We start from the raw sequence: 53,904 nt of genomic DNA, 5'->3' as shown, positions 1-53,904 counted from the left end.
GAACGATCAGCTGAAAAAGCTGGTCGTTTTTTTATGTCTAAAACCGGAAGGTTTTAAAGGAGTTAAAGATTCAGTACGATGGAGTAAAAATAAGGAAGACAATACCTGGATGGGGAGGAGCGAGGAGGAAAAGGAACGAAGGCTAAGAACGCCGCGTTCTGTGGCACCGCCTTCATGACCTATATCCTGTAGGCCTCATGGAAGTTAAGCTCGCGCGCCGATGGTAGTTGGGGCAAGTAAGGACCTTCTGCTAAGGGCCGCCACGTCCTGTGGCGAACGCAGAAGTCAGCACATCCTGTGCAAGTCCTGTAAGAGTAGGACGTTGCCAGGCAAACGAACGATCAGCTGAAAAGCTGGTCGTTTTTTTGCGTTCTTATTCCAGTTCTGATATATCTAATATTCAGCGCAGAAGAGGGTCAGTTGAGCGTGTGATTTCCCTTCCAATTGATTTACTAATTATTATTGGAGTTACAAAAGCCGAAATTACTGTGAATTTAGGAGATCGCAGTGAAAAACGAGTAAATAAGGACATGCCTGGAGCATTCAGGGTCTGTCTTTAAGCGTATTGCATACTTTTCATGGATCAGGAATAATTACATCAGTTCGCCGATGGTTATTAACGGCAAATTAAATATCAGTCATAGTATAATAAATAAAAACGTAAAAAGCGGTGGGACGAAGTGGCTTTTTTATCGGAGTTAAAGGTCTTAAAAGAAATTGCTGAGACATTAAATGAGGGGTCAGAGTTAAGTGCGGTGTTAAATGAGGTGCTGGCCAGGCTTTTGACTGTAACAAAGTTTGATGCCGGATGGATTTTTCTGATTGATGAACAGGGTGGTTATGAATTGGCAGCTTCCAAGCAATTGCCGCCGGCGCTTTTAAATGAAGAAATACAGCCGATGTGCAATGGAGAGTGCTGGTGCATTGACCGATTTAGGAAAGGTGCATTGAAGAAAGCAACTAACATTATTGAGTGCCAGCGGCTTGAGGATGCTATCGAATTGAACTGGGGAGACACCAGGGGTCTTACGCATCATGCAACGGTTCCGCTTCAGGCTGCTGATGAAAAGTTTGGTTTATTAAATATAGCGGCGGCACACAAAACTATTTTTTCTCAGGAGGAACTCACTCTCTTAGAATCAGTAGCCTATCAAATTGGGACTGCCATTAAAAGAATTAAACTGTCACGGACAGAGCAAGAAATGAGAGTAGCAGAGGAAAGAAATCGATTGGCAAAAGATTTGCATGATTCGGTGAATCAGCTTCTTTTTACAATAAATATTACAGCAAGAGCCGGCCAATCGGTAATCTCAGAAGCTAAAGGCAAAGAGGCATTCTCCGCAATACAGCAGATGGCTCAGCATGCCCAGGCAGAAATGAAGGCACTGATATGGCAGCTCCGTCCTCAAGGTCTTGAAAAAGGACTCGCGACTGCGTTAGTGAATTACGCCGAGATGATCGGACTAAAGGTCCTTTCTGACGTAAAAGGAGTTTATACTTTGCCGTCGGCTGTGGAAGAAGCATTATGGAGGATTGGCCAGGAAGCTTTTAATAATTGCAGAAAATACTCCGGGCAAGAGAATGTGGAAATGCAGATCATTTTAGAAAAAATGGAGGTTTCCATGACCATTCGTGACAACGGGATTGGTTTCCTTTGTGATAGAGGTGAACACATTCCTGCAAACGGTTTAAGGAATATGAAGGAGCGTGCAGCAGCGTTAAAGGGAAGTGTAGAAATAAAATCCAATCCGGGTGCAGGAACGGCTGTAATTGTTAAGATTCCGTTTTAAGGAGAGAATATTTTGTCAATACGAATACTTATAGCAGATGATCATCACATTGTAAGAAGAGGGCTGGTTTTCTTTTTAAATACACAAGAAGACTTTGAGGTGATTGGGGAAGCGCAAAATGGCCGGGAAGCTTTAGAGATGGCTGAAAAGCTGGGCCCGGATATCATTCTTATGGATCTTTCCATGCCTGAACTGGATGGCATAGAAGCAACGAAAAAGATAATTGAAATAAATCCGCTCGCTAAAGTAATGATTTTAACGAGTTTTTCTGACGAGGACCATGTACTTCCATCCCTTGAGGCCGGTGCATCTGGTTATCAGCTGAAAGAAAGCGATCCGGATGAACTGGTCCGCTGTATCCGTAAAGTTGTACAGGGGGAAAATCAGCTGCATTCCAAAGCTACTGCCCACTTATTAAAGCAGGTATCCGGAAAAAAGAATGAGGAAGAAGCTCCGTATCTGCGCCTAACCAAAAGAGAAACAGAGGTATTGCTCGAAATTGCTTCAGGCAAAAGTAATAAAGAAATTGCTGCAGCTTTATATATAACGGAAAAAACGGTAAAAACACATGTTTCGAATATTTTATCGAAGCTAGGACTGCAGGACCGGACACAGGCGGCCTTGTATGCTGTAAAACAAGGAATTGGACCGATTGCTTAATACATATATCATTTTTCTGAGAGCAAGATAAGAAAACAGCGTTTTGGAGGAGGAAAACAATTTTCGTGAGCAAAAAAACTAAGCAAACCTTCGAAGTTGAAAATGGAGAAAGCATTGAAGACTGCCTTAATAGAATGAAGGAAGCGGGATATTATCCTGTAAAAAGAACGGAAAAGCCAATTTTTGAGGAAAAAATAATAAATGGACAGAAGGAATACGAGCCAATAGATAGAAAAATTGTTTTTGAAGCCAAACCATTGGAGTAAAAACCGAACATTAAACCTTCAAAAATATAAAACGTTCGAATTTATTGTTGACTATAATCATTCACCTTGTTAAGATAAAAAGGTGATAAATAAGCTCTCTCATATAATACCGGGAATATGGCCCGAAAGTTTCTACCCAGCGACCGTAAATGGCTGGACTATGAGAGAAAGTTTCTAACTGGGTGCAAGGTCTATTTAATTATGAAAAGAGACTTTTCAATCCGGACAGACTACTTTCTCCGTAAAGTAGTTTGTCCGGATTTTTATTTTTAAAAGAAAAAACAAGCTGAAGGGAGCATTGATTTGAAACCGCAGATAGGAGTAATAATGGGGAGCATTTCTGACTGGGAAACAATGAAATATGCTTGTGAGGCGCTGGACCAGCTGGAAGTCCAATATGAAAAAAGAGTAATCTCGGCTCATCGGACACCTGATTTAATGTTTGAATATGCAGAAAATGCGAGGGACAGGGGCCTAAAGGTGATCATTGCGGGCGCGGGCGGGGCTGCACATTTGCCTGGCATGACAGCTGCCAAAACCACTCTTCCTGTAATCGGGGTTCCGGTTCAATCTAAAGCATTAAACGGGATGGACTCCCTCCTCTCTATCGTTCAGATGCCTGGCGGAATACCTGTTGCGACAGTTGCCGTAGGCAAGGCAGGTGCAACTAATGCTGGACTCTTGGCTGCCCAAATCCTTTCCTGTTCGGATACCGAACTGGCAGAACGGCTACAGTTAATGAGGAATGAAACAAAGGAAAAGGTGATTTGCAGCAATGAACAGCTTAAATAATACAGTTATCCTACCAGGTGCCACTATAGGAATAATCGGCGGCGGGCAGTTAGGAAGAATGATGGCCCTTTCTGCCAAAGAATCGGGCTTTCGGATAGCCGTACTGGACCCAGCCGAAGGGGGGCCTTGCAGTGAAGTAGCTGATATCGAAATAATCGGCGGCTATGACGATAAAACGGCATTGAAACGATTGGCTGATGTTAGTGATGTAATTACCTTTGAATTTGAGAATATTAATTCAGAAGCGCTTGATTGGCTGCAGCACCATGCTTACGTGCCGCAGGGAACAGAGCTGCTGCGGATCTCCCAGGACCGAATACAGGAAAAAGAGAGAATTAACGCTTCTGGGGCTAGGACGGCTCCGTTTTTTCCGATAAGTGAACTTACTGAACTTTATGATAGGATAGAAACGCTGGGACTTCCATGTGTATTAAAGACTGCCAGGGGCGGCTACGATGGAAAAGGCCAATTGGTTATTCGGACCAAGGATGATATCGAGAAAGCAGATGCGCTTATCCAGCAGGGTACTTGTGTTTTGGAAGCTTGGGTACCATTTGAAATGGAAATTTCGGTCATTGTTGTACGCAAGGCGAACGGGGGTTCAAGCTGTTTTCCGGTAGCGGAAAATGTTCATGTGAATAACATCCTGCATCAAACGATTGTTCCAGCAAGAATCGCAGATAGTACAGCAAAGGCAGCCATTGAAAAAGCGATGCTGATTGCTGATGCAGTAGAACTTGTGGGAATCATGGCTGTAGAAATGTTTGTGAAAGCTGATGGAGAAATCATTATAAATGAATTGGCTCCAAGACCGCATAACACGGGCCATTTCTCCATTGAGGCATGCAAAACATCACAATTTGAACAGCATATCCGTGCGATATGCAATTGGCCGCTCGGAAGTACGGAATTGATTCAGCCTGCGGTTATGATTAACATTCTTGGACAGCATATGGGCAAATTAATGGAAGCAATCCCTTTTCTGCAGGATTGGAAAGTCCATCTCTACGGTAAAAAAGATGCGAAACATAACCGGAAAATGGGCCATGTGAATATCCTCAGAGAATCAGCGGAACTGGCAATTTCTGAAGCGGAAGCCAGCGGAATTTGGTATGAGAACGAAATGGAGGCAATGCGATGATTGAAAGATATACAAGACCTGAAATGGGTGCGGTTTGGAAAGAAGAAAACAAGTTCAAAGCATGGCTGGAAGTAGAGATTTTAGCATGTGAAGCATGGGCTGAGCTTGGGGCGATCCCGAAGGAAGATGTAAAGCTTCTTCGTAAGAATGCTACCTTCAATATTGACCGTATCAATGAGATTGAGCAAGAAACCCGCCACGATGTGGTTGCTTTTACAAGAGCTGTTTCTGAAACACTTGGTGAAGAGCGTAAATGGGTTCATTATGGACTTACTTCCACTGATGTGGTTGATACTGCACTTTCCTACATCCTTAGACAGGCAAATGAGATTTTGCAAAAAGATATTGAAAACTTTATCGAAATCCTTAGAAATAAGGCGAAGGAACACAAATATACCGTCATGATGGGCCGTACTCATGGGGTACATGCGGAGCCTACAACATTTGGCTTAAAGCTTGGCCTGTGGTACGAAGAAATGAAACGGAATCTGGAGCGCTTTATCGATGCAAGAAGGAATATTGAAGTAGGTAAGATTTCCGGTGCGGTTGGAACGTATGCAAACATTGACCCATTCGTGGAGAGCTATGTATGTGAAAACCTCGGTTTAAAAGCAGCACCGATTTCAACACAGACACTGCAGCGTGACCGCCATGCTCAATATATGAGCGTGCTGGCATTAATCGCTACGTCTATTGAAAAATTCGCAGTGGAAGTCCGCGGCTTGCAAAAGAGTGAAACCCGTGAGGTGGAAGAATTTTTTGCAAAGGGCCAGAAGGGTTCGTCAGCGATGCCTCATAAACGGAATCCAATTGGTTCTGAAAATATGACAGGGATGGCAAGGGTTATCCGCGGTTATATGATGACTGCCTACGAAAATGTGCCGCTATGGCATGAAAGGGACATTTCCCATTCTTCAGCAGAACGGATCATTCTTCCTGATGCAACAATTGCATTAAATTACATGCTGAACCGTTTTGGAAATATCATTAAAAACCTTACTGTTTATCCAGAAAATATGAAGCGGAACATGGACAGGACGTTAGGGCTTATTTACTCCCAGCGTGTCCTTCTTGCATTAATTGATAAGGGTCTTGTTCGCGAGGAAGCGTATGACACGGTTCAGCCTAAAGCAATGGAAGCATGGGAGCGGCAGGTTCCATTCCGCCAGCTTCTTGAAGAGGATGAGAAAATCACAAACCTGCTATCAAAGGCAGAGCTGGATGATTGTTTCGATTATAACCATCATTTGCAAAAAGTAGATTTCATTTTTGAACGGTTAGGTCTTTAAGAAAAGAGGTTCCCGGCCTACTAATGCGGCCGGGGATTTAAAAAGAAGAATACTATTGAAACGGATGGTGCGATATGGAAAAGCGGGCTCTTTTATATGAAGGAAAAGCCAAAAGGATATATGCAACAAACGACGATTCAGTGGTTTGGATTGAATATAAAGATGAGGCAACTGCCTTTAATGGCCAAAAGAAAGCTGAAATCAGCGGCAAGGGAGTCTTGAATAATGCGATTTCAAGCTTGATTTTTGCAAAGCTGAAGGAAGAGGGTATCGCGTCCCATTTTATACAAGAGCTGTCAGACCGCGAACAGCTGGTTAAAAAAGTATCGATTATTCCGCTTGAAGTAGTGGTACGGAATGTTGCGGCAGGAACACTTGCCAGCAGGATTGGATATCCGGAAGGAAAGGCATTGAGAAAACCTCTTGTTGAATTTTATTACAAGGATGATGAGCTGGGCGATCCGCTTATTACTGATGCACATATTGAAGAATTACAGATTGCAAGTTTAGAAGATGCAAGATTGCTAGAACAAAAGGCGCTAAAGGTTAATGCAGTTTTATCAAGCTTTTTTGCAGCAATGAATATCCGGCTGATTGATTTTAAGCTGGAATTTGGCAAAACAGCCGAAGGGGAAATTTTGCTGGCAGATGAAATTTCACCGGACACATGCAGATTATGGGACGCAGCAACTAATGAAAAGCTTGATAAGGATGTATTCCGTCGTGATCTAGGAAACTTGACGGATACTTACAAAAAACTACTTTCAAGGCTGGGAGGACAACAGCATGTATAAAGTCAAAGTTTATGTAACACTTCGGGAAAGCGTATTGGATCCACAAGGTTCTGCGGTGGTTCATTCATTGCACAGCATGAATTATAAAGAGGTTAAGGAAGTCCGCATCGGAAAATATATGGAACTAACCATTGAGAAAAAAGGCCGCGATATTGATGAAACGGTAAAGGAATTGTGTGAAAAGCTGCTCGCTAATACAGTTATTGAGGACTACCGTTATGAGGTTGAGGAGGTCGTCGCACAGTGAAATTTGCGGTAATCGTATTTCCAGGATCCAATTGTGATGCTGATATGTATCACGCCATTAAGGACAGCTTGGGCGAAGAGGTTGAATATGTTCCCCATACAGCAAGCTCGCTTGAAGGCTTTGATGGAATCCTGCTTCCTGGCGGCTTTTCGTACGGAGATTATTTACGATCAGGCGCTATTGCGCGTTTCTCGAATATTATGCCGGAGGTTATCCGCGCTGCTGAAGCTGGAAAACCGGTTCTTGGAGTCTGCAATGGATTTCAAATCCTTTTGGAAGCTGGACTGCTGCCAGGTGCAATGAGAAGGAACGACTCACTGCAATTCATTTGCAAGACTACGAAGCTAAAAGTAGAAAATTCAAATACACAGTTCACGAACGCTTACAACGAAGAGGAAACAATCCGGATACCGGTAGCACACGGTGAAGGCAATTATTATTGCGACGAAAAAACCCTTTCTGTGCTTAAAGAAAATAACCGAATCGTATTTACTTACGCTGGTGAAAATCCGAACGGAAGTGTAGAAGATATCGCCGGAATTATGAATGAGCAGGGAAATGTCCTTGGCATGATGCCCCATCCTGAACGTGCAGCTGACGAACTGCTTGGAAGCAAGGATGGTTTGAAGTTATTTCAATCAATCGTAAAGAGCTGGAGGGAATCAAATGCTATCAACGCTTGAACCAACACCGAAAAAAATCAAGGCGGATAGAATCTATGCAGAAATGGGATTGTCTGATGAAGAGTTTGCAATGATCGAGTCTATTATTGGGCGAACTCCGAATTTCACCGAAACCGGCTTGTTTTCGGTTATGTGGTCTGAGCATTGTTCATATAAAAACTCCAAGCCGGTATTAAAGAGGTTCCCTGTTACAGGAGAGAAAGTGCTTCAAGGACCGGGTGAAGGAGCAGGGATCGTAGATATCGGGGATAAGCAAGCCGTTGTCTTCAAAATCGAAAGCCACAACCATCCGACTGCGATCGAACCATACCAAGGCGCTGCCACTGGTGTTGGCGGAATCATCCGCGACGTCTTTTCAATGGGTGCCCGCCCGATTGCCCTGTTGAACTCACTTCGTTTTGGAGAGCTGGATAATCCACGTACTAAATATATATTTAAAGAAGCAGTTGCCGGCATTGCAGGCTATGGCAACTGTATTGGCATCCCGACGGTTGGCGGAGAAATTCAATTCGACCCGGCATATGCAGGCAACCCTCTTATGAATGCAATGTGTGTCGGTTTAATCAACCATGAAGATATCAAAAAAGGCCAGGCCCACGGCGTCGGAAATACCGTTATGTATGTTGGTGCCAAGACAGGCCGCGACGGGATTCACGGAGCTACCTTTGCTTCCGAGGAACTGTCAAGCGGGTCAGATTCGAAACGTGCCGCAGTCCAGGTAGGAGATCCGTTCATGGAAAAGCTTCTGCTTGAAGCTTGCCTAGAGCTGATTCATTCGGACGCATTGATCGGTATCCAGGACATGGGTGCTGCCGGGCTTACAAGCTCTTCAGCGGAAATGGCAAGCAAGGCTGGATCTGGAATTGAAATGAACCTTGATCTGGTGCCGCAGCGTGAGCCTGGCATGACAGCGTATGAAATGATGCTTTCTGAGTCTCAGGAGCGGATGCTTATTGTTGTAAAAAAAGGCAGGGAACAGGAAATTATTGATCTTTTCGCTAAGCACGGCCTTGATGCAGCTGCCATCGGCGTCGTAACAGATGATCAAAAACTTCGACTTGTGCATAAAGGACAAGTGGTCGCTGACGTACCCGTTGATGCGCTGGCAGAAGAAGCACCAGTATATAATAAGCCTTCCCGTATGCCTGAATACTTTAAAGAATTCCAGGAGATGGACACAGATATCACAAGCATTGATGACTATAAAGAAACTCTGATTTCACTGCTGTCCCAGCCGACAATCGCAAGCAAGGAATGGGTATACGAGCAGTATGATTATCAAGTCGGCACGAATACAGCTGTGACACCGGGATCAGATGCGGCTGTGCTTCGTATCCGTGGTACCAGAAAGGCGCTGGCTATGACAACGGACTGTAACTCCCGCTATATATATCTGGATCCGGAAACAGGCGGAAAAATCGCTGTGGCAGAAGCAGCGCGCAACATTATTTGCTCTGGAGCCGAGCCGCTGGCCATCACGGATTGCCTCAATTTTGGAAGCCCGGAAAAGCCAGAAATCTTCTGGCAGCTGGAAAAGGCTGCTGATGGAATCAGTGAAGCCTGCAGAACATTAGAAGCGCCTGTTATCGGGGGGAATGTTTCCCTCTATAACGAAACGAATGGTGAAGCCATTTATCCGACCCCTGTTATTGGAATGGTTGGTTTAATAAAAGACCTTGAACATATCACTACACAGCAATTTAAACAAGCAGGAGACTTGATTTACCTCGTTGGGGAAACTGGTTCTGACTTCGGTGGCAGCGAGCTGCAAAAGCTGCTTTACGGCCGCATCTTTGGTCAGGCACCTGCTATTGACTTAGGAACAGAACAAAAGCGCCAGCAGGAGATTCTTACTGCGATTCGCAGCGGATTGGTAGCATCTGCCCATGATTTATCAGAAGGCGGACTGGCAACAGCAGTAGCCGAATCTTTATTTGGAACGGATTTAGGAGCCAGCGTTACAGTATCCGGAAACCCTATTGCCGAGCTTTTTGCTGAAACACAATCAAGGTTCCTGATCACGGTTAAGCCGGAACAAAAGCATGCTTTTGAAGAATCTGTCAGGGATGCCTATCAAATTGGTGAGGTTACTGATGTTCCTATGCTTCGTATTTCAAGTGAAACTGGTTCAAGTTTAATAGAAGCAGAAGTTAGTGAATTGTTGACAGCCTGGAAAGGAGCGATCCCATGCTTGCTGAATTAAAAGGCTTGAATGAGGAATGCGGCGTTTTTGGAATCTGGGGGCATCCTGATGCCGCCCAGATCACCTATTATGGATTGCACAGCCTGCAGCATCGCGGCCAGGAAGGTGCCGGGATGGTTCTGACAGATGGCGAAACCCTGACGGGGATAAAAGGAGAAGGGCTTGTAACAGAGGTGTTTACAGCTGATAAAATGAAAGATATCTACGGCAAAGCTTCAATCGGCCATGTCCGCTATGCAACCGCGGGCGGCGGAGGATATGAAAATGTTCAGCCGCTTTTATTCCGCGCCCAAAGCGGCAGCCTTGCGCTTGCCCATAATGGGAATTTGGTAAATGCAATTCAGCTCAGAGGCCAGCTCGAAGCTCAGGGAAGTATTTTTCAGACCTCTTCCGATACAGAAGTATTGGCGCATTTGATTAAGCGCGGGGGTTTTGCTGATCTGAAGGAACGGGTGAAAAACGCATTAGGAATGATTAAAGGGGCATATGCCTTCTTAATCATGACCGAATCGGAAATGATTGTAGCTCTTGACCCGCATGGTTTAAGACCGCTTTCTCTTGGTAAAATCGGAGACGCTTATGTAGTTGCGTCCGAAACATGTGCGTTAGATATCACAGGTGCCGAGTTTATCCGTGACATTGAACCAGGCGAGCTGATGATTATTAATGATGAGGGCATTTCGTCAGAACGGTTCTCTCATTCAAGCAGCCGGTCCATGTGCACGATGGAATATGTATATTTTTCAAGGCCTGACAGCAATATTGACGGCATTAACGTCCATACTGCAAGGAAAAATCTTGGCAAGAAGCTTGCCATGGAGGCTTTAATAGATGCAGATGTAGTAACAGGTGTTCCTGATTCCAGCATCTCAGTCGCCATCGGCTACGCGGAAGCCTCTGGTATTCCTTACGAAATGGGACTTATCAAAAACCGTTATGTTGGCCGGACATTCATCCAGCCTTCCCAGTCGCTGCGTGAGCAAGGTGTAAAAATGAAGCTGTCCCCGGTTAGAGGTGTAGTCGAAGGAAAACGGGTTGTCATGGTAGATGATTCGATCGTAAGAGGAACGACAAGCAGGCGAATCGTGTCGATGTTAAAAGAGGCAGGGGCATTAGAGGTGCATGTTTGCATCAGCTCGCCTCCGATTAAGAATCCATGTTTTTACGGCATTGATACGTCATCAAGAGAAGAATTGATTGCTTCTTCTCATTCGGTTGAAGAATTACGCGAAATGATCGGTGCAGATTCACTCACCTTTTTAAGCATTGAAGGAATGGTCGAAGGTATCGGCAGGCCATTTGAAGGGGAAACCCGCGGACAATGTCTGGCTTGTTTTAATGGGAAATATCCAACAGAAATTTACGGTGAGACGATCGAAAATGCGAAGAAATGCTAATAATGTCAGATGTGAAAAAAATAGATAACGGGTAACGTGACGATATTAAATCGGTCGGTTTAATTATTGCAAAATGTTCAACATTCATTGGGTTGGGCGCTTGCGCTTTCTTACAGGAGGGGTATAAAAATGGCTAATTCTTACAGGCAGGCTGGAGTTGATATCGAAGCTGGCTATGAAGCTGTATCGCGCATGAAAAAGCATGTTCAAAGGACGATGAGACCCGAAGTTTTAAGCGGAATCGGCGGTTTCGGCGGAACGTTTGACCTTTCTGCGTTAGGCTTGAAGGAGCCTGTATTGGTTTCCGGCACCGATGGAGTCGGCACAAAGCTGATGGTAGCGTTAATGGCTGATCGACACGACACGATTGGCATCGACTGTGTAGCGATGTGTGTGAACGATATCGTGGTCCAGGGTGCAGAGCCACTTTATTTCCTAGACTATATTGCGTGCGGAAAGGCGGAGCCTGCACGGATAGAAGATATTGTAAAGGGTGTGGCTGCGGGCTGCGAGGATGCCGGATGTGCCCTAATTGGCGGCGAAACGGCAGAAATGCCTGGAATGTACGGTGAAGAAGAGTATGATCTTGCTGGGTTTGCGGTTGGAGCTTGTGAGAAAAAACAGCTTATCACAGGTGAAACGATAATTCCCGGAGATGTTGTCATCGGGCTTGCTTCTAACGGTATCCACAGTAACGGATACTCTCTAGTAAGAAAAATACTATTTAACGATCATGCGATGATTTTGGATGAGCAAGTCGAAGAGCTTGGCAGCACACTTGGTGACGAGTTGCTTAAACCAACACGCATTTATGTGCGCCCCATCTTAAAAGCAAAAGAGAAGTTCGCTTTAAAGGGAATGGCCCACATCACTGGTGGAGGATTCATAGAAAATATCCCGCGTATGCTTCCAGAAGGCCTTGCTGTTGAAATCGAGCCAGGAACATGGGAGATTCCACCGATCTTTAAACTCCTGCAAAATAAAGGGAAGCTTAATGAAGAAGAAATGTACAATATTTTTAATATGGGAATCGGCTTTGTTGTGGTTGTAAAAGAAGAGGAAGCTGCAGAATTAGTCTCCTTTTTGAATCAGTTGGGCGAAACAGCAGCTGTGATTGGCAGAGTGGCCAGCGGAGAAGGAGTGTCTTTTTTAAGATAATAGAACTAAAGGTCCATTCCAGGTTGCGAGATGAGTAAAATGGAGTCTGGACCTTTGGTTTTGAACATGAGGTTTTTTAAAAATTAACCTGGTACACTTAGTTTTTACTCTTATGAAATACAGATGGATTGGTAAGTTAATAGCTTTTTTCTATCTGCCGTGCTGGGGACCTTTAATCTTACCTATTAAGGTCCTCTTTTTTCGGACTAACTTTTATGCAAGCTCAGGAGGAGCCTATGAACAGGATTGCGGTATTCGCCTCTGGTAACGGCAGTAATTTTCAGGCAATTGCAGATGCCATTCGTAACAAATCACTTGATGCGGCCATTTGTCTGCTAGTGAGTGACAACCCAGAAGCATTTGCTGTGGAAAGGGCAAGAAAGGAAGACATAAACACCTTTATATTTCAGCCTAAACAATATGCCTCCAAAGAAGAGTTCGAGAAGGAAATACTTGATCAGTTAAAATTGGAACAAATAGAATTAATTGTCCTTGCGGGCTATATGAGGCTAATAGGAACTACGCTTCTGAAGGCATATCCGCGCCGTATCATAAACATTCATCCATCTCTATTACCCGCCTTTCCTGGAAAGGACGCGATAGGGCAGGCGATCTCGGCAGGAGTGAAGGAAACCGGTGTCACCGTCCATTTCGTTGATGAAGGAATGGATACTGGAACAGTTATAAAGCAAAGCTCGATACCTGTTTTCGAAGGTGATACGAGGGAATCGCTGCAGAAGCGGATCCAGAATAACGAGCATCAATTATATCCATCCGTTTTGCAAAAGCTGCTGGATTCAAGAATAGAAAAATAATAACTTGTGGGGGACAGTCATGAGAAAAAAGGCACTTATCAGCGTATCTGACAAAACTGGCATTATTGAGTTTGCGAAAGGCCTTCAGGAACTGGGCTTTGAAATTATTTCAACAGGCGGTACAAAAAAGGCGCTGCAGGACAATGGTGTGGAAGTAGTGGGCATTAGCGAAGTAACAGGATTTCCTGAGATTTTGGATGGCCGTGTGAAAACCCTGCACCCGAATGTCCATGGTGCGCTTTTGGCAAGAGTGGGCGAAGCGGATCACCTTTCACAGATTCAAGATCATGGCATAGAGCCGATAAGCGTTGTTTGTGTCAATCTTTATCCTTTTAAACAAACCATCAGCAAACCTGATGTTTCCGTAGAAGAAGCCATTGAAAATATTGATATTGGGGGACCTTCCATGCTGCGCTCATCCGCAAAAAATCATGAGTATGTAGCAGCGGTTGTGGATCCTGCCGATTATGAAACAGTTTTAACGGAATTGAAAGAAACCGGGGATGTTCATAAAGAAACAAAGAGAAAACTTGCAGCCAAGGTATTCAGGCACACTGCTGCGTACGATGCAATGATTGCAGAGTATATGACAGAACTTGTGCAAGAGGAACAGCCGGAAACCGTAACAATGACATTCGAATTAAAACAGCCTCTCCGTTATGGAGAAAACCCCCATCAGAAAGCAGCTTTTTATAAAAAGCCTCTCGGTTCATCATTTTCCATTGCACATGCCGAGCAGCTTCATGGAAAAGAGTTATCCTACAATAATATAAATGATGCAGATGCTGCGCTGCAGATTGCCCGGGAGTTCAGCCAGCCGGCAGCAGTAGCTGTTAAACATAGCAACCCTTGCGGAGTGGGAACAGGCGAGACAATTGAAGCAGCATTTTCTCAGGCCTATCAGGCGGATCCTGTTTCTATCTTTGGCGGCATTGTTGCCTTAAACCGTGAAGTGAACAGAGAAACAGCCGAACAGCTTCATGAAATATTCCTTGAAATTGTAATCGCTCCTTCTTATACAAAGGAAGCTTTGGAGATTTTAACTAGCAAGAAAAATATCCGGCTTTTAACTGTTTCGTTTGGAAGGAAAGGTAATACAGAGAAAAGGCTATCGTCAATCGAAGGCGGCTTGCTTATCCAGGACAGTGATGAATATGGTCTTGAACAGGCGAATATTACCGTACCTACCAAGCGGAAGCCGACAGAGGATGAGTGGAATGCCTTAAAGCTTGGCTGGAAGGTTGTTAAACATGTTAAGTCTAACGCCATCGTGGTAAGTGATGCTCTGATGACGCTTGGAATCGGAGCTGGCCAGATGAACCGCGTAGGTTCTGCTAATATTGCTCTCGAGCAGGCAGGAGAAAAAGCGCAAGGCAGCGCAATGGCTTCCGATGCTTTTTTCCCTATGGATGACACGGTTGAAGCTGCAGCCAAGGCCGGAATAACGGCTATCATTCAGCCTGGAGGCTCCGTCCGTGATGAAGACTCTATAAAAAAAGCAGATGAATACGGAATTGCAATGGTGTTTACAGGAGTGCGCCATTTTAAACATTAAAAGTGCAGGCGCCCTGGTCACAACAGACTGGGTTAGGTTTTGATTGCAATAGTAGTTTGTCAGCACTTGATTACTGCATAATTCAAGTGCTGACAGAAGCTGCTATTTGCTATATAGAACGATTGGCTGTAAACCTCTAGGAGGACTGGAGCTAGACAGACTTCAGTTTTTAAGAGATATTTTTAGCATCTTGAACAAAAACTTTTTCATTGGAGGCGGAAAGTGTGGATGTACTGGTAATTGGCCGCGGCGGCAGGGAGCATGCAATTGCAAGGAAGCTTACTGAAAGTGCACGTGTGGATAAAGTATTCGTCGCTCCGGGAAATCCCGGGATGACGGATGTAGCTGAGATAATCTCTATTGATGAAAATGACCACTCATCATTAATTGCTTTTGCAGCAGAACACAATATCGGGCTTACGATTGTAGGGCCGGAAATTCCTCTGCAAAATGGAATCGTTGATGAATTTGAAGCTGCCGGATTAAAGGCGTTCGGACCAAAGAAGAATGCGGCCATCATTGAAGGCAGCAAAGCGTTTGCTAAAGATTTGATGAAAAAATATGGAATACCTACAGCAGGATATGAAGTATTTTCTTCCTATGAAGAAGCAAAGACTCATATTGATGCCAATGAGGCACCGTTCGTCTTAAAAGCGGATGGGCTGGCGGCAGGCAAGGGTGTCGTTATTGCGATGACGAAGGCTGATGCTCTGGAAGCGATTCATGAAATGATGGTTATGGATAAGTTCAATGGAGCGGCTTCCCAGGTAGTTATTGAGGATTTTTTAATTGGAGAGGAATTCTCATTAATGGCCTTTGTTAGCGGGGAAAAGGTTTATCCTATGGTGATCGCCCAGGATCACAAACGGGCATTTGATGGCGATACTGGCCCAAACACAGGGGGGATGGGTGCTTATTCTCCTGTTCCGCAAATCGATGACAGAATTGTTCAGGAAGCGGTAGAGACGGTCCTAATTCCAGCAGCCCGGGCTTTAAAAGCTGAGGGAAGAACATTCACAGGGATTCTTTACGCGGGCTTAATATTAACAAGTAAAGGGACGAAGGTAATTGAGTTTAACGCCCGTTTTGGCGACCCGGAAACACAGGTTGTCCTGCCAAGGCTCAAGACGGACCTTGTGGATGTAATCGAAACGGTTATGACAGAAATGCCTCTGGAAATTCAATGGCATAAAGAAGCAGTTCTTGGAGTGGTATTAGCAGCAAAAGGCTACCCGGAAACATATGAAAAAGGCAGCCGGATCAAGGGACTGGATCAATTGGATAAAGGCACATATGTATACCATGCCGGAACAGCTTTGAATGATGATGGCGAGTTTGTAACGAACGGCGGCCGCGTTTTACTTGTTGCTGCAAAAGCAAAAGATATCAGTGCTGCTAAACAGAAAGTATACGAGCAGCTTGGCCATGTTCAATGCGACGGGTTATTCTGGAGAAGCGATATTGGGCACAGGGCTATTCAGGCCGCCTCTTCTTTGTTTTCTTAACATAGACGAATAATAGAGCGATGAGCGATCCGATTAAAAGAATTAAAACAAAAAACATATCTGATAAATATTCAGAGAGCATATGCTCCACTCCTTTTATGCTATTTCCGTGTAGTATGAAATGAGGGAAAATGTTAAGCGGCTTAACGGGTCAATTAAGCGGCAATCTGTTTAATTAAGCGCTCGCTTAGTGTTTTTAAGCGGAAATGATTCGAATGTGGAACTATTTAAGCGAACACATTTTTTGGCCATTTGGATAGGCGGATGCAGGTAAAGCAATTAATTTTTCAAAAAGAGGCTGTCTGCATTTTCGGCGAAATGCAAAAACAGCCTCTTTGCCTTTATTGGCGGGAATCAGACGATTCTCTTTTATTGTTTTTGCCTTCACTTTCCATCATGCTTGTGCCTTCTTTAACCATTTCAGTCACAGGACAATAGCGAAGAATCCCTTCTCCTACCTTCATTCCTGCCATCATTGCTATTAATAGGGCTGAGCCCCGCCATGGCTTTTTTACCATTTTTGCTGTGGCCCATGAAAGTAATGTAAAGCCGCAGGTAATTCTAATTAATGCATTAATGGTGCCAATATTTTGTTTGCCGTTCATCCTATCTTCTCCCTTCACAAATTAGTCACATTAATTTTGTAAAACTTTAATGAGTTAAACCGTAAAATATGTTAGTATATAGTGAAAATAATTAATTGCACTATCTGTGTATTCAAAAACATTCAGTAAGTATGCACTGATCCGTGCCTAATGGAGGGATGTTCATGCTGGAACAGCGCTACAGGTGGAAAAACAAGAATCTGCGTGAGCATATTGCCGTGCTGGACGGTTTACATGCACCACATATATTGCTTAAAAACGCAACGTATCTTAATCAGGTTTTAAGAAAATGGATAAACGCTAATATATGGATTTATGAAGACCGCATCATATATGCAGGGAATAATCTTCCTGAAAATATAGAAGGAACCGAAATTATTGATTGTGAGAACCAGTTTTTAGTGCCAGGTTACATAGAACCTCATAGCCATCCATCTCACTTATATAATCCCCATTCGCTTTCCCGTTATGCGTCCCATTTTGGAACGACAACACTTATAAATGATAACTTGTTGCTTTTTTTACACTCGGAAAAAAAGAAAGCGTTTTCTTTATTAAAGGAGCTTCGGAACTTGCCTGTATCGATGTATTGGTGGTGCCGGTTTGATGCACAATCGGAAATTCAGAATGAGGAAAATGTATTTTCCCATACAAATGTAAAGACATGGCTTGAGCATGATGCTGTTCTTCAAGGCGGGGAATTGACTGGCTGGCCAAGGCTTCTGGATGGCGATGATATGATGCTGCATTGGATCCAGGAAACAAAGCGGATGCGAAAGAAGATTGAAGGCCATTTTCCCGGGGCTTCAGAGAAAACGCTTGCAAAGATGATGCTTTTCGGGGCAGATTGTGATCATGAAGCGATGACTGGGGAAGAGGTTTTGACAAGGCTTATGCAGGGGTATATGGTTTCGTTAAGGAACTCTTCTATCCGGCCTGATTTGCCTAAGCTTTTGCAGGAGATTCACGAATTGGGAATCGACCAGTATGATAAATTCTTCTATACTACTGACGGTTCTCCCCCGTCATTTCACGAAAATGGTTTTATCGATGTATTGATCAAGATTGCTATCGAAGCTGGCGTCCCTGTAATTGATGCTTATAATATGGCTACCATAAACATTGCCCGATACTACAATATTGAGTATTTGCACGGCAATATTGCTACAGGCAGGGTTGCCAACATCAATTTTCTTGAAAGTCCCGAAAATCCTACACCGACTTCTGTTCTTGCCAAAGGCAAATGGGTAAAACGAAACGGAATCGCCTGTGAGGATACACACAAGATGGAATGGAAGTCTTTTGGTTTTGAGCCGCTTGTCCTTGATTGGAATATTGACCAGGATGATATGCAGTTTTCGATGCCTTTTGGGATACAGATGGTCAATGATGTTATTACCAAGCCTTATTCCGTCTCTACAGATATGTCATATGATGAACTTTCCTTTGAACATGACGAGTGCTTTTTCATGTTGATTGACCGGTATGGCAAGTGGAGGATCAATACCGTATTAAAAGGATTTGCTACAAATCTGCATGGATTTGCCAGCTCGTATTCTGGGACAGGGGATATTGTGTTAATCGGGAAGAAAAAAGCAGATATGATGGCAGCCTTCAACCGGCTTAAAGATATAGGCGGAGGAATTGTACTGACAGAAAACGGAAGCCCTATTTATGAAATGGAATTATCTCTACAAGGTTTGATGTCAGATAAACCTGTAGAGTTGCTGATAAAAGAGGAAAACGAGCTAAAAGGGCTGTTGCAGGAAAGGGGTTATTCCTTCTCTGATCCTGTTTATACGCTGTTATTCTTTTCATCAACCCACTTGCCTTATATCCGGATTACACCAAGTGGAATGTATGATGTAATGAATAAAAAAGTACTCTTTCCTGCTATAATGCGTTAATATATAAGAGTAATGATATGTAGAGATAATAAATCGAGATGATCCAGGGGGAATTTTGCTCTTTTAAAGAGCGGGGAGTGTCCTTTATGAAGCTAAGAACCTTCACATGTATTCTTGCTATGTCGCTTGTTCTTGCTGGCTGCAGCAAAGATACAGATAAAGAAACACCGAAAATAGAAAAAAAGGAAGTTAAGGTTGAAAAAGAAGTAAGCGCTCAGGATGAATTTGTGAACCAGTACCCGTTATCAGGGATTGGCACTGATGAGAGCGTGGACGGAAGGGCTATTGCGGTAATGGTTAATAACCATCCAAAAGCCCGTCCCCAAACAGGACTGATAAAAGCTGATATTGTATTTGAAATGCTTGCTGAAGGGGATGTCACCAGATTCCTGGCTGTTTTCCAAAGTGAAAAACCTGAGCAGGTAGGGCCTGTACGCAGTGCCCGTGATTACTATGTCCGGCTTGCAAAAGGACTGGATAGCATTTTTATCGCCCATGGCTACAGTCCCGATGCGAGAGAATTACTGGAAAGCGGCTATATCGACAACCTGAATGGAATGAAGTACGATGGAACCCTATTCCAAAGGGCAAGCTTTCGCAAAGCACCGCATAATTCTTATATAACCTTTGATAAGATAGAAAAGGGAATAAGTGACAATTCATATGATGCTACTTCCCCTCCAAAGGGTTTTTCATTTTTAACTGAAGAACAGATTAAAGATCTTACGGGAAAAACTGCTGAATCAATCCAAATTTCATATGGTTCACCGGCGTTCGATTCTGCGTTTAAATATGATCAGGGTGCCGGAAAATATATGAGATATTCCAATGGGGAACAGACGGTTGACTATGAAACAAAGGAACCCGCAGCAATAGACAATCTGCTTGTGATTGAAGCTCCCCATCAGGTAATTGACAATTCCGGACGGCGGGATATTGATCTTAAAGCTGGCGGGAAAGCCATATTGCTGCAAAAAGGAAAAGTTAATGAAGTTAAATGGCAGAACATTGACGGAAGAGTCGTACCTTTCCTGGGGGATAAAGAGGCAGGGCTGATTCCGGGGAAAACCTGGGTCGCTGTTGTACCGGAAGCAGGAATAGCCAGCGATATTTCTTTGAACAGCAAATGAATTTAAAACGATAAAAGGAGTCACTCTATGCAAATCGATAAATTAAGAGGTAAAGAACTTGATCAGCTATTTTCTGCTATTTTGTCCTTAAAGGACCTGGAGGAATGCTATCGATTCTTTGATGATCTTTGTACGGTAAACGAAATTCAGTCCTTGGCTCAGAGGCTTGAAGTGGCACGCATGCTGCAGGAAGGCAAAACGTATCATAAAATTGAAACCGAAACAGGGGCTAGCACGGCGACGATCTCCCGCGTAAAACGATGCTTGAACTACGGGAACGACGCTTATACAATGGCTTTGGATCGTTTAAAGTAAACCGAAAAGCACAAGTGCCCAACCATTGAACATCGACTAAGGCCTGACACGTCCTGTGTCAAACGTCGATGACAGCACACCCTTACAGGCGGAAGAACGGCTAAGATCGCCAGAGTTGTAACTTAAACCATGTTACAGCCTTCGTCCTGTGACAATGCCGTTCTGACCCACTTCCTGTGGGGGCTGACCAGGGCGCTTTCACTTTTCTATATTGGAGCGGAAGGCGCGAGACTCTTCGAAATGCTTCGTATTTCCTTCGTGCGGTGTTTGCGCTTGCGGAGTCTCCCTCAACCCTTTATTCCCGGTACACTATCCATGAAATTTATATGAGTGATTTAGTCATTATAAAATCCATTTGTTCTTCATCACCCATATCAAAAGAGTGGGCTCCAGTTTGAACAAACCCCATTTTCTTATAAAACGCAATAGCATTTTCATTTTTTTCCCATACACCCAGCCGGATTTTCTTTTTATTACGTTCCATCGCAATTCCCATAGCTTTATTTAGCAGATATTTACCAAGCCCATGTTTTTGAAATTTGTTCTTTATATAAATCCTCTCGATTTCAAGTGAATCATCACCCATTCCTTCAGACTGAGCTTCATTGGTATTGACCTTTAAATATCCAGCGACTTCATTACTAAAATAAACAAAAAAGAATTGAGAAGAAATATTGGATAATTCTTTTTCTAATTGTTTTAAGTTAAATGCGCTTTCCAAATAGGCATTCATATTTTCGGGTGAATTCTGAGCTTTAAATGTATCGTTGAATGTTTCAATACTTACTTCTTGGAGTGTTTGTAAATCTTCGCGGCTGCACTTTTTTATATTTATAGTCATTTACATATGTCGCTCCTTTATATAATCAATAATTTCTATTGTTTCCCTTTTTTACAAATTCCCAGTCTATTTCAATATTTTTTCTAATTCTTTGAAGAAGGGTAAAAATGATTTCTGCTTCTGTTTCGGAAAATCCAGCTAATGCGACGAGATTGGAATGGTCATTTTCCCGCTTTATAAATGGATATACTTTTTTCCCTTTCTCTGTTGGAAAGAGCTTTTTTATTTTTTTGTTATGTTGATCGTCTTTCTTTTCAACAAACCCATTCATTTCAAGTTTTTTTATCGCACGAGCTGCTGTCGTTCGGTCTACTTTTATCATTTCAGCTAACTTTTCCTGAATAATTCCTGGGTTTTCATATATTCGGACAAGGTACAAATACTGTCCTTTAGTAAGCTCATATTCTTTAAATTCAATATTACTTATAGAATCTAATGCTCTGGCAATCATACCAATTTCACGTAGTATTTCCTTCATAAAATGCATCTCCATCAATTTGTTGTACTCGCAAATACCGTAATAATAATTATTATAATATTTTTGTTGTATTTACAACAAAAAGTTAAGAAAGATTTTGTTGGCTGCCTCAACAAACCTCCGTGAGCAGAAGCAGAAAAGGAGAATAATTTGAGCTTCCGATAGTGAACTAGTTTTTCTGGCACAGTTACTTCGTACTGATGATTAATATTTTCACCTAACTGCACATCCATTTTTTGAATTGAATGTATTTAGTCTTTTTGATTAATTTGCAAATTCCATTGTAAATAACCAAGCATTATCTCAATATTTACATAGCATATACTATCCTTCATTAAGGAGGTGGAGCATATGTCTGAAAATGGATATGGATACGGAGGCGGCTTTGCTTTAATCGTTGTACTGTTTATCCTTTTAATCATCGTAGGAGTTGCTTTTGTTGGCAAAGGCTATTAATAATGGCTAATTGACAACTGCTTCATAAAGACAGGAGGGGCGGATCTTATTGGTCTGTCCTTCTTTTGATTATATTGTTATCCCAACAAAAACTTTGGGTCTTATCCTATATTTAATCTCTGGAAATTTACCTTTGTTATTGAACTAACCTGCGCCGTTAGCCAGCAAGAAAAAAGAGCTGCCGCAGCAACCCCTATTCTTGGACTCAAGCTCTCTATAGATTAAGTACATCTATTCACAAATTTAGAATAAGCCATAAAGAGTCTCCTGTATAAGTTCCCGCCTTATTTCTGTTGTTGCCATTCTTCATCGAGAATTGCATAGTAATATTCATCCCGCCACTTCTCTCCTTGAGGGATACATTTCTTAAAGAAACCTTCCCTTCTCATACCAATTTTCTCCATCACCCGGTATGACCCAGTGTTCTCCGGTTGACATGTGGCAATGACTCGATGAACCTTTAATTGTTCAAATGCATATTTCAAGACGGCATAAGCAGCTTCTGATGCATAGCCTCGGTTATAAAAGTCTGGATGAAACACCCAGCCGATCTCATAAGTATGTTCCCCGAAGTACTTATGAAACACTATATGTCCAATCAAGCAATCTTCCTTATGTAAAATGACGGGAAATTTTTCGGCCTTTGAACCCGTGTTTTTTTTTACAAATTCCATCGCGTCTTCTTCTGTAAATAATCCTTCTGGAATATACTCCATCACTAGTGAATTCGATGTATATTCGTATACCCTCTTCCAATCCTGCGGCTGAAACTCTCTAATTGTTAATCTATCTGTTTCAATTAACATGGTATAATTCCCTACCCCTCGTTTTGCTGTCTATGAAAATATTACAAAATGAGGGATTAAATGTAAATTATTGATTATTTCTCTATCTAATATGAAAGTCCTTCTTGAGCTAAACGGCCCCTTTAGTGCAAGAAGAAAAGCCGCCTGAAATGGCAGCTGGATCATTAAGTAACGCATCTGTTATTTGAAGAAGGCACACACCTTCGCTTATTCATCCAGATTATCATCAAGAACCCAATCAATGTATGCATCGAAATCTAACTGTACAACAGGAGATGGAAAATCTTCTGGCACAAACTCTAAATCCACAGAAAATCCAAAAGCGAAGTTCTCTATCTCAAACGTATTCGTTTCATTGCTGTTAGATAACGTGCTCATTTCTCCTTCAAAAACTCTGCCGACAAAATGGTAGCTTCCAATGTATTGTCTTACTCCATCTTCCATAGTAGGGAATTCAGACAGATGGGCTGGTTTTGCTGGATTAATCCCTAGTTTTCTGAACACATCTAAGACTGGAGTCTTTATATATTTACATGCTTCAACAAAATTATTGCAGCCGAGGCAGCTGCATATATTTAAGTCTTTGCGGTAAAATTCCAGGGTCTTATCAACATTAACTTCTATCAGCCAATTTTCTATTTTTATTGTTTCCAGCATATCATCATAACTCCTTTGACTGTAACTAACATGAGTTATTTATACGGTGAGCATTTCATTAGGATATTTTTACCCTGTTCAACTACCTCCCTCAATAAGAAAATCTTCAACTCCTGACCGTTAGCCATCCAAATAAATTGATATAATCATAGCCGTCAATTCATGACGGCTTAAGTAGTTAGTTAATGAAAATTCATACACCTACATAATACAGCAACAAAATCCTCGACAATCTGTAAAAAAATCATAACTTTTTTAATACAGTTATTCTAGCTCGAGTGTCCAGCAACTTTTTACCAGTAACCACTCAGCTTTAACAGCTGTATATTCCGTTCACCATTCTTCCTTTCTTTTTTATAGTGTTTTGGAAGTTAGGAATGACTCTGCTTTTTTGCTCCCAATAAAGCAAAGGGGATAATTTACAGTGAATAGTCTTTTTTCTTGAAAAACAGAAATGATATAATGGTGTAATGGGAATTAGAATGGAGGCTTTTAAGATGTACAATTATCGCGAGTGGAAGCATGTTTTCAAACTCGATCCTAATAAAGAAATAAGTGATAAGGCACTGGAGCGGGTGTGTGAATCAGGTACCGACGCGATTATTGTCGGCGGCACAGACGGTGTGACCATTGAAAACGTACTCGATTTAATGGCAAGGATTCGTCGTTATACTGTACCGTGTGTTCTGGAAGTATCCTCTGTTGAATCAGTTTCACCGGGTTTTGATTTATATTTTATCCCAACCGTGCTAAACAGCAGCGATCCCAATTGGATGATGAAACTTCATCATCAGGCGGTTAAAGAGTACGGCGAGATCATGAATTGGGAAGAGATTCATGTCGAAGGCTACTGCATTTTAAATCCTGATTGCAAAGCTGCCGGACTGACAAATGCGGCTGCAAGCATGGACGATGAAGATGTAATTGCGTATGCAATGATGGCTGAAAGGATGTTTCGCCTTCCTATTTTTTATATGGAATATAGCGGCATTTACGGGAATCCCAAGCTAGTTGAAAGGGTAAAAGCTACCTTGGACAATACCGTGCTTTTTTACGGAGGAGGCATTAAAACCGCTGCACAAGCGGCGGAAATGGGACAACTGGCAGATGTCATCGTTGTGGGCAACATTGTTTATGAAAATTTGGAGGAAGCGTTACAAACCGTTTCCGCAGTAAAATAGATGTAATAATAAAAGATTTTTAGTATAATTAACGGAACAAATGTTCTGATATGGTGGTGGTAATATGCAATATTTGAGTGATAAATTACTAGCAGGGTTAAACGACCGGCAGCAGGAGGCGGTAAAATGCACTGACGGTCCGCTATTGATCATGGCCGGTGCTGGAAGCGGAAAAACACGTGTTCTAACGCACCGGATCGCCTATTTGATGGTCGAAAAGCAAGTAGCGCCTTGGAATATCCTTGCGATTACTTTTACAAATAAGGCAGCACGAGAGATGAAGGAGCGGATCAGAGGAATCCTTGGGGGAGCCGCTGAAGATATCTGGGTTTCGACCTTCCACTCCATGTGCGTAAGGATTTTAAGAAGAGATATTGACAGAATCGGCTATAACCGGAATTTTTCCATTCTGGATACAACAGACCAGCAATCTGTAATCAAGCAAATCCTGAAGGATAAAAATATCGATCCGAAGAAGTTTGATTACCGTGCGATTTTGGGGTCCATCAGCTCAGCAAAGAACGAACTGATCACTCCGGAAGAATATAGTAAAAATGCTGGCGGATACTATGACCAAGTTGCTTCAGATGTTTACACTGAGTATCAAAAACGTCTCCGCAAAAACCAGGCACTGGATTTCGATGATCTGATCATGATGACGATCCATCTATTTCAGCGTGTGCCTGAGGTTCTGGAATATTACCAGCGTAAATTCCAGTACATCCATGTGGACGAGTATCAGGATACGAACCGTGCCCAGTATATGCTAGTAAAGCAGATGGCTTCCCGGTTCAAGAATCTATGTGTTGTAGGTGACTCTGACCAGTCAATTTATGGCTGGAGGGGTGCAGATATCGCAAATATCCTCTCGTTTGAAAAAGATTATCCAAGTGCCAATATGATTTTCCTGGAACAAAATTATCGTTCTACGAAAAGGATTCTTCAGGCTGCCAACAAGGTAATTGAAAATAACAGTAACCGCAAACCAAAAAATCTTTGGACAGAAAATGCAGAGGGAAATAAAATCTTCTATCTGCGCGCGGACAGTGAGCAGGGTGAAGCGCAGTTCGTAGCCGGAAAAATTCTCGAACTGGTGAGGCAAGGGGATAAGAAGTTCTCTGATATCGCTATTCTATATAGAACGAATGCACAATCGCGTGTAATGGAGGAAGTGTTGCTGAAATCAAACATCCAATACAGCATTGTTGGCGGAATTAAGTTCTATGACAGAAAAGAAATAAAAGATGTGCTTGCTTACTTGCGTTTGATTGCCAACCCTGATGATGATATCTCGCTTCGCCGAGTAATCAATGTGCCAAAGAGAGGAATCGGTGCTACTTCTCTTGATAAAATAGCTGATTTTGCGATGATGAATGATCTGTCAATCTATCAGGCTCTGCAGGAAATTGAACAGATTGGCGTCAGCCCGAAAATCACAAAGGCAGCAAGAGAATTCCGGGATCTGATCGCTGGATATACACAAATGCAGGAGTATTTGTCTGTGACCGAGCTTGTTGAAGAAGTGCTGCAAAAGTCAGGATACCGTGAAATGCTGGAAGCGGAAAAGTCACTGGAATCTCAAAGCAGGCTGGAAAACCTTGATGAATTCTTATCCGTAACCAAGAACTTTGAGGAAAAAAATGATGATAAAACCCTGGTTGCATTCCTGACAGATTTGGCGTTAGTAGCAGATATAGATCAATTGGACAGCAACGACACTGCTTCACAGGATACAATCACCCTCATGACTCTTCACTCCGCAAAGGGCCTGGAATTCCCGGTCGTTTTCTTAATGGGTATGGAAGAAGGAGTCTTCCCGCATAGCCGCTCATTGATTGATGAGGGAGAGATGGAGGAAGAGCGCCGTCTGGCGTATGTAGGGATTACCCGTGCTGAAAAAGAGCTTTATATTACTAATGCGCAAATGAGAACCCTGTTCGGACGAACCAATATGAACCCTGTTTCGAGGTTTATTGCCGAGATTCCGGAAGATCTTTTGGAGGACCTGATGCCAAAGAAAAGTGCTCCAAGCTTTATGTCCTCCTCCCGCCCGGCTGCACAGCAGTCTGGCCTGAGGAGAGCCGGAGCGGCGGTTGGCCGCCCGGTTAATGCACCTTCCTCAACCGGTGGAGACGAAATTGGGTGGAAGGTCGGCGATAAGGCTTCCCATAAAAAGTGGGGCATAGGAACTGTTGTCAGCGTTAAGGGTGAAGGAGAGGGCAAGGAGCTGGATATTGCTTTCCCAAGCCCAACTGGCATCAAACGGCTGCTTGCCAAATTTGCGCCGATTACAAAAGAGTAACTATTTTCTCTAAGGAGCTGGATCTATGGATCTGAAAACTGCAGAAGTGCATGTCCGGGATTTGCAAAACTTGCTGAATCAATACAGCTATGAGTACCATGTGCTGGACAAGCCATCCATCCCTGATGCCGAATATGACAAGCTGCTTCGCGAGCTTATTGAATTAGAAGAAAGGTTCCCTGAACTGGTAACACCAGATTCCCCGACGCAGCGTGTGGGTGGCACTATTCTGGAAATGTTCGAGAAAGTAGAGCATACGTCTCCGATGCTTAGCCTGGCAAATGCTTTTGGAGAGGCCGATCTGCGGGACTTTGACCGGAAGATCCGCCAGGCTGTCGGCGATAATTTCTCATATGTTTGTGAATTGAAAATCGATGGGCTCGCCGTATCACTAAGGTATGAAGATGGGATGTTTGCCAGGGGAGCAACCCGGGGTGATGGAAGAATTGGAGAAGATATCACGGCCAATCTAAGAACGATAAAATCCATTCCGATCCGGTTAAGGGAACCGATGACACTTGAAGTTCGCGGTGAAGCTTTTATGCCGAAAAAGTCGTTTGAGGCTCTAAATAAAGCGAAGGTGGAGAGAGAGGAAGAGCCGTTTGCCAATCCCCGGAATGCCGCGGCAGGATCTCTGCGGCAGCTCGACACAAGGATGGCGGCTTCGAGAAACCTGGATATCTTTTTATATGGGATCGGCGATGCCGGAAACACAAGTGCCGCGTCTCATAGCGAGGGACTGGATTTGCTGGACAGGCTCGGTTTTAAAACAAATAAAGAGCGGAAAAAATGTGCCAATATCGAAGAAGTTCTTGAGTATGTTGAAGGATGGGTAGAAAGAAGGCCAAACCTTCCTTATGATATAGATGGAATTGTCATTAAAATAGACTCCTATGAACAGCAGGAGCAGCTTGGCCGGACTGCCAAGAGCCCGCGCTGGGCTATCGCCTATAAGTTCCCTGCGGAAGAGGTTGTTACGACGTTAAAAAGCATTGAGCTAAGTGTTGGACGCACCGGGGTAGTAACTCCAACGGCCATTCTTGACCCTGTTAAAGTTGCAGGTACCACCGTTCAGCGTGCATCACTTCATAATGAAGATTTGATTCGTGAGAAGGATATTAAAATTGGCGACCAGGTTGTTGTAAAAAAAGCTGGCGATATCATTCCCGAGGTGGTAAATGTCCTTGCGGATCTTCGCACCGGGGAGGAAGTTGACTTCCATATGCCAACCCATTGTCCTGAATGTGAAAGTGAGCTGGTCCGGCTCGAGGAAGAAGTGGCCCTTCGCTGCATTAACCCGAAGTGCCCTGCTCAAATCCGGGAAGGACTGATTCACTTTGTATCCAGAAATGCGATGAATATCGAGGGACTGGGTGAAAAAGTCATCAGCCAGCTGTTCCGTGAAAACCTGATTGAGGATGTAGCGGATATTTATAAATTGACTTTTGAACAGCTGATTGCAATGGAACGGATGGGGGAAAAGTCAGTCAATAACCTGCTGCGTGCCATTGAAGCATCCAAAAATAACTCGCTTGAACGGCTTTTATTTGGCCTGGGAATTCGGCATGTTGGAGAAAAAGCAGCCAGAATACTCTCTCAGGAGTTTGAAACAATCTTTGCATTGCAAAAAGCTAGCCGGGAAGAATTGACAGCCATAAATGAAATTGGGGAAAAGATGGCTGATTCAGTAGTAACTTTCTTCGAAATGGAAGAAGTGAGTGAACTCATCAGCGAGCTTGAGGCAAGAGGTGTGAATCTCACTTATAAGGGGCCAAAGCCCGTAAACCCGGAACAGTCTGATTCATTCTTTGCTGGAAAAACGGTTGTATTGACAGGGAAGCTTGAACAGCTTACCAGGAATGAAGCTAAGGAAAAGCTGGAGGCTCTGGGTGCAAATGTAGCGGGAAGCGTCAGCAAAAAAACGGACCTTGTAGTTGCTGGTGAGGATGCCGGTTCAAAGCTTACGAAGGCCGAGCAGTTGGGAATTGAAGTATGGGATGAGGCGAAACTGGTCGAAGAATTAAATAAATAAGAGGTGTAAGTTATGAGAAAAATCTCCTTTCTGGGATTGGCTCTTTTCTTGCTTCTGGCCGGGTGTGCACCCCAGTTTGAGAAGCGGAATGAGGTTGTCCAGGATTCAAATGAAGAAAAGGAGAAAGCGATCATTCCCAAATATAAGATTTCAGATGAATATTATCGGATAATCACGCCGTTTAAACCTGCAAAGGCGAGAGGGCTTGTGGTTGCAAACTTGAATACCCGATACGATATTAACGAATTTGAAACGGGGCTGACTCGCATTGCCCAGGAGAATTTTGATACAGAAAAGTATCTGTTTCAAGAGGGACAAATGCTGGAGAAAGACACAGTAAGGCTTTTGCTTAATCGACAATATACAAAGGCACAGTTAAAAGAGAATAAAATGAAAGAAAAAGACAATATCGGACTTAATCCTTTGGATCCTGGAAAAGGAAGCATAGCAGAAAGGAATACAAAGAATCCGATTTATCTCGCACATATTTTGGAGCATGATTATTTACTTAAAGATGATAAAAACAATGTAAGTTTAGGCGGTGTCGTAATTGGGCTTGCCTTAAACTCTGTCCATTATTATCAAAAAGAGGAATTCGGTGCTACCTTTGAAACGGAGATACCTCAAAAGACGATGGAGCAGGAAGGCAAAAAAATTGCGGAAAAGCTGCTTCAGCGTATGCGGAATATGGATGAATTAAAAAATGTCCCTATTACATTTGCACTTTTTGAACAGAAAGAAAATAAATCTGTTGTTCCAGGGAATTTCTTTGCCTATACTTATGTGGATAATGGAAGCTCGAATATCGGCGGATGGGAATCTGTTAAAGAAAAGTATGTTCTATTCCCTTCAGGTGAAGCAGAAAAAAATCACCGGGACGATTTAACAGCCTTTAAGAACTTTAAGCAAGATGTAGAAACATATTTTCCAAACTTTAATGGAGTAGTGGGTAAAGCTTTTTATATTGAAGATCAGCTCCAGGAGTTAAGCATAGACATCCCGATTCAGTTTTATGGTAAATCCGAAGCAGTAGGCTTTACCCAATATGTAACCGGGATTGTTATGGAACATTTTCCGGAGTATATCTCGGTTCAAGTAGAGGTTAGTTCCGTGAATGGGCCGGAAGCTCTGATTGTTCGAAAAGCCGATACAAAGGAGCCGTTTGTTCATATTTATAAGTAGTGCCTGGCTAAGCCCTGCCGCAGAGAAAAATCTGCTGGCAGGGCTTTTTATATAGAAAGGAAGTCAGGTTAAAGTGCAAAAGTACGGAAATCTGGTTCATGCGGAAAAAGAAGCTATTAAGAAAAACCAGCCTGAATTAAGCGGAATTTAGAGATAGATGCGAGAAGAAAGTGGCATGGATGTAACCGGGTAAGCCCGAAAAGAACTGATTATATCAATCTCCTAACCTATAAATGAAGCAACAGTTAAGCGTAATGAACAAATTTGTTCATATTTCCCCCAATAATCACCAAATCTTATATTTAAGAAAATTGTGTAATTGAAGACTTATAAACTTTCAGTTAAAATGGAAGATGTGTGATTAGTTTCTATATTGGAGGCGATTGGTGTGGTACAACCTTATAAGCACGAACCATTTACAGATTTTTCTGTAAAGGAGAATAAAGAGGAATATCTTCTTGGATTAAAAACTGTAGAATCATATTTAGGGAAGGATTACGATTTAGTGATTGGCGGGGAGCGAGTCTCAACTGAAGATAAGATCGTATCTGTAAACCCTTCTAATAAAGAAGAAGTTATCGGCCGTGTTTCCAAGGCGGACCGTGAATTAGCAGAAAAGGCAATGAAGATTGCCGATGAAACTTTTAAGACATGGAAAAAAGTAAAACCGGAAGTAAGAGCAGACGTGCTATTTAAGGCAGCAGCAATCATTCGCCGCCGCAAGCATGAATTCTCTGCTTTATTGACAAAAGAGGCAGGCAAGCCGTGGAATGAAGCGGATGCGGATACAGCAGAAGCAATTGACTTCCTGGAATTCTATGCCCGTCAAATGCTGAAGCTTAAAGATGGTATTCCCGTTCAAAGCCGTGCAAACGAATACAATCGCTATGATTATATTCCTTTGGGAGTGGGCATCATTATTTCCCCATGGAACTTCCCGTTCGCAATTATGGCTGGAACAACCGTGGCTGCGATTGTAACAGGTAATACTGTTCTATTAAAGCCAGCTTCTACAACTCCAGTGGTAGCAGCAAAATTTGTTGAGGTAATGGAAGAAGCGGGCCTTCCAAAAGGCGTCCTGAACTTTGTGCCGGGAAGCGGTGCAGAAGTGGGCGATTACCTGGTAGATCACCCGCGTACTCGCTTCATTTCCTTCACGGGTTCACGTGATGTTGGGACACGTATTTATGAGCGTGCTTCAAAGGTTAACGAAGGTCAAATCTGGCTGAAGCGTGTAATCGCTGAAATGGGCGGTAAGGATACGATCGTTGTCGATAAAGAAGCTGACCTTGAGCTTGCGGCTCAATCTATCGTAAAATCAGCGTTTGGTTTCTCAGGGCAAAAATGCTCCGCTTGTTCTAGAGCTGTTATCGTAGAAGATGTATACGATCAAGTATTGAATCGCGCTGTTGAATTAACCAAAGAATTGACAGTCGGTAACCCTGATGAAAACACTCACTTTATGGGACCTGTTATCGATCAGAATGCATTCAACAAGATCATGGAATATGTTGAAATCGGTAAAGGAGAAGGCCGCTTAATGGCAGGCGGAGAAGGGGACAGCTCAAAAGGCTTCTTTATCCAGCCGACTATTTTTGCGGATCTTGATCCGAAAGCCCGCTTAATGCAGGAAGAAATCTTCGGACCAGTTGTAGCGTTTGCAAAAGCCAAAGATTTTGACCATGCTCTTGAAATTGCCAACAACACAGAATACGGTTTAACTGGAGCGGTAATTACGACTAACCGCGAAAACCAGGAAAAGGCTCGTGAAGACTTCCATGTCGGGAACCTGTACTTCAACCGCGGCTGCACCGGCGCGATTGTTGGTTATCAGCCATTCGGCGGCTTCAATATGTCTGGAACTGACAGCAAAGCTGGAGGACCGGATTACCTGACATTGCATATGCAAGGTAAAACAACTTCAGAAATGTATTAATTGGTATTTAAAATATTGATTGTTAAAGAACCCTTGTCTTACAAAGGGTTCTTTATTTGGATTTGCTCCTGTTAAGACTAGTGTCAGACCAATCTGGTTTGTGGATTTCCTCTTGGCATTCTCTCCCGCTTTGAAGGAGGTTTGATTAATAAGGCGATTATCACCGATATGATACACAAGGTACCGATCACGACAAAAGTCGGTTTGAATCCGCCTGCCAATGCAGCAATAAACGAACCGGACAATGCACCTAGGCCGAATCCCTGGTAGACGATGCCATAATTCTTGCTGTGATTCTTCATGCCGAAGAAGTCACCGACGATTGCCGGGAATACTGTAATGTTTCCTCCAAAGCAAAATGCAATGCTAGCAACGCAAATGAAGAAGATAAAATAATTCAATTCAGCAAAACTGAGCGCCAACACAGAAACTGCGGTTACAATAAAAGTGAAACCAACCACTTTCAAACGGCCGACTTTATCAGAAAGTGCGCCAAGAATAATTCGGCCAACCGTGTTGAAAATAGCGATCATAGCGACGGCATTAGCAGCGGTCGTTACATTGAGGCCTGCCAATTCAACCCCGATATCTTTGGCAATGCTGATTAAATATAGACCGCTCATACAGGCTGTAAAAAACATAAGGAACAGCAGGTAAACCTCTTTGGTCCTAAGCATCTCCCCAACGGTATAGTCGCTTTTAAGTTGAGTGGTTTGAAATTCTTTTTCTATTAGAGGAACTTCATGTAAGAGACGGGCTCCCAGCACCACCATGATCATTACAATTATCCCCCAGAATAAAAAAGCTTTTGATACGCCGGCAGTCTCTATCATTTCCCCGTTGATATACTTAAAGATCAGACTGCCCATGCCATACGCAGAGACAGAAATACCTGAAATCAATCCTTTGCGTTCAGGAAACCACTTGATTATATTGGACAATGAAGTAATGTAGGCTGTACCATCTGCAAAACCGACGACGACACCGGCTAGCAGGTAGAGCATTGGCAAAGAAGAGGCTTTTGAGCTTAAGATTAAACCTGATCCGAGGGCAATCCCAGCCAGGGTAATTAGTTTGCGGATGCCCAACTTTTCCTGCAGTTTACCTGCAAATAAGGCTGATAACGCTAACGAAAAGCTTGTAATCGAGAAGGTGATGGCAACAGAACTGAGATCCCAGTCGAACTTGCTCCCCAAAGGCTGATTAAACAAACTCCATGTATAAATTGTTCCTAGGCCCATCTGGACGATGATAGTCCCGGCAATGACAAGCCAGGGGTTAATGGATTTGGCATTCATAGCAAGCATTCCTTCCTTTTCGCCATTGCTAATATGAAACTAATATCGAAAATATTATTGCCAAAATTGGGAGAAAAATGCGCCTGCAGAAATCATCTTTATGTAAATCTGTAGAATAATAGGGATATTTCCCGGACAATATTTGAGGTTATTTTTATTTTTTCGGGAATAAGTTACTGATATTGCTAGAGTAATACTGCATTTCTAGCAATAAATCGACATTAGAGGCTTAAATACATAATAGTTGCTGGGGAAATACACTGCTGAGGGAGAGGGACCACGTGAGAAAAATAATGTTTGCTGACGGTAGAGAGATAGAGACCTCCTGCTTAAGCTGTGCAGTCGCCAACAGTGCGATTGAAGCGACAGGAGGGACAATTTATGAAACAAACCATTTTCATGTACACCAGGATATTGCTTATCCGATTGCCGGTCTGATGATAGTAGCCTCGAAAAGGCATTTTTATACGATGGACGAACTGACTAATGAAGAAGCCGAGGAGTATATTTTCTTAATCCGCAAGCTTCGAATGGCTCAAAGGGAAGTACTTGGAGTTGAACATGTCTACTACTTTTACAATGAGGATACAACGCACCATTTCCATCTTTGGATGGTTCCCAGGTATCAATGGATGAATAAGCTGGGCCGGTCCGTAGAAAGCGTCAGGCCGGTATTGAGGCATAGCCGTGAAACAATGAGTGATGAGGCAAATCTAAAACAAGTCATGGCTGCCGCAGATTCACTAAGGGCATGGCTGCTGAAAGCATAAGCAGGGGCTATTGTCGCGGAACTTTTATTGCGTTAAACCGTCAAACTTTGATATTATCAGTATATTATGTCTTAGTTTGAAGATTTGAATCGGAGGTGGAATGAATGTCGCGAATTTCAATTGATCAGGTAAAGCATGTGGCCCATTTGGCAAGGCTTGCTGTTACAGAAGAGGAAGCAGAAAAATTCACCCAGCAGCTGGATGCCATAATCTCTTTTGCAGAGCAGTTAAATGAGCTGGATACCGATAACGTTGAGCCGACTTCTCACGTTTTAAATATGAAAAATGTACTGCGGGAAGACAAGGCAAAAGAAGGTCTGCCTATTGAAGAGGTGCTTAAGAATGCGCCGGACAGCAAGGATGGATATGTCCGGGTACCATCGATTTTGGAGTAGGGAGGGGTAACTATGTCTTTATTTGATCATAAAGCTTCAGAGCTTCATGAATTTTTAAATAAAAAAGAGCTTTCGGTATCAGACCTTGTTGAGGAATCATACAAGGCAATAAGCCGTGTAGACGATAAAGTAAAATCATTTTTAACTTTAGATGAAGAAAATGCCCGTGCTCAGGCAAAGGCATTGGATGAAAAACGTGACAGCCAGAAGGGTATTCTGTTTGGGCTGCCAATCGGCCTGAAAGACAATATTGTCACAAAGGGTTTGCGGACAACGAGCGGAAGCAAAATTCTTGAAAACTTTAATCCTATTTACGATGCAACAGTGGTCCAGAGGCTGCAGGCAGCACAAACTGTAACTATTGGAAAGTTAAATATGGATGAATTTGCGATGGGTTCATCAAATGAAAACTCAGCCTATCAGGCAACCAGGAATCCTTGGAATCTGGATTATGTTCCAGGTGGTTCATCAGGTGCCTCAGCGGCATCAGTTGCAGCTGGAGAGCTGCTTTTCTCCCTAGGATCTGACACGGGCGGATCAATCCGCCAGCCAGCCGCATATTGCGGAGTTGTAGGGTTAAAGCCAACATACGGAAGGGTTTCACGTTTTGGACTTATTGCGTTCGCATCATCTCTTGACCAGATTGGTCCAATCACCCGCACTGTTGAAGATAATGCTTATCTTCTTGAAGCTATTTCAGGCCTGGATGAGATGGATTCTACCTCTGCGCATGTGGATGTTCCACGTTTTGCTGATTCTTTAACAGGAGATGTTAAAGGGCTAAGAATCGCTGTTCCAAAGGAATATCTTGGTGAAGGTGTCGGTGAAGAAGCGCGCAATTCTGTACTTGAAGCGTTAAAGGTGTTAGAGAAGCTTGGAGCAACTTGGGAAGAGGTTTCTTTGCCGCACTCCAAATACGCCCTGGCAACTTATTACCTGCTTTCTTCTTCGGAGGCATCAGCAAACCTTTCTCGTTTTGACGGAGTCCGTTACGGTTTCCGGGCTGACAATGCTGAGAGTTTGATCGAAATGTACAAGCAGACCCGCGCCCAGGGCTTTGGTGATGAAGTCAAGCGCCGGATTATGCTCGGAACATTCTCGTTGAGCTCTGGCTATTATGATGCCTACTATAAAAAAGCCCAAAAGGTCCGCACGTTAATTAAAAAGGACTTTGAAGATGTATTTGAAAAATTTGATGTTATTATCGGGCCTACAACGCCGACGCCTGCATTTAAAATTGGCGAAAAGACAAGCGATCCTTTAACGATGTATGCTAACGATATTTTAACAATCCCAGTCAATCTTGCAGGAGTTCCCGGAATATCTGTCCCATGCGGAATGGCTAATGGCCTGCCATTGGGCCTGCAGATTATTGGAAAGCATTTTGATGAAAGCACTGTTTACCGTGTTGCCCATGCGTATGAGCAGGCAACTGACCACCATAAACGAAAGCCACAGCTGTAAGGGGTGAAAAAAATGAATTATGAAACGGTAATCGGTTTAGAGGTTCACGTTGAACTTAAAACAGAATCAAAAATATTCTCGGCCAGCCCAAATCAATTCGGATCCGCGCCCAATGCTAATACAACGGTAGTTGATCTTGGATATCCTGGGGTATTGCCGGTTATGAACAAAAAAGCGGTAGATTATGCAATGAAAGCAGCGATTGCCCTCAATTGTGAAATTGCCGAGGAAACAAAGTTTGACCGTAAAAACTACTTCTATCCGGATAATCCAAAGGCTTATCAAATTTCCCAATTCGATAAGCCAATCGGTGAGAACGGCTGGATTGAGATTGAAGTAGGCGGCAAGAAAAAGAAGATCGGCATCACGCGAATTCATATGGAAGAGGATGCGGGCAAGCTGACTCATACTGGCGACGGCTATTCTCTTGTAGACTTCAACCGCCAGGGAACACCGCTTGTCGAGATCGTTTCGGAACCGGATATCTCTTCTCCTGAAGAGGCGTATGCTTATTTAGAAAAACTGAAATCGATTATCCAGTACACTGGAGTATCTGATTGTAAGATGGAAGAAGGCTCACTGCGCTGTGATGCTAATATTTCGATTCGTCCCGTTGGACAAAAGGAATTTGGCACAAAGACGGAGCTGAAGAACTTAAACTCCTTTAACTTTGTCCGAAAAGGCTTGGAATATGAGGAGAAGCGCCAGGAAGAGGTTCTTCAGGCAGGCGGCACAATCCAGCAGGAAACCCGCCGTTTTGATGAAGCAACAGGCAAAACGCTTCTAATGCGTGTAAAAGAAGGCTCTGATGATTACCGCTATTTCCCGGAACCCGATCTTCTTGTTATCCATATTGATGAAGAGTGGAAGGCTCGTATCACAGCAGAAATCCCTGAGCTGCCGGATGCCAGGAAGAAACGCTATGTCGAAAATCTAGGTTTGCCGGAATATGATGCGGCTGTCTTAACAGTAACAAAGGAAACTGCTGATTTCTTTGAGGCAGTTGTTGAAAAAGAGGCAGACGCCAAGCAGGCTTCTAACTGGATCATGGGAGAGCTATCAGCATATCTGAATGCTGAAGGAAAAGAGCTGCATGATATTGCGTTAACTCCAGAAGGGCTTGCTGGCATGATTAAGCTAATTGAAAATGGTACGATTTCTTCAAAAATCGCGAAGACTGTTTTCAAAGAGCTGATCGAAAATGGCGGAGACCCTGAAACGATTGTAAAAGAAAAAGGGCTTGTTCAGATTTCTGATGAGGGAACGCTAAGAAAAATCATTGGAGAAGCAATCGACAATAACCCGCAATCGGTTGAGGACTTCAAAAACGGAAAGGCTAAAGCAACCGGCTTCCTTGTCGGCCAGATCATGAAGGCGACAAAAGGACAGGCCAATCCTCCGCTTGTAAACAAATTGCTGCTTGAAGAGCTTCAAAAGCGGTAAAATACAGGATATAAACAAAAAGGAGTGTGAATCCCAAGTAGATTCACACTCCTTTTATTTTCAGTAATTACCCTTTTGACCCTGAAGATATATTCGTTCCTTCCATAAAATATCGCTGGAAGAAGAAGAATAGGATAACGGTTGGCAGTAAAATCATGACTGACATGGACATTAAGTAATGCCATTGCACCTGGACGCTTCCTTTGAATGTTTGTAGGCCAAGCTGAAGGGTATAAAGTTTTTCGTCATTGAGATACAGCAATGGTGACAGCAGGTCATTCCAGGCTCCGTTAAAGGAGAACAGGGCAACAGTTATGAGTGCTGGCTTGGTTAACGGAAGCATAATATGCCACCAAATTCTCAAGTGGTTGGCACCGTCCATTCGAGCTGCTTCAATGTATTCATCCGGAATTGTCATCATAAATTGGCGCAGCAGGAATATATAAAATGCACTTCCGGCAAAAGCGGGCACGATCAATGGCAGATACGTGTTAACCCAGCCTAGCTTAGAAAAGAGCATATATTGCGGAACCAGTGTGACAAAACCAGGGATAAGCATCGTTGCTAAGACGATAACAAATAGTGTATTTCTTCCTTTAAAATGAATTTTGGCAAATCCGTATGCTACAAATGAGTTTACAAGAACACTAGCGATTGTGGTGACAACAGCTATGAAAAGTGTATTCAGTCCCCAGCGGGCGAACGGTCCGGTTTGCCACGCCTCAATATAGTTGGAAAAACGGAAGGTTTCCGGAATAAAGGCTGGCGGATGCTGCATGATTTCCTGGGGTGATTTCAATGATGTAGAAATCATCCACCACAGGGGCAATAGCAGCAGGATACTTCCAAACAGTAAAAATATCAAGGTAATCGTCTTCTTTATTCGTTCCTGGAATGATTTTGTTTGGTAGAATTTCAACTCGGATTCTGCTTTTATCATTTGTTGTCACCGCCTTCGTAGTACACCCATTTTTTGCCGACTTTTAAGTTAAATATGGTCAGGATCATGATAAACATGAACAAGAACCAGGCCATCGATGAAGCATAACCCATATCAAACATTTCAAATGCATTTTTCCACATATGAAGATTGTAGAATAAAAGCGAGTTTCCTGGTCCGCCGTCTCCATTCTCGGTCATTACATAAGCTTCCTGGAAAATTTGGAAGGAATAAATTGTGCTTGTAATAACATCAAAGAAAATAATTGGTGTAATCATCGGGAGTGTAATATGGAAAAACTTTTGGATAGAGTTGGCTCCGTCAAGATCGGCTGCCTCATACATCGCTGTTGAAATGCTCTGAAGCCGCGCGAGATAAAGCAGCATGCCTCCTCCTACACTCCAAAGCTTCATAAAGATAAGGGCGGGCTTTGTCCAGGCAGGATCAAACAGCCATGAAGGACCTTCAATCCCAATCCAGCCAAGAACTGTGTTCACCAGTCCGGTAGATGGGCTAAGCATTTGCATCCAGAGAAAGTAAACTGCTACACCGGAAAGAACTGCCGGCAAATAATAAATAGTCCGGAAAAACTTCATGCCTTTTATTTTCTGATTAAGAAGGACTGCGATAAAAACAGCACCTGCAGTTGTTAATGGAATTGAGAATATTACGAAGTACAGTGTATTCCAAAGAGAAGTCCAAAATAAATCATCAAGTGTGAACATCCGTTTATAGTTTTCCAGTCCTACAAAGTTCATTTGAGAGGTAATATTATAATCAGTGAAGCTTACATATAACGAGAATAAGAGAGGGCCGGCAGTTAGAAACAATAAACCTATCAGCCAGGGAGAAATAAATAGGTAGCCGCTGAGATTGTCCATTTTTCCTGCTTTGCTTCTTGATTTCATTTGCCAGAAACGGCGGGAGCTGACAGCGGGACTGGCTGGCTTGTCTGTTGTTTTAAGCGCTGCCGGGGCTGCTTTTTTTTCCACTATGGATTGCTGCATGATACACTACTCCTTTCTGAGCCAAATAATCCTTTTAAAAAACCTTGCCATCCGCGTTCGAATGACAAGGCTTTTCGGGTAACGGCGGAGCCCTTTTTGGGACCTGCCTAACTTATCATTTCTTTAATTTTTCAATATCCTTTTCTGCCTTTTCTAGAGCCTCTTTTGCCGAAACTTTGCCGGTCGTGGCTGCTTCAAGCTGTGGATCGAGACGCGTTTTGTAGTCTGGATACTCGAGCGGCACTGTATGGAGCTTAGTGTCCTTCAGGTTAGCCAGCGCCTGATCGTAAACGGTTTTTTCAATATCCTTCATTTCTGTTGCTGCAGATTCTGCAGCTTTAATGTTTGCTACATTATCGTAGTTTTTAAGTGCCCAATGTTTTTGAGCTTGTTCACTGGCCATATATTCAAGGAACTTGGCTGCTTCTTTCGGGTGCTTAGACCCTTTTGGAATCTCGAGTGCAAATCCGCCGCCCTCATTCCAGTGGCCGCTGCCGGCTTCTTTTTCAGGAATTGGAGCAACGCCGATTTCCATGTCTTTTCCTGAGTCACGAATTTGTGTGTAGAAGCCTGCAATATCGATCCACATAGCTACCTTTTCCGTAACGAAAGGATTCGTTTGACCGCTGCTGAATTCCGCTTTGAAAGCCTGGACGTTTTTGTCGCCAATGCGTTTATTCCATCCTTGAACCCATTCCAGTGCTTCCACTTTTTTAGGAGTATTGACTGCAAGCTTGCCGTCTTCAATAAATCCTTTGCCGTCATCCGCATTTGACATCCAGCTGCCGGCACCAAAGCTGCCCCATAAAGGATAGAATCCAATGCGTTCATACTTCTTGCCTTTTTTTACATCAAGCTTTTTAGCATACTCTTCAAGCTCAGCCCATGTTGTTGGCGGCTTTTCAGGGTCCAGGCCGGCTTCCTTGAAGGCCTTTTTGTTGTAAAAGAGGACACGAGTATCAGAAGTGAATGGGACAGCATAAGGCTTGTCCTTATACATGACAGGCTCCCATAGATGCGGATAAAGATCGTTCTTTAAATCCTTGCTGATAAGCTTTGATAAATCCTCGGCCTGCTGATTATCAGCGCGATGTGCTACGCTGGCCAGGTCATTAACAATAACATCGGCTGGATTTCCGGCTGCAACGGCTGCGAGGTTTTTAGTCCAAATATCGCCCCAAGGAACAAATGTATGCTTAACTTCAATTTCATCCTGGGATTTATTGAAATCCTCTACAATTTTCTCAATAACCGGTCTCCTTGTCTCAGATCCCCAAAAACTCCAGAAATCGATAACGACTTTACCTTTTTTAGCAGAGGCGTTTGCTTCTTCTTCTCCACCTCCGGAACAGGCTGATAGCAATAAACTGAATACAAGCAATAAAATAAATGAAAGCTTGGCGTTTCTCTTCATCTTTCCATTTCCCCCTAAAATTTTTAATAAATAGTTTTTTGCTAACTGTCTAACTTTTACCCGTTGATTCGACAGATAAACTAGGGAAAAAATACTAGATTCTGCATAAAAAGCAACTTTTTGAATAGTTCGGACAAAAAACAAGATTTGGACTGACATACATTCTGCTTTTTTCGACAATCACCAAACATGTTTTTTACCCACAGGGACGTGAATTAAAACTGCATCAAGGCATTGCAACTATATATTTGCGTCACCTGGAAAATAAGAATAAAATTGTAGAGCACACAACACCAATGAAACATATGGTGTTTGCTTTATGGTGACTGAATACGATATTATGTAAAATATGGAATATGCTTTAATGAAAAGTAGGATGATATGAAATGAAACGAGCAAGATTAATTTATAACCCGACTTCAGGACGAGAGGCAATCAGAAGGCATTTACCTGACGTACTGGCGAAGCTTGAAATGGCCGGCTATGAGGCGTCATGCCATGCTACTACCGGTGAAGGCGATGCAACTAATGCTGCCCGTATTGCCATTGAGCGGGGATACGATACAGTCATCGCAGCAGGTGGAGATGGCACAATTTATGAAGTCGTCAATGGACTTGCCCAGGCTGAAATACGGCCAAATCTAGGGATTATACCGGTGGGAACAACAAATGACTTTGCGCGTGCAATTCATGTGCCCCGTTCCGTTGAAGCAGCTGTCGATATCATTACAGCTGGACACACGATGCCTATTGACATTGGAAAAATGAACGATAAATATTTTATAAATATCGCTGGCGGCGGACGGCTTACCGAGCTGACGTACGAAGTGCCAAGTAAACTAAAAACAATGCTGGGCCAGCTGGCCTACTATTTAAAAGGTATTGAAATGCTTCCGTCTATTAAAGCTACAGAAGTTTCAATTGAGTACGACGGGAAAATTTTTGAAGGTGAAATCATGCTTTTTCTTGTCGCCAACACAAACTCAGTCGGAGGTTTTGAAAAACTGGCGCCTGATGCATCCTTAAATGATGGGATGTTCACGATGCTTATTTTAAAAAAGACGAACCTGGCTGATTTCGTACGGGTTGCAACGCTGGCAGTCAGAGGCGAGCATGTAAATGATCCAAGTGTGATTTATGCAAAGGCTAACCGCATTAAAGTGGTGCCTAAGGACAAAATGCAGCTGAATCTTGACGGTGAGTTTGGCGGACTTGCTCCGGCAGAATTTGTGAACCAATACCGTCATTTCAATGTGTTTGTGCCAAAGGGCGAGCTGCCGGATGACCCGGCAAATCAAAAAGATTAAATTAAGCTGCAAAAACCTTGTTCACTTTGCCTGGACAAGGTTTTTGTTATGACTATGGGGGCAAAGGATGATTATTCGAAATGCAAAACCTGTAGACGCAGAAGCTGCCGCTGTACTTATTCTGTCAGCGATTAAGGATATTGCAGAAGCATTGACAGGTGAAACTGCTGAGCTTGAAATCCTGAGAGTGCTTAGGGATTATTTTAAGCGGGAAAAGAACCGTCTTAGTTACCGAAACTCTATCATTCTGGAAACAAAGGGAGAGATTGCAGGTATAGTTATAGCCTATCATGGAAGTGAGGCTGAGCAATTGGATGCTCCCATCCGTTCCCGATTAAAGCAAAAGATGCAGAATGCAGTAGTAGATAAAGAAGCTGAGGTTACGGATTATTATCTCGATACTTTATGTGTAGCGCATCAGCACCGGGGGAAAAGAATGGGTACGATGCTCATTGCTGCTGCAGAGGAAAAAGGCAGACGGCTGGGTTACGCAACGATTGCTTTAAACGTAGAGAAAGATAATGAGCGGGCGCGCAGCTTGTACAGCAGGCTGGGATATAAATTCAGGAAAGTAATCTTGATCAACCATCATAACTACGATTATATGGTGAAGAATTTATAAAGGAGATGATTAAAATGCTCCAAGGCTGGGTAAGAAACGGCGATATACGCATCCATTATCTCGATAATACTGGCACTTCTGAAAAGGAAACGCCGCTTGTTATCATTCCTGGTTTAACGGAAGCGGATGATGACTATGAAGAAATGATTCAGGAGCTTCTGCCGCGAAGGACGATTGTTATCACGCTTAGGGGCCGCGGCCAAAGCGATGCACCGAAGGAAGGATACACGCTTGAAGACCATGTATCGGACATTGAAGCGGTGATCAATAATATCATAATTGATCATTTCATATTATTTGGGTATTCCAGAGGGGTATCTTATGCGCTAGCATATGCCATTGAAAATCGGGGACGGGTAAAAGGACTGATTATCGGGGATTATCCAGCAGTCCATACTAATCTGCGTCCCGGCTGGGCCGATTTCTTTACAGGATTGCCGGATTGGAAAGGAAAGTCTGTCCTGGAGCGTGTAAACAAAGAAACGCTGGAAAGGATTGAAGCAGAATCTGAGGAGATCCACTTCAAGGAACAATTGAAAAAGCTGGATTGTCCTTTTTTAATTATTCGAGGCGGCCTGGACGGCGCAGCACTAACAGAAGAAGGCGTTAGGGATTATATGGATGCAGTGCCGAACGCGAGGGTCAGAGTGTTTGAAAAAGCAGATCATAACCTTTTTACTCCAGATTCAGGGCAGATGGTTCACACCTTTCAGGAATTTTTTCAGGAGATTGACCAGCGGGATAAGCAGTCACAATAAAAAATACGGCAGACAACACCGTATCTTTTCCTGCATTAATCAGATATTCTGTTCAGTGGCACTGACCCAGTCAGCATACAATCCGCTTCCTTCACAACCAGTACATTCGTAAATATTGTTATAGGTGAACTCATTCGGCGCAAATGTATGGAACCCTTTGCCGCTGCAATCCGGGCACAGACCCTGTTCTTCCATCCTGAGCATCCTTTTCTCAGCGTTTGCCGCTTTCCATTGTTGAATAGCATTAAACAACCCCATGTTACTCACCTCAAGTGTTTTTGCTTAACATGCGATAGTCCGTTATTTTTTATGCATAAAATGGAAACTTTGTTCCGAATAAAGAGGGCTTGTCTGAGGGCTTTGTCCCGAGGTTGTATTATATGGTAAAATACTCTCAGTCTTTGCCAAACAAACCTCTTACTACAGGTTATGTACAGAAAAGGATGAATGACACAATGAAAAAGTCTGCTCCAATAGCAAAAAATGATTATATAGATGTAATGTTTGAAGATTTGACCCATGATGGCGCAGGAGTTGCAAAAATTGAGGGTTACCCTGTTTTCGTGCCAAATGCTCTGCCGGGCGAAAAAGGCCAAATAAAAATTACAAAGGTTAATAAAGGATATGGCTTCGGGCGTTTAATGGAACTATATGAAAAAAGTGACACCCGAATTGATGTTCCAGTAGAGGAATCACACAAATTCGGCGGCTGCCAGCTCCAGCATATCAGCTATGAAGGGCAGCTTGCATATAAAGAAAAACAGGTTCGGGAAGTACTGGCCCGTATAGGAAAGCTGGAGGATGTGAAGGTTCATACGATTATAGGAATGGACAATCCATGGCATTACCGGAACAAAGCCCAAGTACCTGTAGGTGAAAGAGACGGTAAATTAATCGCGGGTTTCTTCAAACCGCGCAGCCACGAGATCGTGGATACAAATGAAAGTGTTATCCAGCTTCCAGAGGTCAATGAAGCGATCCAAACGGTGAAGGAAATCTGCAATGAGCTGGGAATCCCAGCTTATCATGAAGAATCCCATAAAGGTGTGCTCCGTCATATTATGGCACGCCACGGACAGCAAACAGGGGAACTGATGGTGGTCCTGATCACCCGTACAGCTGACCTGCCGCAGAAGAACCGGCTGGTTGAAGAAATCACTGCCAGGCTGCCAAAAATAAAATCAATCATCCATAATATTAACTCGAAGCGTACTAACGTGATAATGGGCGAGAAAACAAAAGTGCTTTGGGGCAATGAAGTAATTTATGACTACATCGGTGATGTTAAATTCGCGATCTCGGCATTGTCATTCTATCAGATTAATCCGGTACAAACCAAGGTGCTCTATGATAAAGCCCTTGAATATGCAGGGCTGACTGGGGAAGAGTCCGTTATTGATGCCTATTGCGGGATTGGAACGATATCCTTATTCCTGGCTCAAAAAGCTAAGAAAGTGTTCGGGGTAGAAATCGTGCCGGAAGCGATAGAGGATGCGAGACGGAACGCGGAATTGAATGATATAAGTAATGCTGAATTTGCAGTTGGTGCGGCGGAAACAGTCATACCGGAGTGGTACAAAACCGGAAACAGCGCAGACGTATTAGTCGTTGATCCCCCGCGTAAAGGGTGCGATGAGGCCCTGCTAAATACTATTATTGAAATGAAACCAAAGAAGGTTGTTTATGTATCCTGTAACCCGGCAACGCTGGCGCGTGATTTGAGGATATTGGAGGATGGCGGATACCGGACTGTAGAAGTGCAGCCTGTGGATATGTTTCCAATGACTACACATGTTGAATGTGTCTCTCAACTCATTTTAACGGAAGGCAACTAACCCATTTGGGTGTTGCCTTTTAAGTTTCCTGTAACGGATTTAATTACGGATTGCTACAGAAGATAATTGAATTTAATATGAAGCATAAGGCTGAGAATTCAAAATTTTGGCGGCAATAGCATTATATCGAAGGAGGAAGACATGGAATTTTTTGTGAAATATCTAGCAGGTATCGATAACCCCGACCACCGCGTCCGAACAGAGGAAATTTTGGCGTGGGTTGCTAGTAAATTCCCAAATTTGGAACCGCAAATCAAGTGGAATACGCCAATGTTTTCCGATCACGGCACATTTATCATCGGCTTTTCCACAGCGAAGCATCATTTGAGCGTTTCACCCGAAGAAGTAGGCATTGTGCACTTTAGCGATGACATTGCACAAGCTGGATACAGCGCTACCAAAGGCTTGTTTCGAATTCCGTGGAATGAGCAGGTAAATTACGAATTGCTTGAGAAAATGATTGAATTTAATATTCAGGATAAAGCAGGATATACGAATTTTTGGCGGAAATAATACATCACGCCTTATCAAAAAACGCATGACACGAAAAAATGTCCTGCGTTTTTGCAACTCAATTAAGGCGCCAACCGCTCCATAGTACACATATGTAACTGGCAAATCAGCTTTTACTTCCATTCGATTGATTAAGCGGTGAAAAACCTCAGGTGTTAATTCATTAAAAATTAGAAAGTGGAGAAGTTTCTTGTTAAGATTGTCAATGTTAATAACTTGTTTACTCTCTATTAAAATAAGTCTCATTCTTTTTATCTGCTATCCTTAATACGCATTCCTGTTAAATTTTCTTCTTCCATTCAATTTATATTCGGGTATAATAATAGAATGTGAAAAAAGAATGATAAGGTACCTCATCTATTTATCACTCATACTTACAAATGAATATTAAACTTGCGATGATTGTTAGGGGTCAAACTTTAGCAGGAGCAGTTTCTGGAGAGATCGCAAATCTTTGCGGCGCCGAAGGGTTCACAATCTCAGGCAAAAGGACAGGAGTAATATCAAAATACAAACATTATTATTCTGAAGAGATTAATACATGCGTTATTTTATATTCTGACGTCTATAAGATTGGAGTAATCCAATCTCTTTTTTTATGCCTAAACAGCATTGCTATTAAAAAAATAATATGGGGGAATGTAACGTGGCGCAGCAAGAGTTAAAAAGGGAACTAAAAAATAGACACGTCCAATTAATTGCGATTGGCGGGACAATTGGGACTGGTCTGTTTTTAGGTTCAGGTAAGGCGATACAATTAGCGGGTCCCTCTATCCTATTTGCTTATTTAATCGTAGGAATGGCAGTGTTTTTTGTTATGAGGGCATTAGGAGAGCTGCTTCTCTCAAATGCAGGTTATCAATCATTCACCGACTTCGCGGTAGATTATATTGGACCTTGGGCAGGTTTTGTGACTGGATGGACATATTGGTTTTGTTGGATAATGGTGGCTATGGCTGATATTATCGCCGTGGGTGTGTATGTGCAATACTGGTTCGATATCCCTCAGTGGATACCAGCTCTAATCTGTTTAATTATTTTATTGGGGCTGAATTTACTGACAGTTAAGCTTTTTGGAGAGTTAGAGTTTTGGTTTGCCTTAATTAAAGTAATCACAATTCTTGCTTTAATCATTATTGGAATCATTTTGCTGGTTATTGGATTCCAAACAGATACGGGGGCTGTTTCTGTAAAAAATCTATGGGAATATGGTGGTCTATTTCCTAATGGTGTATCTGGCTTCTTACTAGCATTTCAAATGGTTGTGTTTGCTTATGTCGGTGTTGAGTTGATAGGGGTGTCTGCAGCGGAAACAGCTAATCCGCAAAAAAGCATCCCATCCGCGATTAATAAAATTCCTATGCGAATTCTATTTTTCTATGTGGGGGCTCTTTTCGTCATCTTATGCATTAATCCTTGGGATCAGTTAAATGCATCCAGCAGTCCGTTTGTTCAGGTGTTTGGTTTAGTGGGTATTCCAATCGCAGCGGGAATCGTTAATTTTGTTGTTTTAACCTCAGCAGCTTCAGCCTGTAATAGTGGATTGTTTTCAACGAGCAGAGTTTTATATAATTTAAGCCGTCTTAAACAAGGACCAGCTCAGCTTGCTAAATTAAATAAAAATCATGTACCAAGTAACGCTTTGCTTACATCAACGGCTGTCGTTTCCATTGGCGCTTTTTTAAGTAAACTTATTCCGGAACAAGCATTTAGCATTGTGACAACCATTAGCGCGATTTGCTTTATTTGGGTTTGGGGGATTATCTTAGTTTCCCATATACGATATACCAAATCACGCCCAGATCTACGTAAAAAATCGACTTTTAAAGCACCTTTCACGCCGTTTATTAATTATGTAGTACTAGCGCTATTTGTATTTATTTTAATAATTATGTTATTTGCTGAAGCAACTCGTTTATCTGTATTAATGACACCTTTATGGTTTGCTCTATTATTCCTGTTGTATTTCGCCAGAAGGAAACCTGGTAAATAGGAATTGCAAAGAAAATTTCATACTTGAAATGCATCAGTTACCCAGACCATAGATTAATAATAATTTATGGTCTCTTTTATGCTGTAATCTCCTGTTTCAGCATCTTTTCTGACGCTGCCATCTAAGTGAACACCCAGCCTGTTTTTCCTGCTTGTGCAAGTCAAAGGACAATGGAGAAACAGATGACAAAGTGGCCCTTGCGGACGAAGGAGGGAAAGTGAATGAGGGAAATTGTTTGGCTTGTTATGGCCGAGAAGGTGCTGATGGTCACAATGGCCCCAATCTCGGAGTTAAGCCAAGTGGCAAAGGATGATGAGGATTTAAAAAATAAAATTAAACAAGGTGGCACTTTAATGCCAGCGTTTGAAAAGGTACTGACGGAAGAACAGATCAAAAATGTAGCTGCCTATTTAACTGAGGTAGTGGTAAAAAGCAGCAACAATTCTGCCACAAACTCACAGAACTTGTGGGAGCGTGCAAATTATAATATTAAAAAACAGAAAAGCTGACTCATAGGCAAACACTGCCTTTGAGTCAGCTTTTTTAACTCCATCTTCCTATTTAGTCCTAATTTTTTATGAAACTCCCTCAAGGCTCTTACCAGCTTTCTTCTGTCGCAGCTGCCTTACCTCTTCACGCCACCAAAGCGCTTTTTCCGGCTGTTTAAGCACTTCTTTAATTTCGCTAGGATTCTCAACAACAGGAGCTGATCCGCGCAGTGATTTTCCGGCAGTTTCTTTAACAAACAATGTAACAATAACAAGCCCGAAGGTACACATTGCCATTAAATAATAAGCCGGCAGCATTTTGTTTCCCGTTGCACTGACTAACCATGCAACGATTAGCGGTGTGGTTCCGCCAAAAAGGGAGGTAGCTGTATTGTACGTAATCGCAAGTGCACCATAACGTACTCTGGTAAAAAATAATGATGGCAGAGTAGCTGGCAGGGATCCTTGTAAAGCAGAGAGCAGAGCGCCAAGAATCAGCAAACCGAAGAATGCACCGTAGATATTTCCAGAACGAACCAGCATAAATGCGGGTATGCTGAGTACGATTGCACCGATTAATGCTCCTTTTAAAATACGGTTTCTGCCTATGCGGTCACTCCAATAACCCATGGCCATCACTAAAGGAATCATGGCGATCATAACAATTACAATCAAAAGCAGTCCCTTTTGTTCTCCGTAACCTAGTTCTTCAGACAAGTATGATGGCATATATGTCAGAACCGTATAGCTCATGACGTTATAAAAGATAACGATTGCTGTACAAATTAAGAGTGCCCTCCAATGCTCGGCAAAAATCTCTTTGAAGGACGTACGCTGATTTCCTTCATCTATTGCTTGATTCATCGCTTCAAACGCTGGGGTTTCCCCTAAGTGGTTTCGGAAATAAAAACCAATCAATCCAAGAGGCGCCGCAATAAAGAATGGTATTCTCCAGCCCCATTCAACCATGGCTTCTTTTCCAAGCAGATAAGTCAATGCCGTTACTAAACCGGCTCCGGCGATAAAACCTACAAGTGTACCAACCTCCAAACCGCTCGCCATAAAAGTGCGTTTTTTATCTGGAGTTGTTTCTGCTATATATGTCATAGCACCTGCATATTCGCCTCCGGTAGAAAATCCCTGTACGAGCCTGGCTAAGAGCAATAGAATCTGTGCTGCAATCCCTATAGCGGCAAAACCGGGAATAAGTCCAATACTTAATGTGGCTGCAGCCATTAGAATCATTGTTAAAGCCAAAACCTTCTTACGGCCGATGCGGTCTCCCATCATTCCAAAAAACATACCGCCTATGGGCCTTGCAATAAATGCAACTGCAAAAGTTGCGAAAGCATAGATCAACTGAAAGGAAGGATCAATATCAGGGAAAAATACCTTCCCCATTGTTACGGCTAAGAATGAATATATACCAAAATCAAACCACTCCATGGCATTACCAACAGATGTACCAATCATGGATTTTTTTGCAACACTGGCGTCGACGACTGTAATATTCTCTTTATTTAACGATTCTCTCACCATTTCCCTCCTGCTCTATTTTTAGATTCACGAAATACTCTACAAAATGTTTTTTCCCTAAAGACACCTTCTAAAACCTGAAAAAAATGTAAATACAGGACGTTAAACCTAAATCAATTAAAAAAAGAAGGCAGCTAACCCTTAGGGGAGCTGCCTTCTTGCTTGTATTGCACGAAACCTTTTCTAATTAAAAACTTGTTAAAAAGTTAGGTTATTCTTCCTTTAAAAGGAGATTATCATTCCATTTTTGCCGGCATAGGTACCCATTGTGGCCCCCATATAATTAACTATTACTTCTTTCGGATGAAATTTGTCAATTAGTTCCTGTTTAACTGCTTCTGCATCTTCTAGATTGCCAGTGTGAGTAATCCCGAAAATGGTTTGAGAAAAATTATTTCCTCTTTCCTGAATAATTTCAAGGACTCTTTTTTGAAACCTTTTCTTTCCTCTTATTTTTTCAAGAATTTCTACTTTGCCGCCGTCCACTCTTTCTAAGATTACTTTGATATTTAGGATTTTGGCTAATGATCCCTGAAATTTGCTTAACCGCCCGCCTTTAACGATATTTTCTAATGTATCTAAAAGAACTAGTATATTCATTTTTTCCCTGTATTGTGTTAGATCTGCAACGATTTCTTCCATTGTATACCCCTGTGCTGCGAGTTCGGCTGCCCGTATAATTTGCAGTCCATGGCCTAATGACCCAGCCAAAGTATCAAACACTGTCACATTGGTATTGGACAATTCTTTTCCCAAGCAAGCTGATTGATATGTACCGCTTAGTCCGGATGAGATCGTAAGACAAAGCAGCTCCGTATCCTTGCCGAACTTGGAAAAAGCCTCAGCAAAAGAGGCTGGGGAGGGCTGAGATGTTTTAGGAAGCTCATCTGTTGAAAACATCTTTGTAAAGAATTCCTTCGGGGATAAATCTACTTTCTCAGCATAATCTTGACCCCCAACAGTAACAGTCAATGGAACTGACGTTATATCATATTGCTTCATTAATTCCTCGGGTAAATCAGCTGAACTGTCTGTTATGATCTTAATCAATTTCCTGGTCACCTCTAGTAATTTAGAATGAATATAATTAAGTATAGCAGTTCTATAGGTATAGTTGCTTATTTATTGTTTGTGTCGAAAATTTATATTTTGTAATTATTAAATTACTTAATAGCAGTGGAGCCCGCATCTAAAAAAATATTGATTTATTACTCTCAAAAAAGGGTATTGATAAATACAACCTAAAAGGAGGTGGCCTTTATGGGAATCGAGGTATTATGCAATGTGGAAAATTGTAAGTACTGGGCAAAAGGTGATAAGTGCGTTGCTGACTCTATTTTTGTCATTGGAGAACATGGCAGAAAAGCTACTGACGTTGAGGAAACTGCTTGTAAAACCTTTGAACACCGCGAATAAATTAACGATCATTTTTCAAATCGCTATTTACTCGTAAAAGGGGCTGTTCAGAAAGTAGTTTTTCAGCCGCAACCCCAATATTAGCAAAACCCAAGAATGCTGTTAAATCAATATTCTTGGGTTTTTAATTTGAGTACATTATTTCTCTTAAATGGGCTTTTTAGACAGCCCTTTTTAGTCTGTCATTGTAAGTATCTGCGGGAGCCGGCATATTCGTCTTTATATGGTGAAGTATTAATAGAAATTATTTCAACTGTTCTTCCCGCTTTAGGAGAGTGAATCATTTTTCCATTTCCGGCGTACATAGCAACGTGATGAACTTTTCCTTTTCCTTTGTTATAAGCGAAAAACAGGAGGTCACCAGGCTGTATTTGTGTTTTAGAAACAAATTTACCTTTTTTAATCTGTTCAGAGGCATCCCGGGGCAATAGTATACCGTGATACTTATATATAGAATACGTAAAGCCGGAGCAATCAAATCCATATGCGGAGGTTCCAGCCCATAAATATGGCAGGCCTAAAAACATTTTGCCTGTATTCACTAAGTCATTGCTATTAGGTTTAGGGATTTTAGATAATGAAGCGTAGATATTAATATCGCTTTTTTTGATCCATTTAACCTGATTAGAAGGAGTCATAACCTGTACCCAGTCTTTTTCTGATTTTATAATAGGCAGCCTTGTGTTAAAACTTACCTCTAAAAACTTATTGCTTTTATCGTTATATAGAAAAGCAGTTTTTGCCTTTATATTTGCTGTTTGGCAATTTTCATACCCTGCTTTTTGTATGATGACTTGAGATTTTGGCATCCAGCCAGGATAACCATATTTGCTTTTAGATGTATATTGGTCTTTAACAGCAACTTGCACCCAGCTTCCGCTAGTTTTTAATACTTTTATTTCTTGACCATACAATCCTTGTGTTTCGGTTTTTCCCGTTAGCCATATGCGGGTAGAAGCTGTTGGCATTTTAGCCGTCCATGTTCTCATATCAACAGGATTTGATAAAGAATATTTATCAATTGTACGCTTAGTGCCAGGCTCCTTCCAAAGCGTTGCTGCCGAAACATTAACATATGTTTTAGCAGGCTGATTCGGATTATAGCAAGAAGGGCTTGCGGCATCGGCTTCCTTTGGATTAAACGGTAAAAAAACAGATAGAGCTAGTGTTGCGATAAGAAACTTTTTTAATTTCAACTATGTCACCTCTCGTTTTTCTATTAATATCGGTTTGCACTATAGACTATTTATTAACTTGTTTGAAAATTATCCGTTTTTAATACTGTCTTTAACATGATAGTAGCAAACAGAAGGGGAGAGACCGCTTGTTCATTTTTAATAAGGAAAAAAGGGCTGTCCTCTAAAGTCTATTACCGACTTTTGGACAGCCCTTTTAATTTTAAAGAAGTTTTTCAATTCTCCAGGATAAAGTCTCCCTTTCAAACCTTTTACTAGGGCAACCCACTTTCCGCCAATAAAGTTATCATATCTTTATTTAATAAAAAATTTTACTGAGAAAACATTCAAGATAACCGCTGGATAGTTAACTTCATTATTAAATTATCTTAAACAGGATATTGATTTTTACAATATTATAGTATTATAATATGGTAGTGTGATAATATGGTAGCGTACTAAAGTAAAGTTAAATAAAAAGTTAAAGGGTGGTCATCATAGATATGAAACGTTTAGCAACTGTGCTGCTTATAATAGCATCTGTATTTGCGATTGTGACAGGATGCTCCAATTCTGCTGGAAAGGCAGAGGAGAATACTCTTGTCATTGGTATAGATGATAAATTTGCTCCAATGGGATTCCGTGATGAGGACAATGAAATTGTTGGTTTTGATATTGACTATGCAAAAGCTGCGGCAGAAAAAATGGGAACAAAAGTTAAGTTCCAGCCCATAGACTGGAAAACAAAAGAAGCTGAGCTTAGCAGCGGACGAATTGATCTGATTTGGAATGGATACACTATTACGGATGAACGTAAAGAAAAGGTGCTTTTCACAAAGCCTTATTTAAAAAATGCACAGGTAGTCGTTACAAAGGCTGACTCGAAGCTTACTAAACTGGCTGACTTAGAAGGTAAAACAGTCGGTTTGCAATCTCTTTCTTCTGCATCTGATGCATTGAATGCAGCGCCAATTAAAGCAAAAATCAAGACAGTTACTGAATTTGCTGACAATGTCCAAGCCTTGTCTGACCTAAAGAGCGGCCGTGTAGATGCAGTCGTAATTGATGAAATTGTCATTAACTATTACATGACTAAAGAGGGCGAATCATTTAAGGTGCTTGATGAAGCTCTTGCTCCTGAAGAGTATGGCATCGGTGTGAAAAAAGGAAATGAGAAATTGCTTAACAAACTTCAAAAAGCACTTGATGAAATAAATAAAGATGGTACAGCCGCTGAAGTTTCTAAAAAGTGGTTTGGTGAAGATAAAGTATTAAAGTAATATGGAATATAAGTCAAAACAGGATTTCCAAAGGGAACCCTGTTTTGTTTTTGAAGAGAAATTATAAAATTATCGAGTTAAGGATAACAAAAGCAAGGGAGCTACTTCTAGCTCCAGCGCCCGGCCC

Annotated in this window: 51 protein-coding genes, 1 pseudogene and 2 riboswitches; of the genes and pseudogenes, 38 read left to right on the top strand and 14 right to left on the bottom strand. The window is 42.4% G+C overall.

Annotated features, from left to right (window positions below; translation table 11 throughout):
- The first annotated feature begins 269 nt into the window (after positions 1 to 269).
- The 16 genes from CVD28_RS14460 to purD all read left to right on the top strand — a co-directional run bounded on the left by CVD28_RS14460 (position 270) and on the right by purD (position 16,295).
- Positions 270 to 560, top strand: a complete 291-nt coding sequence (locus tag CVD28_RS14460; RefSeq protein WP_101593086.1) for a hypothetical protein — start codon at positions 270 to 272, stop codon at positions 558 to 560.
- 120 nt (positions 561 to 680) lie between these two features.
- Positions 681 to 1,790, top strand: coding sequence for a GAF domain-containing sensor histidine kinase (locus CVD28_RS14455; RefSeq protein WP_101593085.1), 1,110 nt, complete (start codon positions 681 to 683; stop codon positions 1,788 to 1,790).
- A 12-nt stretch (positions 1,791 to 1,802) separates the two neighbouring features.
- On the top strand, positions 1,803 to 2,450 hold the full coding sequence (locus CVD28_RS14450; RefSeq protein WP_101593084.1) for a response regulator: 648 nt from the start codon (positions 1,803 to 1,805) through the stop codon (positions 2,448 to 2,450).
- A gap of 65 nt (positions 2,451 to 2,515) precedes the next feature.
- Complete coding sequence (locus CVD28_RS14445; RefSeq protein WP_101593083.1) at positions 2,516 to 2,716, top strand: NETI motif-containing protein; 201 nt, start codon at positions 2,516 to 2,518, stop codon at positions 2,714 to 2,716.
- A 79-nt stretch (positions 2,717 to 2,795) separates the two neighbouring features.
- Positions 2,796 to 2,897, top strand: a riboswitch (purine riboswitch).
- Positions 2,898 to 3,019: 122 nt separating this feature from the next.
- On the top strand, positions 3,020 to 3,508 hold the full coding sequence (gene purE, locus CVD28_RS14440; RefSeq protein ID WP_101593082.1) for a 5-(carboxyamino)imidazole ribonucleotide mutase: 489 nt from the start codon (positions 3,020 to 3,022) through the stop codon (positions 3,506 to 3,508).
- Positions 3,492 to 4,649, top strand: a complete 1,158-nt coding sequence (gene purK / locus CVD28_RS14435; protein WP_101593081.1) for a 5-(carboxyamino)imidazole ribonucleotide synthase — start codon at positions 3,492 to 3,494, stop codon at positions 4,647 to 4,649. Before purE ends, purK begins: the two co-directional genes overlap by 17 nt.
- A complete protein-coding gene (gene purB, locus CVD28_RS14430) occupies positions 4,646 to 5,938 on the top strand; it encodes an adenylosuccinate lyase (RefSeq protein ID WP_101593080.1) in 1,293 nt (430 codons plus the stop codon). Before purK ends, purB begins: the two co-directional genes overlap by 4 nt.
- A gap of 74 nt (positions 5,939 to 6,012) precedes the next feature.
- Complete coding sequence (gene purC, locus CVD28_RS14425; RefSeq protein ID WP_101593079.1) at positions 6,013 to 6,732, top strand: phosphoribosylaminoimidazolesuccinocarboxamide synthase; 720 nt, start codon at positions 6,013 to 6,015, stop codon at positions 6,730 to 6,732.
- Positions 6,725 to 6,979, top strand: coding sequence for a phosphoribosylformylglycinamidine synthase subunit PurS (gene purS / locus CVD28_RS14420; protein ID WP_101593078.1), 255 nt, complete (start codon positions 6,725 to 6,727; stop codon positions 6,977 to 6,979). Before purC ends, purS begins: the two co-directional genes overlap by 8 nt.
- On the top strand, positions 6,976 to 7,662 hold the full coding sequence (gene purQ, locus CVD28_RS14415) for a phosphoribosylformylglycinamidine synthase subunit PurQ (protein WP_101593077.1): 687 nt from the start codon (positions 6,976 to 6,978) through the stop codon (positions 7,660 to 7,662). Before purS ends, purQ begins: the two co-directional genes overlap by 4 nt.
- Positions 7,646 to 9,865, top strand: a complete 2,220-nt coding sequence (gene purL / locus CVD28_RS14410; RefSeq protein ID WP_101593076.1) for a phosphoribosylformylglycinamidine synthase subunit PurL — start codon at positions 7,646 to 7,648, stop codon at positions 9,863 to 9,865. The genes purQ and purL overlap by 17 nt, the downstream gene beginning before the upstream one ends.
- The gene (purF, locus tag CVD28_RS14405) at positions 9,850 to 11,262 is read left to right on the top strand and encodes an amidophosphoribosyltransferase (RefSeq protein ID WP_101593075.1); all 1,413 of its coding nucleotides are present in this window, start codon (positions 9,850 to 9,852) and stop codon (positions 11,260 to 11,262) included. The genes purL and purF overlap by 16 nt, the downstream gene beginning before the upstream one ends.
- A gap of 129 nt (positions 11,263 to 11,391) precedes the next feature.
- Entirely contained in the window at positions 11,392 to 12,420 is a 1,029-nt protein-coding gene (gene purM / locus CVD28_RS14400; RefSeq protein WP_101593074.1) for a phosphoribosylformylglycinamidine cyclo-ligase, read from the top strand.
- 236 nt (positions 12,421 to 12,656) lie between these two features.
- A complete protein-coding gene (gene purN, locus CVD28_RS14395) occupies positions 12,657 to 13,235 on the top strand; it encodes a phosphoribosylglycinamide formyltransferase (RefSeq protein ID WP_101593073.1) in 579 nt (192 codons plus the stop codon).
- 19 nt (positions 13,236 to 13,254) lie between these two features.
- On the top strand, positions 13,255 to 14,790 hold the full coding sequence (gene purH / locus CVD28_RS14390) for a bifunctional phosphoribosylaminoimidazolecarboxamide formyltransferase/IMP cyclohydrolase (protein ID WP_101593072.1): 1,536 nt from the start codon (positions 13,255 to 13,257) through the stop codon (positions 14,788 to 14,790).
- A 224-nt stretch (positions 14,791 to 15,014) separates the two neighbouring features.
- On the top strand, positions 15,015 to 16,295 hold the full coding sequence (purD, locus tag CVD28_RS14385; RefSeq protein WP_101593071.1) for a phosphoribosylamine--glycine ligase: 1,281 nt from the start codon (positions 15,015 to 15,017) through the stop codon (positions 16,293 to 16,295).
- On the opposite strand, the gene CVD28_RS29300 is transcribed toward purD, so the two are convergent.
- Together CVD28_RS29300 and CVD28_RS14380 are read right to left on the bottom strand one after the other, a co-directional pair.
- Positions 16,264 to 16,353 (bottom strand): EYxxD motif small membrane protein, encoded by a 90-nt coding sequence (locus CVD28_RS29300; protein ID WP_374702537.1) that lies wholly within the window; start codon positions 16,351 to 16,353, stop codon positions 16,264 to 16,266. The genes purD and CVD28_RS29300 overlap by 32 nt on opposite strands.
- A gap of 283 nt (positions 16,354 to 16,636) precedes the next feature.
- Positions 16,637 to 16,900: a YgaP family membrane protein gene (locus CVD28_RS14380; RefSeq protein WP_101593070.1), complete on the bottom strand. Its 264-nt coding sequence runs from the start codon at positions 16,898 to 16,900 to the stop codon at positions 16,637 to 16,639.
- A gap of 164 nt (positions 16,901 to 17,064) precedes the next feature.
- Between CVD28_RS14380 and CVD28_RS14375 the strand changes: the two genes are divergently transcribed.
- The 3 genes from CVD28_RS14375 (at position 17,065) to CVD28_RS14365 (ending at position 20,252) form a co-directional block, all read left to right on the top strand.
- Positions 17,065 to 18,807: an adenine deaminase C-terminal domain-containing protein gene (locus CVD28_RS14375; protein WP_101593069.1), complete on the top strand. Its 1,743-nt coding sequence runs from the start codon at positions 17,065 to 17,067 to the stop codon at positions 18,805 to 18,807.
- 86 nt (positions 18,808 to 18,893) lie between these two features.
- On the top strand, positions 18,894 to 19,937 hold the full coding sequence (locus tag CVD28_RS14370; protein WP_101593068.1) for a DUF3048 domain-containing protein: 1,044 nt from the start codon (positions 18,894 to 18,896) through the stop codon (positions 19,935 to 19,937).
- Between the two features lie 27 nt (positions 19,938 to 19,964).
- Entirely contained in the window at positions 19,965 to 20,252 is a 288-nt protein-coding gene (locus tag CVD28_RS14365; RefSeq protein ID WP_101593067.1) for a YerC/YecD family TrpR-related protein, read from the top strand.
- A gap of 322 nt (positions 20,253 to 20,574) precedes the next feature.
- On the opposite strand, the gene CVD28_RS14360 is transcribed toward CVD28_RS14365, so the two are convergent.
- On the bottom strand, positions 20,575 to 21,093 hold the full coding sequence (locus CVD28_RS14360; protein WP_101593066.1) for a GNAT family N-acetyltransferase: 519 nt from the start codon (positions 21,091 to 21,093) through the stop codon (positions 20,575 to 20,577).
- Positions 21,094 to 21,118: 25 nt separating this feature from the next.
- Complete coding sequence (locus tag CVD28_RS14355) at positions 21,119 to 21,571, bottom strand: MarR family winged helix-turn-helix transcriptional regulator (protein WP_101593065.1); 453 nt, start codon at positions 21,569 to 21,571, stop codon at positions 21,119 to 21,121.
- A 363-nt stretch (positions 21,572 to 21,934) separates the two neighbouring features.
- On the opposite strand from CVD28_RS14355, the pseudogene CVD28_RS14350 reads away from it, so the two are divergent.
- A pseudogene (locus tag CVD28_RS14350) lies at positions 21,935 to 22,027 on the top strand (YjcZ family sporulation protein); the annotation flags it as partial.
- A gap of 284 nt (positions 22,028 to 22,311) precedes the next feature.
- On the opposite strand, the gene CVD28_RS14345 reads toward CVD28_RS14350, so the two are convergent.
- Positions 22,312 to 22,833 carry a GNAT family N-acetyltransferase gene (locus CVD28_RS14345; protein ID WP_101593063.1) on the bottom strand — a complete coding sequence of 174 codons (522 nt, stop codon included), beginning with the start codon at positions 22,831 to 22,833 and terminating at the stop codon, positions 22,312 to 22,314.
- A gap of 207 nt (positions 22,834 to 23,040) precedes the next feature.
- Positions 23,041 to 23,490, bottom strand: coding sequence for a hypothetical protein (locus CVD28_RS14340; protein ID WP_101593062.1), 450 nt, complete (start codon positions 23,488 to 23,490; stop codon positions 23,041 to 23,043).
- 497 nt (positions 23,491 to 23,987) lie between these two features.
- Here CVD28_RS14340 and CVD28_RS14335 point away from each other — a divergent pair, with 497 nt between their 5' ends.
- The 5 genes from CVD28_RS14335 to pruA all read left to right on the top strand — a co-directional run bounded on the left by CVD28_RS14335 (position 23,988) and on the right by pruA (position 32,123).
- Entirely contained in the window at positions 23,988 to 24,671 is a 684-nt protein-coding gene (locus tag CVD28_RS14335; protein WP_101593061.1) for a heptaprenylglyceryl phosphate synthase, read from the top strand.
- Between the two features lie 64 nt (positions 24,672 to 24,735).
- On the top strand, positions 24,736 to 26,973 hold the full coding sequence (gene pcrA, locus CVD28_RS14330; protein WP_101593060.1) for a DNA helicase PcrA: 2,238 nt from the start codon (positions 24,736 to 24,738) through the stop codon (positions 26,971 to 26,973).
- A gap of 25 nt (positions 26,974 to 26,998) precedes the next feature.
- Positions 26,999 to 29,005 carry an NAD-dependent DNA ligase LigA gene (gene ligA / locus CVD28_RS14325; RefSeq protein WP_101593059.1) on the top strand — a complete coding sequence of 669 codons (2,007 nt, stop codon included), beginning with the start codon at positions 26,999 to 27,001 and terminating at the stop codon, positions 29,003 to 29,005.
- Between the two features lie 12 nt (positions 29,006 to 29,017).
- Positions 29,018 to 30,187: a CamS family sex pheromone protein gene (locus CVD28_RS14320; RefSeq protein WP_101593058.1), complete on the top strand. Its 1,170-nt coding sequence runs from the start codon at positions 29,018 to 29,020 to the stop codon at positions 30,185 to 30,187.
- A 388-nt stretch (positions 30,188 to 30,575) separates the two neighbouring features.
- The gene (gene pruA / locus CVD28_RS14315) at positions 30,576 to 32,123 is read left to right on the top strand and encodes an L-glutamate gamma-semialdehyde dehydrogenase (RefSeq protein WP_101593057.1); all 1,548 of its coding nucleotides are present in this window, start codon (positions 30,576 to 30,578) and stop codon (positions 32,121 to 32,123) included.
- An 83-nt stretch (positions 32,124 to 32,206) separates the two neighbouring features.
- Here the strand turns inward: pruA and CVD28_RS14310 are convergent, their stop codons facing one another.
- A complete protein-coding gene (locus CVD28_RS14310; protein WP_101593056.1) occupies positions 32,207 to 33,421 on the bottom strand; it encodes an L-lactate MFS transporter in 1,215 nt (404 codons plus the stop codon).
- A 281-nt stretch (positions 33,422 to 33,702) separates the two neighbouring features.
- Between CVD28_RS14310 and CVD28_RS14305 the strand changes: the two genes are divergently transcribed.
- The 4 genes from CVD28_RS14305 to gatB all read left to right on the top strand — a co-directional run bounded on the left by CVD28_RS14305 (position 33,703) and on the right by gatB (position 37,493).
- Complete coding sequence (locus CVD28_RS14305) at positions 33,703 to 34,191, top strand: HIT family protein (RefSeq protein WP_374702536.1); 489 nt, start codon at positions 33,703 to 33,705, stop codon at positions 34,189 to 34,191.
- 104 nt (positions 34,192 to 34,295) lie between these two features.
- On the top strand, positions 34,296 to 34,586 hold the full coding sequence (gene gatC, locus CVD28_RS14300) for an Asp-tRNA(Asn)/Glu-tRNA(Gln) amidotransferase subunit GatC (RefSeq protein ID WP_101593055.1): 291 nt from the start codon (positions 34,296 to 34,298) through the stop codon (positions 34,584 to 34,586).
- Between the two features lie 12 nt (positions 34,587 to 34,598).
- Positions 34,599 to 36,050 carry an Asp-tRNA(Asn)/Glu-tRNA(Gln) amidotransferase subunit GatA gene (gatA, locus tag CVD28_RS14295; protein WP_101593054.1) on the top strand — a complete coding sequence of 484 codons (1,452 nt, stop codon included), beginning with the start codon at positions 34,599 to 34,601 and terminating at the stop codon, positions 36,048 to 36,050.
- A 12-nt stretch (positions 36,051 to 36,062) separates the two neighbouring features.
- A complete protein-coding gene (gene gatB / locus CVD28_RS14290; RefSeq protein WP_101593053.1) occupies positions 36,063 to 37,493 on the top strand; it encodes an Asp-tRNA(Asn)/Glu-tRNA(Gln) amidotransferase subunit GatB in 1,431 nt (476 codons plus the stop codon).
- 67 nt (positions 37,494 to 37,560) lie between these two features.
- Here gatB and CVD28_RS14285 read toward each other — a convergent pair whose 3' ends face one another.
- The 3 genes from CVD28_RS14285 to CVD28_RS14275 all read right to left on the bottom strand — a co-directional run bounded on the left by CVD28_RS14285 (position 37,561) and on the right by CVD28_RS14275 (position 40,854).
- On the bottom strand, positions 37,561 to 38,433 hold the full coding sequence (locus CVD28_RS14285) for a carbohydrate ABC transporter permease (protein ID WP_101593052.1): 873 nt from the start codon (positions 38,431 to 38,433) through the stop codon (positions 37,561 to 37,563).
- On the bottom strand, positions 38,430 to 39,440 hold the full coding sequence (locus CVD28_RS14280) for a carbohydrate ABC transporter permease (protein WP_308315088.1): 1,011 nt from the start codon (positions 39,438 to 39,440) through the stop codon (positions 38,430 to 38,432). The genes CVD28_RS14285 and CVD28_RS14280 overlap by 4 nt, the downstream gene beginning before the upstream one ends.
- Positions 39,441 to 39,555: 115 nt before the next feature.
- Positions 39,556 to 40,854 carry an ABC transporter substrate-binding protein gene (locus CVD28_RS14275; protein WP_101593087.1) on the bottom strand — a complete coding sequence of 433 codons (1,299 nt, stop codon included), beginning with the start codon at positions 40,852 to 40,854 and terminating at the stop codon, positions 39,556 to 39,558.
- A 386-nt stretch (positions 40,855 to 41,240) separates the two neighbouring features.
- Between CVD28_RS14275 and CVD28_RS14270 the strand changes: the two genes are divergently transcribed.
- From CVD28_RS14270 to CVD28_RS14260, 3 genes are all read left to right on the top strand, one after another.
- Entirely contained in the window at positions 41,241 to 42,161 is a 921-nt protein-coding gene (locus CVD28_RS14270; protein WP_101593051.1) for a diacylglycerol kinase, read from the top strand.
- A 67-nt stretch (positions 42,162 to 42,228) separates the two neighbouring features.
- On the top strand, positions 42,229 to 42,783 hold the full coding sequence (locus CVD28_RS14265; RefSeq protein WP_101593050.1) for a GNAT family N-acetyltransferase: 555 nt from the start codon (positions 42,229 to 42,231) through the stop codon (positions 42,781 to 42,783).
- Between the two features lie 14 nt (positions 42,784 to 42,797).
- Positions 42,798 to 43,541, top strand: a complete 744-nt coding sequence (locus tag CVD28_RS14260) for an alpha/beta fold hydrolase (protein WP_180954172.1) — start codon at positions 42,798 to 42,800, stop codon at positions 43,539 to 43,541.
- A gap of 39 nt (positions 43,542 to 43,580) precedes the next feature.
- On the opposite strand, the gene CVD28_RS14255 is transcribed toward CVD28_RS14260, so the two are convergent.
- Positions 43,581 to 43,799: a methionine aminopeptidase gene (locus CVD28_RS14255; RefSeq protein ID WP_101593048.1), complete on the bottom strand. Its 219-nt coding sequence runs from the start codon at positions 43,797 to 43,799 to the stop codon at positions 43,581 to 43,583.
- Between the two features lie 197 nt (positions 43,800 to 43,996).
- On the opposite strand from CVD28_RS14255, the gene rlmD reads away from it, so the two are divergent.
- The 4 genes from rlmD to CVD28_RS14235 all read left to right on the top strand — a co-directional run bounded on the left by rlmD (position 43,997) and on the right by CVD28_RS14235 (position 48,391).
- A complete protein-coding gene (gene rlmD, locus CVD28_RS14250) occupies positions 43,997 to 45,376 on the top strand; it encodes a 23S rRNA (uracil(1939)-C(5))-methyltransferase RlmD (RefSeq protein WP_101593047.1) in 1,380 nt (459 codons plus the stop codon).
- Positions 45,377 to 45,517: 141 nt separating this feature from the next.
- Positions 45,518 to 45,889, top strand: a complete 372-nt coding sequence (locus CVD28_RS14245; RefSeq protein WP_101593046.1) for an iron chaperone — start codon at positions 45,518 to 45,520, stop codon at positions 45,887 to 45,889.
- 425 nt (positions 45,890 to 46,314) lie between these two features.
- A riboswitch (glycine riboswitch) is annotated at positions 46,315 to 46,394 on the top strand.
- A 141-nt stretch (positions 46,395 to 46,535) separates the two neighbouring features.
- Positions 46,536 to 47,882 carry an amino acid permease gene (locus tag CVD28_RS14240; protein WP_101593045.1) on the top strand — a complete coding sequence of 449 codons (1,347 nt, stop codon included), beginning with the start codon at positions 46,536 to 46,538 and terminating at the stop codon, positions 47,880 to 47,882.
- 221 nt (positions 47,883 to 48,103) lie between these two features.
- Positions 48,104 to 48,391, top strand: coding sequence for a c-type cytochrome (locus tag CVD28_RS14235; protein WP_101593044.1), 288 nt, complete (start codon positions 48,104 to 48,106; stop codon positions 48,389 to 48,391).
- 66 nt (positions 48,392 to 48,457) lie between these two features.
- Here the strand turns inward: CVD28_RS14235 and CVD28_RS14230 are convergent, their stop codons facing one another.
- Both CVD28_RS14230 and CVD28_RS14225 read right to left on the bottom strand, forming a co-directional pair.
- Entirely contained in the window at positions 48,458 to 49,909 is a 1,452-nt protein-coding gene (locus tag CVD28_RS14230) for an MFS transporter (protein ID WP_101593043.1), read from the bottom strand.
- Positions 49,910 to 50,128: 219 nt separating this feature from the next.
- Positions 50,129 to 50,956, bottom strand: a complete 828-nt coding sequence (locus tag CVD28_RS14225) for a DegV family protein (RefSeq protein WP_101593042.1) — start codon at positions 50,954 to 50,956, stop codon at positions 50,129 to 50,131.
- Positions 50,957 to 51,166: 210 nt separating this feature from the next.
- On the opposite strand from CVD28_RS14225, the gene CVD28_RS14220 reads away from it, so the two are divergent.
- Positions 51,167 to 51,322: a DUF1540 domain-containing protein gene (locus tag CVD28_RS14220; protein WP_101593041.1), complete on the top strand. Its 156-nt coding sequence runs from the start codon at positions 51,167 to 51,169 to the stop codon at positions 51,320 to 51,322.
- 182 nt (positions 51,323 to 51,504) lie between these two features.
- On the opposite strand, the gene CVD28_RS14215 is transcribed toward CVD28_RS14220, so the two are convergent.
- On the bottom strand, positions 51,505 to 52,518 hold the full coding sequence (locus CVD28_RS14215; RefSeq protein ID WP_101593040.1) for a C40 family peptidase: 1,014 nt from the start codon (positions 52,516 to 52,518) through the stop codon (positions 51,505 to 51,507).
- A gap of 482 nt (positions 52,519 to 53,000) precedes the next feature.
- Between CVD28_RS14215 and CVD28_RS14210 the strand changes: the two genes are divergently transcribed.
- The gene (locus CVD28_RS14210; protein WP_101593039.1) at positions 53,001 to 53,777 is read left to right on the top strand and encodes an amino acid ABC transporter substrate-binding protein; all 777 of its coding nucleotides are present in this window, start codon (positions 53,001 to 53,003) and stop codon (positions 53,775 to 53,777) included.
- The last annotated feature ends 127 nt before the right edge of the window (positions 53,778 to 53,904 follow it).

It is taken from the genome of Bacillus sp. M6-12 (assembly GCF_002860285.1).
Lineage (GTDB): Bacteria > Bacillota > Bacilli > Bacillales > DSM-1321 > Peribacillus.
This window is presented reverse-complemented; position numbering and strand designations above follow the sequence as displayed.

What these genes read in the sequence shown, in the direction of transcription:
- purK (WP_101593081.1), top strand. Translation starts at nt 3,492, where the DNA reads ATGAACAGCTTAAATAATACAGTTATCCTACCAGGTGCCACTATAGGA.
- purB (WP_101593080.1), top strand. Translation starts at nt 4,646, where the DNA reads ATGATTGAAAGATATACAAGACCTGAAATGGGTGCGGTTTGGAAAGAA.
- purC (WP_101593079.1), top strand. Translation starts at nt 6,013, where the DNA reads ATGGAAAAGCGGGCTCTTTTATATGAAGGAAAAGCCAAAAGGATATAT.
- purS (WP_101593078.1), top strand. Translation starts at nt 6,725, where the DNA reads ATGTATAAAGTCAAAGTTTATGTAACACTTCGGGAAAGCGTATTGGAT.
- purL (WP_101593076.1), top strand. Translation starts at nt 7,646, where the DNA reads ATGCTATCAACGCTTGAACCAACACCGAAAAAAATCAAGGCGGATAGA.
- purF (WP_101593075.1), top strand. Translation starts at nt 9,850, where the DNA reads ATGCTTGCTGAATTAAAAGGCTTGAATGAGGAATGCGGCGTTTTTGGA.
- purM (WP_101593074.1), top strand. Translation starts at nt 11,392, where the DNA reads ATGGCTAATTCTTACAGGCAGGCTGGAGTTGATATCGAAGCTGGCTAT.
- purN (WP_101593073.1), top strand. Translation starts at nt 12,657, where the DNA reads ATGAACAGGATTGCGGTATTCGCCTCTGGTAACGGCAGTAATTTTCAG.
- purH (WP_101593072.1), top strand. Translation starts at nt 13,255, where the DNA reads ATGAGAAAAAAGGCACTTATCAGCGTATCTGACAAAACTGGCATTATT.
- CVD28_RS29300 (WP_374702537.1), bottom strand. Translation starts at nt 16,353, where the DNA reads ATGTTTTTTGTTTTAATTCTTTTAATCGGATCGCTCATCGCTCTATTA.
- CVD28_RS14380 (WP_101593070.1), bottom strand. Translation starts at nt 16,900, where the DNA reads ATGAACGGCAAACAAAATATTGGCACCATTAATGCATTAATTAGAATT.
- CVD28_RS14375 (WP_101593069.1), top strand. Translation starts at nt 17,065, where the DNA reads ATGCTGGAACAGCGCTACAGGTGGAAAAACAAGAATCTGCGTGAGCAT.
- CVD28_RS14370 (WP_101593068.1), top strand. Translation starts at nt 18,894, where the DNA reads ATGAAGCTAAGAACCTTCACATGTATTCTTGCTATGTCGCTTGTTCTT.
- CVD28_RS14365 (WP_101593067.1), top strand. Translation starts at nt 19,965, where the DNA reads ATGCAAATCGATAAATTAAGAGGTAAAGAACTTGATCAGCTATTTTCT.
- CVD28_RS14360 (WP_101593066.1), bottom strand. Translation starts at nt 21,093, where the DNA reads ATGACTATAAATATAAAAAAGTGCAGCCGCGAAGATTTACAAACACTC.
- CVD28_RS14355 (WP_101593065.1), bottom strand. Translation starts at nt 21,571, where the DNA reads ATGAAGGAAATACTACGTGAAATTGGTATGATTGCCAGAGCATTAGAT.
- CVD28_RS14345 (WP_101593063.1), bottom strand. Translation starts at nt 22,833, where the DNA reads ATGTTAATTGAAACAGATAGATTAACAATTAGAGAGTTTCAGCCGCAG.
- CVD28_RS14340 (WP_101593062.1), bottom strand. Translation starts at nt 23,490, where the DNA reads ATGCTGGAAACAATAAAAATAGAAAATTGGCTGATAGAAGTTAATGTT.
- CVD28_RS14335 (WP_101593061.1), top strand. Translation starts at nt 23,988, where the DNA reads ATGTACAATTATCGCGAGTGGAAGCATGTTTTCAAACTCGATCCTAAT.
- pcrA (WP_101593060.1), top strand. Translation starts at nt 24,736, where the DNA reads ATGCAATATTTGAGTGATAAATTACTAGCAGGGTTAAACGACCGGCAG.
- ligA (WP_101593059.1), top strand. Translation starts at nt 26,999, where the DNA reads ATGGATCTGAAAACTGCAGAAGTGCATGTCCGGGATTTGCAAAACTTG.
- CVD28_RS14320 (WP_101593058.1), top strand. Translation starts at nt 29,018, where the DNA reads ATGAGAAAAATCTCCTTTCTGGGATTGGCTCTTTTCTTGCTTCTGGCC.
- CVD28_RS14310 (WP_101593056.1), bottom strand. Translation starts at nt 33,421, where the DNA reads ATGAATGCCAAATCCATTAACCCCTGGCTTGTCATTGCCGGGACTATC.
- gatC (WP_101593055.1), top strand. Translation starts at nt 34,296, where the DNA reads ATGTCGCGAATTTCAATTGATCAGGTAAAGCATGTGGCCCATTTGGCA.
- gatA (WP_101593054.1), top strand. Translation starts at nt 34,599, where the DNA reads ATGTCTTTATTTGATCATAAAGCTTCAGAGCTTCATGAATTTTTAAAT.
- gatB (WP_101593053.1), top strand. Translation starts at nt 36,063, where the DNA reads ATGAATTATGAAACGGTAATCGGTTTAGAGGTTCACGTTGAACTTAAA.
- CVD28_RS14285 (WP_101593052.1), bottom strand. Translation starts at nt 38,433, where the DNA reads ATGATAAAAGCAGAATCCGAGTTGAAATTCTACCAAACAAAATCATTC.
- CVD28_RS14280 (WP_308315088.1), bottom strand. Translation starts at nt 39,440, where the DNA reads ATGCAGCAATCCATAGTGGAAAAAAAAGCAGCCCCGGCAGCGCTTAAA.
- CVD28_RS14275 (WP_101593087.1), bottom strand. Translation starts at nt 40,854, where the DNA reads ATGAAGAGAAACGCCAAGCTTTCATTTATTTTATTGCTTGTATTCAGT.
- CVD28_RS14270 (WP_101593051.1), top strand. Translation starts at nt 41,241, where the DNA reads ATGAAACGAGCAAGATTAATTTATAACCCGACTTCAGGACGAGAGGCA.
- CVD28_RS14265 (WP_101593050.1), top strand. Translation starts at nt 42,229, where the DNA reads ATGATTATTCGAAATGCAAAACCTGTAGACGCAGAAGCTGCCGCTGTA.
- CVD28_RS14260 (WP_180954172.1), top strand. Translation starts at nt 42,798, where the DNA reads ATGCTCCAAGGCTGGGTAAGAAACGGCGATATACGCATCCATTATCTC.
- CVD28_RS14255 (WP_101593048.1), bottom strand. Translation starts at nt 43,799, where the DNA reads ATGGGGTTGTTTAATGCTATTCAACAATGGAAAGCGGCAAACGCTGAG.
- rlmD (WP_101593047.1), top strand. Translation starts at nt 43,997, where the DNA reads ATGAAAAAGTCTGCTCCAATAGCAAAAAATGATTATATAGATGTAATG.
- CVD28_RS14245 (WP_101593046.1), top strand. Translation starts at nt 45,518, where the DNA reads ATGGAATTTTTTGTGAAATATCTAGCAGGTATCGATAACCCCGACCAC.
- CVD28_RS14235 (WP_101593044.1), top strand. Translation starts at nt 48,104, where the DNA reads ATGAGGGAAATTGTTTGGCTTGTTATGGCCGAGAAGGTGCTGATGGTC.
- CVD28_RS14230 (WP_101593043.1), bottom strand. Translation starts at nt 49,909, where the DNA reads ATGGTGAGAGAATCGTTAAATAAAGAGAATATTACAGTCGTCGACGCC.
- CVD28_RS14220 (WP_101593041.1), top strand. Translation starts at nt 51,167, where the DNA reads ATGGGAATCGAGGTATTATGCAATGTGGAAAATTGTAAGTACTGGGCA.
- CVD28_RS14210 (WP_101593039.1), top strand. Translation starts at nt 53,001, where the DNA reads ATGAAACGTTTAGCAACTGTGCTGCTTATAATAGCATCTGTATTTGCG.